Source organism: Pseudomonas sp. GW823-FHT03E05 (genome assembly GCF_058796855.1).
Map to the genome: position 1 here is coordinate 505682 of NZ_JBXAJB010000004.1, position 55344 is coordinate 561025.

Annotated in this window: 55 protein-coding genes and 1 pseudogene (2 of these 56 only partly in view); 27 read left to right on the forward strand and 29 right to left on the reverse strand. The window is 62.9% G+C overall.

The window, feature by feature from the left end; translation table 11 throughout:
- From ectB to AC1RCO_RS19225, 3 genes are all read right to left on the reverse strand, one after another.
- A protein-coding gene (gene ectB / locus AC1RCO_RS19215; RefSeq protein ID WP_011063238.1) for a diaminobutyrate--2-oxoglutarate transaminase crosses the window boundary here: on the reverse strand, window positions 1–1139 show its 5' portion. The gene continues 184 nt to the left of window position 1, outside the view; 1139 of the gene's 1323 nt are visible here — the first part of the coding sequence; its start codon is at window positions 1137–1139; its stop codon lies beyond the left edge, outside the window.
- A gap of 65 nt (window positions 1140–1204) precedes the next feature.
- Entirely contained in the window at window positions 1205–2548 is a 1344-nt protein-coding gene (locus tag AC1RCO_RS19220) for a SidA/IucD/PvdA family monooxygenase (RefSeq protein WP_019094258.1), read from the reverse strand.
- A 127-nt stretch (window positions 2549–2675) separates the two neighbouring features.
- Entirely contained in the window at window positions 2676–3299 is a 624-nt protein-coding gene (locus AC1RCO_RS19225) for a glutathione S-transferase family protein (RefSeq protein WP_011063240.1), read from the reverse strand.
- Window positions 3300–3383: 84 nt separating this feature from the next.
- Between AC1RCO_RS19225 and AC1RCO_RS19230 the strand changes: the two genes are divergently transcribed.
- Together AC1RCO_RS19230 and AC1RCO_RS19235 are read left to right on the forward strand one after the other, a co-directional pair.
- Window positions 3384–4229: a helix-turn-helix domain-containing protein gene (locus tag AC1RCO_RS19230; protein WP_011063241.1), complete on the forward strand. Its 846-nt coding sequence runs from the start codon at window positions 3384–3386 to the stop codon at window positions 4227–4229.
- Window positions 4230–4278: 49 nt separating this feature from the next.
- Window positions 4279–5016 (forward strand): hypothetical protein, encoded by a 738-nt coding sequence (locus AC1RCO_RS19235; protein ID WP_011063242.1) that lies wholly within the window; start codon window positions 4279–4281, stop codon window positions 5014–5016.
- Window positions 5017–5032: 16 nt separating this feature from the next.
- Here AC1RCO_RS19235 and AC1RCO_RS19240 read toward each other — a convergent pair whose 3' ends face one another.
- The 4 genes from AC1RCO_RS19240 to AC1RCO_RS19255 form a co-directional block, all read right to left on the reverse strand.
- Window positions 5033–6388 (reverse strand): OprD family outer membrane porin, encoded by a 1356-nt coding sequence (locus AC1RCO_RS19240; protein ID WP_311166130.1) that lies wholly within the window; start codon window positions 6386–6388, stop codon window positions 5033–5035.
- A gap of 59 nt (window positions 6389–6447) precedes the next feature.
- A complete protein-coding gene (locus AC1RCO_RS19245; protein WP_065365240.1) occupies window positions 6448–7161 on the reverse strand; it encodes an acid phosphatase in 714 nt (237 codons plus the stop codon).
- A gap of 455 nt (window positions 7162–7616) precedes the next feature.
- Entirely contained in the window at window positions 7617–8957 is a 1341-nt protein-coding gene (locus AC1RCO_RS19250; RefSeq protein ID WP_492617948.1) for an ATP-binding protein, read from the reverse strand.
- Entirely contained in the window at window positions 8954–9664 is a 711-nt protein-coding gene (locus AC1RCO_RS19255) for a response regulator (protein ID WP_183000050.1), read from the reverse strand. The genes AC1RCO_RS19250 and AC1RCO_RS19255 overlap by 4 nt, the downstream gene beginning before the upstream one ends.
- 224 nt (window positions 9665–9888) lie before the next feature.
- Between AC1RCO_RS19255 and AC1RCO_RS19260 the strand changes: the two genes are divergently transcribed.
- Window positions 9889–10161: a hypothetical protein gene (locus tag AC1RCO_RS19260; RefSeq protein WP_011063248.1), complete on the forward strand. Its 273-nt coding sequence runs from the start codon at window positions 9889–9891 to the stop codon at window positions 10159–10161.
- A gap of 98 nt (window positions 10162–10259) precedes the next feature.
- Here the strand turns inward: AC1RCO_RS19260 and AC1RCO_RS19265 are convergent, their stop codons facing one another.
- Window positions 10260–11420 (reverse strand): MFS transporter, encoded by a 1161-nt coding sequence (locus AC1RCO_RS19265; RefSeq protein ID WP_492617949.1) that lies wholly within the window; start codon window positions 11418–11420, stop codon window positions 10260–10262.
- 101 nt (window positions 11421–11521) lie between these two features.
- Here AC1RCO_RS19265 and gcvA point away from each other — a divergent pair, with 101 nt between their 5' ends.
- The 3 genes from gcvA to AC1RCO_RS19280 all read left to right on the forward strand — a co-directional run bounded on the left by gcvA (window position 11522) and on the right by AC1RCO_RS19280 (window position 14899).
- Window positions 11522–12457 carry a transcriptional regulator GcvA gene (gene gcvA, locus AC1RCO_RS19270; RefSeq protein ID WP_492617950.1) on the forward strand — a complete coding sequence of 312 codons (936 nt, stop codon included), beginning with the start codon at window positions 11522–11524 and terminating at the stop codon, window positions 12455–12457.
- Between the two features lie 107 nt (window positions 12458–12564).
- Entirely contained in the window at window positions 12565–14493 is a 1929-nt protein-coding gene (locus AC1RCO_RS19275; RefSeq protein ID WP_492617951.1) for an alkaline phosphatase D family protein, read from the forward strand.
- A 40-nt stretch (window positions 14494–14533) separates the two neighbouring features.
- On the forward strand, window positions 14534–14899 hold the full coding sequence (locus tag AC1RCO_RS19280) for a DUF7079 family protein (RefSeq protein WP_239690659.1): 366 nt from the start codon (window positions 14534–14536) through the stop codon (window positions 14897–14899).
- 9 nt (window positions 14900–14908) lie between these two features.
- Here the strand turns inward: AC1RCO_RS19280 and AC1RCO_RS19285 are convergent, their stop codons facing one another.
- From AC1RCO_RS19285 to AC1RCO_RS19295, 3 genes are all read right to left on the reverse strand, one after another.
- Complete coding sequence (locus AC1RCO_RS19285; RefSeq protein ID WP_125062151.1) at window positions 14909–15478, reverse strand: hypothetical protein; 570 nt, start codon at window positions 15476–15478, stop codon at window positions 14909–14911.
- A gap of 135 nt (window positions 15479–15613) precedes the next feature.
- On the reverse strand, window positions 15614–17662 hold the full coding sequence (locus tag AC1RCO_RS19290) for a c-type cytochrome (protein WP_492617952.1): 2049 nt from the start codon (window positions 17660–17662) through the stop codon (window positions 15614–15616).
- A 214-nt stretch (window positions 17663–17876) separates the two neighbouring features.
- Window positions 17877–18542, reverse strand: a complete 666-nt coding sequence (locus AC1RCO_RS19295; protein WP_015636898.1) for an ArsR/SmtB family transcription factor — start codon at window positions 18540–18542, stop codon at window positions 17877–17879.
- A gap of 106 nt (window positions 18543–18648) precedes the next feature.
- On the opposite strand from AC1RCO_RS19295, the gene AC1RCO_RS19300 reads away from it, so the two are divergent.
- The 3 genes from AC1RCO_RS19300 to AC1RCO_RS19310 all read left to right on the forward strand — a co-directional run bounded on the left by AC1RCO_RS19300 (window position 18649) and on the right by AC1RCO_RS19310 (window position 21284).
- The gene (locus AC1RCO_RS19300) at window positions 18649–19158 is read left to right on the forward strand and encodes a DUF2938 domain-containing protein (RefSeq protein ID WP_041119760.1); all 510 of its coding nucleotides are present in this window, start codon (window positions 18649–18651) and stop codon (window positions 19156–19158) included.
- Between the two features lie 176 nt (window positions 19159–19334).
- Window positions 19335–19916 carry a DedA family protein gene (locus AC1RCO_RS19305; protein ID WP_011063258.1) on the forward strand — a complete coding sequence of 194 codons (582 nt, stop codon included), beginning with the start codon at window positions 19335–19337 and terminating at the stop codon, window positions 19914–19916.
- A gap of 120 nt (window positions 19917–20036) precedes the next feature.
- Entirely contained in the window at window positions 20037–21284 is a 1248-nt protein-coding gene (locus AC1RCO_RS19310) for a 2-aminoadipate transaminase (RefSeq protein WP_492617953.1), read from the forward strand.
- Window positions 21285–21308: 24 nt separating this feature from the next.
- Here AC1RCO_RS19310 and AC1RCO_RS19315 read toward each other — a convergent pair whose 3' ends face one another.
- Window positions 21309–21893: a hypothetical protein gene (locus tag AC1RCO_RS19315; protein WP_015636901.1), complete on the reverse strand. Its 585-nt coding sequence runs from the start codon at window positions 21891–21893 to the stop codon at window positions 21309–21311.
- A 4-nt stretch (window positions 21894–21897) separates the two neighbouring features.
- Window positions 21898–22338, reverse strand: a complete 441-nt coding sequence (locus AC1RCO_RS19320; RefSeq protein ID WP_228102218.1) for a DUF3592 domain-containing protein — start codon at window positions 22336–22338, stop codon at window positions 21898–21900.
- Window positions 22339–22883: 545 nt separating this feature from the next.
- Here AC1RCO_RS19320 and AC1RCO_RS19325 point away from each other — a divergent pair.
- Complete coding sequence (locus AC1RCO_RS19325) at window positions 22884–23279, forward strand: GNAT family N-acetyltransferase (RefSeq protein WP_492617954.1); 396 nt, start codon at window positions 22884–22886, stop codon at window positions 23277–23279.
- A gap of 36 nt (window positions 23280–23315) precedes the next feature.
- Window positions 23316–23939, forward strand: a complete 624-nt coding sequence (locus tag AC1RCO_RS19330; protein WP_492617955.1) for an SMI1/KNR4 family protein — start codon at window positions 23316–23318, stop codon at window positions 23937–23939.
- 10 nt (window positions 23940–23949) lie between these two features.
- Here the strand turns inward: AC1RCO_RS19330 and AC1RCO_RS19335 are convergent, their stop codons facing one another.
- Window positions 23950–24552, reverse strand: coding sequence for a hypothetical protein (locus AC1RCO_RS19335; RefSeq protein ID WP_183000058.1), 603 nt, complete (start codon window positions 24550–24552; stop codon window positions 23950–23952).
- Window positions 24553–24894: 342 nt separating this feature from the next.
- On the opposite strand from AC1RCO_RS19335, the gene AC1RCO_RS19340 reads away from it, so the two are divergent.
- The gene (locus tag AC1RCO_RS19340) at window positions 24895–25758 is read left to right on the forward strand and encodes a DUF4087 domain-containing protein (protein WP_492617956.1); all 864 of its coding nucleotides are present in this window, start codon (window positions 24895–24897) and stop codon (window positions 25756–25758) included.
- On the opposite strand, the gene AC1RCO_RS19345 is transcribed toward AC1RCO_RS19340, so the two are convergent.
- From AC1RCO_RS19345 to AC1RCO_RS19360, 4 genes are all read right to left on the reverse strand, one after another.
- Window positions 25755–26558, reverse strand: a complete 804-nt coding sequence (locus tag AC1RCO_RS19345) for a GNAT family N-acetyltransferase (RefSeq protein ID WP_401024853.1) — start codon at window positions 26556–26558, stop codon at window positions 25755–25757. The two genes, AC1RCO_RS19340 and AC1RCO_RS19345, sit on opposite strands and share 4 nt — an antisense overlap.
- A 1-nt stretch (window position 26559) precedes the next feature.
- Entirely contained in the window at window positions 26560–27036 is a 477-nt protein-coding gene (locus tag AC1RCO_RS19350; RefSeq protein WP_011063267.1) for an HIT family protein, read from the reverse strand.
- 96 nt (window positions 27037–27132) lie between these two features.
- Entirely contained in the window at window positions 27133–28740 is a 1608-nt protein-coding gene (locus tag AC1RCO_RS19355) for a 5-guanidino-2-oxopentanoate decarboxylase (protein WP_123472937.1), read from the reverse strand.
- A 123-nt stretch (window positions 28741–28863) separates the two neighbouring features.
- Complete coding sequence (locus AC1RCO_RS19360) at window positions 28864–29784, reverse strand: LysR substrate-binding domain-containing protein (RefSeq protein WP_015636908.1); 921 nt, start codon at window positions 29782–29784, stop codon at window positions 28864–28866.
- 225 nt (window positions 29785–30009) lie between these two features.
- Between AC1RCO_RS19360 and AC1RCO_RS19365 the strand changes: the two genes are divergently transcribed.
- The 8 genes from AC1RCO_RS19365 (at window position 30010) to AC1RCO_RS19400 (ending at window position 37963) form a co-directional block, all read left to right on the forward strand.
- Window positions 30010–30804, forward strand: a complete 795-nt coding sequence (locus AC1RCO_RS19365) for an ABC transporter ATP-binding protein (protein ID WP_123472938.1) — start codon at window positions 30010–30012, stop codon at window positions 30802–30804.
- A gap of 49 nt (window positions 30805–30853) precedes the next feature.
- Entirely contained in the window at window positions 30854–31627 is a 774-nt protein-coding gene (locus AC1RCO_RS19370; RefSeq protein ID WP_011063271.1) for a transporter substrate-binding domain-containing protein, read from the forward strand.
- A gap of 51 nt (window positions 31628–31678) precedes the next feature.
- Window positions 31679–32392 carry an ABC transporter permease gene (locus AC1RCO_RS19375; RefSeq protein WP_015636909.1) on the forward strand — a complete coding sequence of 238 codons (714 nt, stop codon included), beginning with the start codon at window positions 31679–31681 and terminating at the stop codon, window positions 32390–32392.
- A 9-nt stretch (window positions 32393–32401) separates the two neighbouring features.
- Entirely contained in the window at window positions 32402–33091 is a 690-nt protein-coding gene (locus AC1RCO_RS19380; protein WP_011063273.1) for an ABC transporter permease, read from the forward strand.
- Window positions 33092–33134: 43 nt separating this feature from the next.
- A complete protein-coding gene (locus tag AC1RCO_RS19385) occupies window positions 33135–34316 on the forward strand; it encodes a pyridoxal phosphate-dependent aminotransferase (RefSeq protein WP_401402205.1) in 1182 nt (393 codons plus the stop codon).
- 108 nt (window positions 34317–34424) lie between these two features.
- On the forward strand, window positions 34425–36170 hold the full coding sequence (locus AC1RCO_RS19390) for an amidohydrolase (RefSeq protein WP_053159991.1): 1746 nt from the start codon (window positions 34425–34427) through the stop codon (window positions 36168–36170).
- Window positions 36170–37096 (forward strand): CobW family GTP-binding protein, encoded by a 927-nt coding sequence (locus AC1RCO_RS19395; RefSeq protein ID WP_123431387.1) that lies wholly within the window; start codon window positions 36170–36172, stop codon window positions 37094–37096. The genes AC1RCO_RS19390 and AC1RCO_RS19395 overlap by 1 nt, the downstream gene beginning before the upstream one ends.
- Before the next feature lie 165 nt (window positions 37097–37261).
- The gene (locus AC1RCO_RS19400; RefSeq protein ID WP_011063277.1) at window positions 37262–37963 is read left to right on the forward strand and encodes a hypothetical protein; all 702 of its coding nucleotides are present in this window, start codon (window positions 37262–37264) and stop codon (window positions 37961–37963) included.
- Window positions 37964–38063: 100 nt separating this feature from the next.
- Here the strand turns inward: AC1RCO_RS19400 and glyA are convergent, their stop codons facing one another.
- On the reverse strand, window positions 38064–39419 hold the full coding sequence (glyA, locus tag AC1RCO_RS19405) for a serine hydroxymethyltransferase (RefSeq protein ID WP_065365225.1): 1356 nt from the start codon (window positions 39417–39419) through the stop codon (window positions 38064–38066).
- 527 nt (window positions 39420–39946) lie between these two features.
- Between glyA and AC1RCO_RS19410 the strand changes: the two genes are divergently transcribed.
- Window positions 39947–40549: a helix-turn-helix transcriptional regulator gene (locus AC1RCO_RS19410; RefSeq protein ID WP_011063279.1), complete on the forward strand. Its 603-nt coding sequence runs from the start codon at window positions 39947–39949 to the stop codon at window positions 40547–40549.
- Window positions 40536–41417, forward strand: a complete 882-nt coding sequence (locus AC1RCO_RS19415; RefSeq protein WP_019094238.1) for a queuosine precursor transporter — start codon at window positions 40536–40538, stop codon at window positions 41415–41417. The genes AC1RCO_RS19410 and AC1RCO_RS19415 overlap by 14 nt, the downstream gene beginning before the upstream one ends.
- Window positions 41418–41511: 94 nt before the next feature.
- Here the strand turns inward: AC1RCO_RS19415 and queC are convergent, their stop codons facing one another.
- The 9 genes from queC to hmpA all read right to left on the reverse strand — a co-directional run bounded on the left by queC (window position 41512) and on the right by hmpA (window position 50719).
- Entirely contained in the window at window positions 41512–42210 is a 699-nt protein-coding gene (gene queC / locus AC1RCO_RS19420; RefSeq protein WP_011063281.1) for a 7-cyano-7-deazaguanine synthase QueC, read from the reverse strand.
- A gap of 120 nt (window positions 42211–42330) precedes the next feature.
- Window positions 42331–42885 carry a cytochrome b gene (locus AC1RCO_RS19425; protein WP_015636915.1) on the reverse strand — a complete coding sequence of 185 codons (555 nt, stop codon included), beginning with the start codon at window positions 42883–42885 and terminating at the stop codon, window positions 42331–42333.
- A gap of 158 nt (window positions 42886–43043) precedes the next feature.
- On the reverse strand, window positions 43044–43931 hold the full coding sequence (gene cyoE, locus AC1RCO_RS19430; RefSeq protein WP_011063283.1) for a heme o synthase: 888 nt from the start codon (window positions 43929–43931) through the stop codon (window positions 43044–43046).
- A gap of 10 nt (window positions 43932–43941) precedes the next feature.
- Window positions 43942–44271, reverse strand: coding sequence for a cytochrome o ubiquinol oxidase subunit IV (gene cyoD / locus AC1RCO_RS19435; RefSeq protein ID WP_011063284.1), 330 nt, complete (start codon window positions 44269–44271; stop codon window positions 43942–43944).
- A complete protein-coding gene (locus AC1RCO_RS19440) occupies window positions 44272–44898 on the reverse strand; it encodes a cytochrome o ubiquinol oxidase subunit III (protein WP_011063285.1) in 627 nt (208 codons plus the stop codon).
- A 3-nt stretch (window positions 44899–44901) separates the two neighbouring features.
- On the reverse strand, window positions 44902–46920 hold the full coding sequence (gene cyoB, locus AC1RCO_RS19445) for a cytochrome o ubiquinol oxidase subunit I (protein WP_011063286.1): 2019 nt from the start codon (window positions 46918–46920) through the stop codon (window positions 44902–44904).
- A 3-nt stretch (window positions 46921–46923) separates the two neighbouring features.
- Window positions 46924–47868: a ubiquinol oxidase subunit II gene (gene cyoA / locus AC1RCO_RS19450; protein WP_492617957.1), complete on the reverse strand. Its 945-nt coding sequence runs from the start codon at window positions 47866–47868 to the stop codon at window positions 46924–46926.
- Window positions 47869–48664: 796 nt separating this feature from the next.
- Window positions 48665–49174, reverse strand: a complete 510-nt coding sequence (locus tag AC1RCO_RS19455) for a disulfide bond formation protein B (RefSeq protein ID WP_011063288.1) — start codon at window positions 49172–49174, stop codon at window positions 48665–48667.
- Between the two features lie 363 nt (window positions 49175–49537).
- Window positions 49538–50719, reverse strand: a complete 1182-nt coding sequence (gene hmpA / locus AC1RCO_RS19460) for an NO-inducible flavohemoprotein (RefSeq protein WP_445494988.1) — start codon at window positions 50717–50719, stop codon at window positions 49538–49540.
- A 156-nt stretch (window positions 50720–50875) separates the two neighbouring features.
- On the opposite strand from hmpA, the gene norR reads away from it, so the two are divergent.
- The 5 genes from norR to AC1RCO_RS19485 all read left to right on the forward strand — a co-directional run bounded on the left by norR (window position 50876) and on the right by AC1RCO_RS19485 (window position 55260).
- A complete protein-coding gene (norR, locus tag AC1RCO_RS19465) occupies window positions 50876–52432 on the forward strand; it encodes a nitric oxide reductase transcriptional regulator NorR (RefSeq protein WP_401335316.1) in 1557 nt (518 codons plus the stop codon).
- A gap of 177 nt (window positions 52433–52609) precedes the next feature.
- Window positions 52610–53512: a chemotaxis protein gene (locus tag AC1RCO_RS19470; protein ID WP_011063291.1), complete on the forward strand. Its 903-nt coding sequence runs from the start codon at window positions 52610–52612 to the stop codon at window positions 53510–53512.
- 3 nt (window positions 53513–53515) lie between these two features.
- Window positions 53516–53995 (forward strand): GNAT family N-acetyltransferase, encoded by a 480-nt coding sequence (locus AC1RCO_RS19475; RefSeq protein WP_015636918.1) that lies wholly within the window; start codon window positions 53516–53518, stop codon window positions 53993–53995.
- Between the two features lie 97 nt (window positions 53996–54092).
- Window positions 54093–54419, forward strand: coding sequence for a hypothetical protein (locus AC1RCO_RS19480; RefSeq protein ID WP_015636919.1), 327 nt, complete (start codon window positions 54093–54095; stop codon window positions 54417–54419).
- Window positions 54420–54510: 91 nt separating this feature from the next.
- Entirely contained in the window at window positions 54511–55260 is a 750-nt protein-coding gene (locus AC1RCO_RS19485) for a YkgJ family cysteine cluster protein (RefSeq protein WP_492617958.1), read from the forward strand.
- A gap of 31 nt (window positions 55261–55291) precedes the next feature.
- On the opposite strand, the pseudogene AC1RCO_RS19490 reads toward AC1RCO_RS19485, so the two are convergent.
- Window positions 55292–55344 (reverse strand): annotated as a pseudogene (locus AC1RCO_RS19490) (methyl-accepting chemotaxis protein); its annotated part runs 937 nt beyond the window's last position; the annotation flags it as partial.

Sequence of the window (55344 nt, forward strand, 5' to 3'; positions counted from 1 at the left end):
CAGCGCTCGATGATCAGGCGGCGGGCGAAGCAGGCACGCATCACCGCGGCGGCCTGGGCCGGGTCGTGGAACTCGATGCCGTAGAACAGCCCGCGTCCGCGCACATCCTTGATATGCCCGGCGAAGCGTTCGGTCACCTCAGCCAGCCACTCCTTGAGCTGTGCTTCGTTGGCCTGGATGTGCTTGACCAGGCGGTCGTCGCTCCAGAACTCCTGCACGGTCTTGGTGGCGGCGACAAAGGCCAGGGTGTTGCCGCGGAAAGTGCCGTTGTCCTCGCCAGGGGACCATTGGTCCAGTTCCGGGCGATGCAGCAGCAGGGCGAACGGCAAGCCGTAGCCGCTGAGGGACTTGGACAGGCAGACCATGTCCGGGGTGATGCCCGAGGGCTCGAAGCTGAAGAAGGTCCCGGTGCGGCCGCAGCCGGCCTGGATGTCGTCGACGATCAGCAGGATGCCGTGCTCGGCGGTCAGCTGGCGCAGGCGCTGCAGGAACTCTGCTGAAGCCACGTTGATCCCGCCTTCGCCCTGGATGGTTTCCAGGATCACCGCTGCCGGCAGGTCCATGCCGGAACTGTTGTCCTTGACCAGGCGCTCGAAGTAGGCGATGGAATCCAGGCCTTCCAGGTAACCGTCGAACGGCATGCGGAACACATAGGGATCGACCCCTGGCTGGCGGTTGTCACGGTTGCCGGTCAGCCCCAGGGAGGTGTTGGACATGCCGTGGAAGCCGTTGGTGAAGGCCACGATGTGCCGGCGCCCGGTGACCTTGCGCGCCAGTTTGACCGCCGACTCCACCACACTGGTGCCGGTGGGCGAGGTGAATTGCATTTTGTAGGGCAGGGCCCGGGGCGCCAGGATGATCTTGCGGAAGTTGTAGATGAACTCCTGCTTGGCCCGGCTGTGCATGTCCAGGGCGGCCTGGATGCCGTCCCGTTGCAGGTAGTCGATCACCGCGGCCTTCACCGCCTTGGGGTTGTGGCCATAGTTCACGGACCCGGCGCAGCTCAGGAAGTCGATATAGGCCTGGCCTTTCAGGTCATACAGATGACTGCCCTGGGCCTGGTCGAAGACCACCGGAAAGCTGCGGCAGTAACTGCGCGCCGAAGACTCCACATCCGCAAATACGCCCAACTCATCCATTTCTGAAATATCCATTGCTGCCTGCTCACATAAAGGGGTCGAGGTTCAGGATTCGATGCAGCGGCTCAAGCGATCTTTTCTGCAGCCTGGGCCAGGCCCAGTTGCTGGTTCAGCGAGTTGAAAATGTCCCGCGAGCGCAGCGACAGCAGGCTGAAGGAGCCGGCATCGCCATAGCCGTGGGAGGATTCGCACAGACCATTGAGGTACAACGCGGGCAGATGGCTGCCCTTGGCTGCGGCCAGGCTGTAGTCGCGCCCGATGCGGATCACGCCCTGAGCGTCGCTCTCCAGGTGTTCGGCCAGGTCCTTGAGGATCGCCGGGTAGCGTTCTTCCTGGGGGCCGGTGCCGAGGTTGCGAAAACCCGTGGCCAGGACGATCGCGTCCAGCCCGCCCAGTTCCTCGGTGGCGTGGGTGCTGCTGTTGCGCAGCGACAGGCTGTAGCCCTCGCCGTCCGGCGTGCAGCCCTGGATCTCGCTGAGCCCCTTGATGATCACGCGCTCGCGGCCCTGCAGCTTGTCCTCATACATGCCCACGTAGAGTTCCTTGATTACGTCGGCATCGGCAGCGGAATAGTTGGTGTAGTGCAGGTGGCGGTTGATGTTCTTCTTCGCCTCGGCGGAGCTGTTGTAGTACTGGTCGACGAAGGACGGGAAGTACACGTGCTCGCTGAACTGGCTGGTGTCCTTGAGGCGGAAGCCGTAGCCGCGCTGCACGCTGACGATTTCCAGGTTCGGGTAGGTGTGGCGCAGGTGCAGGATGATTTCGATGGCGCTCTGGCTGCCGCCGACCACCGCCACGCGCTTGAGCTCACCCTTCTGCGCCAGGCTGGCCAGGCGCCCCAGGTACTGGGTCAGGTGGAACACCCGGTCCGCCGCGGCGTTGGCGAACACCTGCGGAATCACCGGGGTGCGGCCCGGGGCCAGGACCACGGAGCGCGCCTGATACTGCACGCCGGCCTGGGTGGTGATGGTGTAGAGGTTGCTGGCCGGGTCGACCTGGATCTGGCTCACGCTCTGGTTGTAGGCCACGTCCCGGGCGAAAAAGCCGGCAACCCAGCGTACGTACTCGGCGAACTCGCTGCGCAGGGGGAACTCCAGGCCCAGGTTCAGGTGTTCGAACAGGCGGTCGTTCTCGAACAGGAAGTTGGTGAAGGTGTAGCGGCTGCGCGGGTTGCGCGGCGTTACCAGGTCACGGCTCGGGTGGTTCTGGATATCGCTGCCGGAGAGCATCATCTCCGGCTGCCATTGAGTGCTCGCGTGACGCTCGAGAAACAGCCGGGTGCCGGCAAATTCCATCTCTTCCATGGCGATGGCCAGGGCGATGTTCGCCGGGCCAAAACCGATGCCGATCACGTCGTAAACTTGCCCTTCACGGCCAACATCCTTGGCAGTCACTTTATGAACACTCATAAATTCCCCTTCCTGCAACAAAAGTCAGACTCGAAAAAGCAGAAAAAACACCAGGGTCTTTTCTGCCTTCCGTCAAATAGCCATTAATTTTTAGTTAGCGTTATTCGTTATAACTAGTTCGGCTTTTTCAAACTTCTTCCGCAGCCAACTTCAGCCACTTTTGTACTGGCGGGTAGGCCAGAACTTGTTCGACATAAGCCTGAAGTTGTGCCGGCACCGCCACGCCATAACGACGGAAGCGGAACACCACCGGTACGAACATGGCATCGACGATGCCGAAGTCGCCGCACAGGAACTGCTTGGAGCCGCTGGCGTGGCGCAGGTTGGTCCAGATGTCGAAGATCCGCTGGATCTCTTCCTGGGTGTCGGCGGTCAGCGGCTCGGGGGTATCGCCGGTGTTCAGGCCGAAGGACATCTGGGTACGCAGGTTGACGAACCCGGAGTGCATTTCCGCCGCGGCAGCGCGGGCCTGGGCCTTGACCAGCGGGTCCTGGGGCCACAGGTTGGCCGCCGGATAGGCACCGGCAACGTACTCGCAGATGGCCAGGCTGTCGTTGATCACCACCTTGTCCAGCAGCAGTGCCGGCACCTTGCCCGAGGGCGAATAGCGCAGGATCTGCTGGCGGGTGTCATCCTGTTCCAGCTTGACCTGAAGGGTCTCGAAGGAGACGTCTGCCGTTACAAGAACCAGCCATGCACGAAATGACCATGAAGACTTTTTGTAATCCCCAATAACTAGTTTTGTAGGCATCACTTCCCCTAGCTCGCGTTGTGAAATGGGTGCTAAATTTAGCGGCCCTCTTTTCCAACGTATTGCACAAAACTGGACAAACTCATGGATGAGCACCAACCCGGCAAAGTCTTTAGGCCAGACAAGGATTTCGTGCAGTTTTGGCGAATACCAGAAGGCGACTGTGAGTTGTTATCGGCGCGTTATAGCACTCAGTCTTTTGGCAGGCATTCACATGATCGGTATGCAGTAGGCGTTATAAGCAGCGGGGTGGAAAAACTCTTCTATAGAGGCAGCTACTACCTGGGCAGCGCCGGCAGCGTGGTCACCATCACCCCGGGGGAAATTCATGACGGCCTCCCCGGGCATGACCAGGGCTGGATGTACCGCATGCTTTACCTCGACCCGGGCTGGGTCAACCGGGTGATTTTCCAGGGTCGCTTCGGCGCCGAGCACATCCATCTGTTCCAGAATGCCCTGAACCTGGACCCCAGCTTTGCCCTGACCTTCCTCCAGCAACACCAGATCATCGAAAATTCCCCACCCAGCCTGGAGCGCGAATCCATCCTCCTGGACCTGGTGACCCAACTCTTCGAACGCAGCGGCGCCCCCATTGCCGCCATCGCCAGCGCCGAGCGCAGCGCCGTCAAGTTCATCAAGAAGAAGCTCGAAGACGAATACGCCCGGCACATTCCCCTGGAAGAACTGGCGCAACTGGTGGACATGGACCCGCTTTACCTGATCCGCGTGTTCAAGAAGACCGTCGGCGTCTCGCCCCACAGCTACCAGATCCAGAAGCGCGTGGCCCAGGTGCAGAACCTGCTGCGCACCGGCGCCAGCCTGGCGGAAGCCTCGTTCAGCTGCGGCTTCTTCGATCAGAGCCACATGACCCGCGCCTTCAAGAAGGTGGTGGGCATTACCCCCGGCAGTTTCCGTAACAGCCGCGCCTGAGGCGCGGCCTTCTTTCCCTGTTGTCCCCGTTTGAGCAAGGACCCGCTGTATGCCCACGATCCAGACCCCGGAATGCACACAACTGCCGGCCGGCGCCGTCGCCTACCCCGATGCCCAGGAGGTGTTCGTCGCCGACCAGCAGGAACTGGCCGAGCACCTGCTGCCGCTGCTGTCCATCGACGCCAACCTGATCAACCCCGGCTGGTCCGGGCGCCTGCACCTGCTGAGCCCCATCGAACCCGATGAGGGGCTGGTAGGCGAATTGACGGCAGACTGCGGCTTTGGCAGCGAACTGCTGAAGACCAACTGGATCGGCTTCAAGATCGAGAACGGCCGCTACCGCCTGTGCGGCGACCCGCGCTACTTCTTCCTGCACCCGGGCAATGCCGATCTGCCCGAGCCCCGGCGCAACGTGCGGGCCAGCCTGCAACGCCATTACGCCCAAGAGCACGCCACCTACCAGGCTTCGCGCCAGCGCTACCAGGAACTCGGCCGCCTGACCTGGCCGGAGGACAGCGACTACCACATGACCTTCATCGACCAGATGGCCGGCATCGCCGAGGGCTATGGTAACTGGGTGGAAACCGTGGAATTTCCCATGGATATCGTCGAAGCCACGGATGACAGCGGCGACATCGACGTCTGGCCCTTGAGCCCCGCTGGCCGGCGCTTCGAGCACGCGCTCAGCGTACCGGCCAGCCACTACGGAATCAGCGGCGCCGACCTGATCGTGATGTTCTACGAACCGGTGGAAGGGCTGGTGCTGTTCTGCTTCGACTGGTCCTGAGTCCCACCCCGCCCCTTCAGAACAGCGCCAGCGGATACTGCACGCGAATCCGCAACTGGTCGATGGAACCATCGGCCTGGGCGCTGTTGCCTCGGTGCCAGATCTGCGTGGCCCGCAGGTGCAGGCCCTTCAGCGAACCGCTGCTGAAGGTGTAGCTCAGATCCAGGTCGGTTTCGTGATGACGGCCATCTTCGCCATACAGGCCACGGTAGATGCTGTTGGCCGGGGCATGACTGCCATCCACTCCCCAGCCCCGCTGATAACGCAGCCCCAAGTTCAGGTCCGGCAGCCCAAGCCAGGCCAGGCGCTGGTCGTAACGCAATTGCCAGGAGCGTTCCCGTGGCCCGTTGAAATCCGAGTAGGGCGCGGAGTTGGCCAGGACGATGGATTGCCCGGTCTGGCCGTCTCCGAAACCTATGTAGTCGAACGGGGTATCCGAAAACGAGCGCTGGTAGGCCAGGGTCAAGCGATGGGCATCGAAACGGTACGCCAGGGCGTGGGAGGCGATCAGGTTGTCGATGGGGCCAAACAACGAGGCGCCGCTATCCCGGGTGCGATACAGGTTGAAGGTGTTGCTCAGGCTGCGCTCGCCAGCCAGTTCCAGGGTGTGGCCCAGGTTGAGGTAATGCTGGGTCCAGACGTCCTCCAGTTGCCCCAGGTAATAAGCCCCGCGCCATTGCTCGCCCCTGTAGTTCAGCCCCAGGTACTGGGCGCTGTCGATATTGATCCGCGCCCCGGACAAACGTCCGTATACCGTGGAAATCCCGCCTCGGGCCTTGCTTTCGGTGGGGCCGGACAAGGCACTCAGCCGCGCCGCTTCCAGGCTCAGCCCGTCCCAGTCGCGCTGTAACTGCCAGCCGTAGGCCATCCCGGGAATGATCCGGCTGTTGTTGGCCGCCAGCACCGGCGCCTGGGTGGTGAAATTGCCATAACGCAGCTGTGCCTCGGCCACCTTGAGCTTGAGGGCACCGCCAACCTTGCCATGGCTGTCCCGCGGATGCCCCTTGCCGTCCAGCGCCAGGGTGCCGGTGCCGGTGCGCCCACCGCCACTGTCGAGCTTGAAGGCCTGCATGGCAAAGGCATCGAACCCCAGGCCCAGAAGCCCGGGGGTAAAACCGGAACGGTAATACAGCTGCACCGACTGGCCCCACTCCTGGCGATAACCATTGCGCTCACTACGCGGTTTGTAGCGGTTACGGCCACTGTTGTTGGGCCCGTTGCGGTAATCCCGGGCGAAGTACTGGTTATCGAAAAACATCCGGGCCTCGCCCTCGGTGAACAGCTCCTCCCAGGCCTCAACTCCCGCCTGGCTGATACCGCCCGGGCCCAGCCACAACCCCAGCAGCACAATGCTTGTGCGATACACGGACATGGCACTGTTCCTTGTCAGTGAAGGAGCGCCGCCCGTAGCCGGCGCTCAGGGATAGGAGGTCAATCCAGGGCCAGGGTGGCGCGCAGTTCGCGCCGGGCCCGGTTGAAGTCGTCAAGGGCCTCAGGGTTGTGCAGCAGCTCGACGGCCAGGGCCACCGCCGAGATCCGCCCCCCTTCAAGGTCCGTGGGGTAATGCACCCCGGCCACCACTCGGCTTTGCCCCGCGGCAGCGGCCCGTGCAAACAGCTCGTCACGCTTTTCCGGGACCATTCGCGCCAGGAGAATGGCGCTCAGGTAGGCATCCATGGTGTGCCCGCTGGGGTAGGACTCGCCCATCGGCGGCGCCAGCACCGGCTTTACCTCGGCGCTCAGCTCATAAGGCCGGGGGCGGGCGAAATGGGCCTTGGCAGGCATCAGGGTCTGCACCAGGTCCTTGAGGGTGCGGCGGAAGAACTGCGCAGTCAGCGGGTGCCGGTCGAGAGTGAACTGCGGCCCGAAAATCTCCCCGGCAAAGGGAAATACCGCGTCGCTCAGATGATCGTCGCGTTTGGCCTGCGCCACCTGCTGCGGCGTGCGTTGGCCCTGGACCAGCAGTACGGTCTCCAGGTCCTGGCGGTCCTCGGAGCTGCCGGCAAGTGGTGGTGGAGGCAGGAAGGCCGCCAGATCCAGCGCCTGAGGCGCCAGGTAGGGCTGCACCGGCGGCTGCGCCGCATGAGTGCCAAGACTGACGATCAGCAAAATAGCGCTCAGCATGGCTAAAGGTTTACCAGTCATGAAGCAGATCCTTTCTTTGGGACGAGCAATAGCGGCCCGCGACAGAGGCCACAGACAGAGAAGTGCGATTGCAGGAAGGACAAACTCAGGGCGGCGCTTGAGGCCGTGATGTCTGGCGCATGCCAGTGGACGAACAGCGGAAGACGTGATGTTCAGAACCTTGGCCCGGGGCCAGGTACTGCACAGGCGGATCGATCAATGTCCAGGCGGCAGGCGCGTTCCGGACGACCAGGGTTGCGTTCATAGTGCCCACCGTTCTTGTTGTTATCGGTTTCGGCGAGGGTGCGCCCAGGGGCGCGGTAATGCCTGATCGAGTATCCCGGCGCACCAGGGCAGAAACCATCCTGCAAATGCAGGATGGCGCAAGTCACGCTACGGGCAGCTTGAAAAAAAGCCTAGCGGGCCAGGGCCGGAGGCAATGGAGCTCTGACGCAAGCCCTCAACTGCGGCAGCGGCTACAGCGGCAACTCCACCCGCGCCTCCAGCCCACCGCCTTCACGATTGAACAGCCGCAACTCGCCGCCGTGTTCGCGGACAATGGCCCGTGCTGCCGACAGCCCCAGGCCCACGCCGCCGGTGCTCTTGTTGCGCGAGCTCTCCAGCCGGAAGAATGGTGCAAACACCTGTTCCAGAGCCTCGGGTGGAATCCCCGGGCCACGATCGAGCACGCGTACCCGCACCTGATCCGCTCCCTGTTCCAGCACGATGGCTGGCTGCGCACCGTACTTGAGCGCGTTGTCCAGCAGGTTGGTCATCACCCGCTTGAGCCCCAGGGGCCGGCCGCAATACACCAGACGCGGCGGCCCGGTGAAGAGGATTTCCATGGACTGGTCGCGGTAGTCGTCCACCAGGGTCTGCAACAGTTCGGCCAGGTCGAAATGGGTGGCCTGCTCCAGCCGCGCATCGTCGCGGAAGAACTCCAGGGCCGAATTGATCATCGCCTGCATCTCGTCCACATCGCGGAACAGGCGCTGCTGCTGGTCGGCATCCTCGATGAACTCACCGCGCAGGCGCATGCGGGTCAGCGGTGTGCGCAGGTCATGGGAGATGGCCGCGAGCATCTGGGTGCGGTCCTTGATGAAGTGCTGCAATTGCGCCTGCATGGCGTTGAAGGCAAGAATCGCCTGACGGATCTCGTGGGGCCCCACCGGATCGATGGGCGGCGCGCGAAAGTCCACGGCAAAGCGCCGGGCGCCCTGGGCGAACTGCTGCAGCGGCTTGGCCAGCCGGCGAGTGGCGATCAAGGCCACCAGGCCGGTGGAAATCAGCACCAGGGCAATTACGATCAGGTTGCGCGTGCCCTCCTCCAGCCCCCAACTGCGTGACGCCGAAGAAAACATCAGCCAGCTTTGGTCGCTCAACTGCACCAGCAGCGCGTAGCGACCTTGGTCGCTTCGCCAGTCGCTGGGCTGATAGGCCTCGATATGCCGCTGCGGTGGGCCGAGCAAGGCGCGAAACGCCTCGGAGCCGTCGCGGTATTCGGAGTCTTCCAGCAGCGGCAGATCCAGGCCCTGCCGTGTCGCCTGCCAGACAATGCTCAGCTGATCGGTGCTGACCGAAGCTGCCAATCGCGAGCGCTGGCCCGGCTCCGAGGCCTCGACCATGCGCACGATGGCCGCGGACTTCTCCAGCAACCCGGTTTCCGCCAGTGGCGGATAAGCCCAGACCCCGGCCAACTGCACGAACAGCGCATTGAACGCCAGGGCCGTGAGCATGGCCATGATGATGGTCAGGGCGATCCAGCGCGCCACGGTGTCGCGCAGGCGATAACGCCACAAGGGCTTGATCAGCTTCACTGGCGGGTCACGCTGGGGGTGAACAGATAGCCGCCGTTGCGTACCGTGCGAATCATCGCCGGGCGCTTGGTGTCGAACTCCAGCTTGCGCCGCAGGCGGCTGACCTGGACATCGATGCTGCGATCGAAGGCGTCATGGGCCTGGCCCCGGGCCAGGTCCAGCAGCTGCTCGCGGGTGAGGATGCGCTGCGGATGCTCGACAAACACCAGCAGCAGGTCGAACTCCCCCGCCGACAGCGGAATCATCACCTGGTCCGGCGAGCGCAGCTCACGGCGGGTCAGGTCCAGCTGCCAGTCGGCGAACTTGATCAGGGGCCGCGGCACGTCCGCGCTCATCGGCCGGTTCTCCCCGGCCCGGCGCAGCACCGCCCGCACACGGGCCAGCAGTTCGCGGGCATCGAAGGGCTTGCTCAGGTAATCGTCGGCGCCCATCTCCAGGCCCACCACCCGGTCGCTCAACTCGCCCATGGCGGTGAGCATGATCACCGGCGTGGCGTGCTGCTGGCGCAAGCGCTGGCACAGGGTCAGGCCGTTGTCGCCGGGGAGCATCAGGTCGAGGATGATCAGGTCCGGAACCTCCCGCTCCAGAGCCGCCCACAGCGACGCGCCATCGGTGGCCACCACCACCTGATAGCCCTGTTGGACAAAAAATTTCTTCAGCAGAGCGAGGACTTCAATGTCGTCGTCCACGATCAAAAGACGGCTCACCAGCAGGCATCACTCAAGGTCGGAAAGAGCCGTTATCTAAAACCATTCGGCGCGGCCCGTCATATATTTCAACGTGGTAACAAACCTTCAGCCACGCAATAAAGCAGACATCTTTGCGCAAGGTTCACCTGCCAGCATCGGCTTCCCCTTGCTGGAGAACCCTGACCATGCGCCTGCTCAAACCCGCCTCGGCCCCAGCCCCTCTTGCCGCAAAGGAGCTGCCCATGCCCACCTGCGAACAACACGCCCTGATGCTGCTGCAACGCGTGACCAAGCTCGACAACGCCAGCCTGCATTGCCGCGAAGTCAGCCTGCGCATGTCTGAAGACCAGAATCACCTGGTGCTGACCCGCTACAGCGAGCACTACAGCCCCGAGGGCATGGAGTGGGTGGAGCGCAAGCATCGGGTGTCGGTGACCGACCTGCTGCGCTGGGTGATCGAGCAGGGCCAGCCGCAGAGCATTGAACGCGGAGAAGAACACAAGGCCTCGGCCTGAGGCCTGTAGGGGCGAGCTTGCTCGTGACGATCGCGCGCAAGCTCGCTCCTACAGAACTCCGCTAACTGATCTGACTGGCCGTGGTCACAGAGGCGCCCCTAAGCCTCTTCGGCAGACGCCTGGCTGCCCTCCTCCCCACGGACACCAACCTCTCGACACGCCAACGCACTCACCGCCAGACACCCCGCCGCCAGCGAATACACCCACACCGTGGACGCCACCGGCAGCAGCAAGCCGGCGATCAAGGGCCCGACCCCGGCGCCGATATCCCGCCACACCGCATTGGCCGCCAGGGCCCGCACCCTGCCCATCCCCGGATGCCGCTGTGCAACCACCGTGACCACCAGCGGCAATTGCAGGGCCCGCAACACCAGCACCAGGGCGCCGCCGACAATCAGCCAATGGCAACCAAAGCCCACCAGGGCCACAGAGGTCAGCAGGGAGAAGACGATCAACATCCGCGTCGCGCCCCAGCGTTGTGCAGCGAGGCCGCCCAGGGGGCTCAGGAGCATTTCCGAAACGTAGCGCAGGGCCAGAAGCCCGCCCGCCACCAGCACCGCATTGCCCGCCATCAGTTGCTCGGCCTGCAGCGACAGGCCAATGATGAACAGACCATCCAGCACCAGCCCTTCAATAAAGGACCACAGCGCCACGCTGTCGGGGCGCTGAAAACGGCGGCTGGAACTGGCCAGTGGATGGGGTTTGCTCGGCAGGCCGAAGGCCAGGAGCAGGGCGACCAGCGACGTCAGGGCCATAAGAAGGAAGATCACTCGCGGGCCATATTCGACGCTGACCAGCGCGCCCAGGGGCAAGGCCAGCATCGGCCCGGTGGCGATCAGCGCCCGGGAGCGGCCGGTGCGGCGGGCGGCGCCCGTGGGCTCGGCGGTGGCCATCACCTGGGTTGAAAGGTTGAGGGCCGCGTAGGTCAGGCCCCAGCCCAGGCGCAACAGCAGCAGCCACCAAAAGCCGGACAAGGTGGCGTAGCCCAGGGCACAGAGGGCGGCGGTGGCGGCGGCCAATACGCAAACCGGGCGATCACCGCGCCGGGCGTAGAAGCGCATCACATGGCTGTAGCCGAAGATCCGCACCAGGCGGTTGGCTGCCAGCAGCAGGCCGGCTTCGGCCAGGGTCACGCCGAAGGCCTCGTGCTGCATGGGCAGCAGCAGGTAGAGCAAGGTGTCGCCGGGCAGGCACAGGCCGAGGATCGAGGCGGCGCGGGCGGAAGCCTTATCGGTGGTGCGGGCGTGGGTATCGGGCATGGCAGGCAAACCGGCAGGTCATGAACGGCGTTCAGCGTGACCTTCTGTTGCGGCACTGACAAACGCTTTAATTGCGCCATACATGTGACTAAATTAGACACATGATCACTGACCTGCCGCCCCTGAACGCCGTCCGCGCCTTTGCCGCCGCTGCTCGCCACTTGAGTTTCAGCCGCGCCGCCGAAGAACTGCATGTGAGCCACAGCGCGGTGAGCCGCCATATCAAGTTGCTGGAAGAGCACCTGGGGGTGCTGCTGTTCGAGCGGCGCATCCGCCAGTCGGTGCTCACCCCTGCCGGGCAAGCCTTCCATGAGCAGGTCAGCGTGGCCCTGGCCCAGATCGCCAATGCCGCCGCCTCCCTGCGCCGCGGCGCGGCCCTGCGCAAGGTCACCATCAATGTGCGACCGTCCTTCGCGGTGCGCTGGCTGATTCCCCGCTTGCCGCAGTTCATGGCGCTGTACCCGCAGATCCAGCCGGAGGTGGTGACCAGCACCCAGCTCCCCGACCCCGCCAAGGAAACCTTCGACCTGGTGATTCGCCGTGGCCGCTCCGGCTGGGCAACCACGCTGCAACCCCAACGCCTTCTGGAAGACGAAATCCTGGTGGTGGCAGCGCCGTCGCTGTTGCACAGCACAGCACTGAACAGCCCCGATGATCTGCCGCGACATACCTTGCTGGTCAGCCGCACCCGCGCCAGCGACTGGCAGAAGTGGCTGGAGCACTGCGGCCTGAAACCGCTGCGTACCTCGCCAACCTTGCATTTCGACCATATGCACTTCGTGCTCCAGGCCTGCGTCGACGGGCTGGGCCTGGCGCTGTGCCCGGCCTCGTTGCTGGCCAAGGACCTGGCCAGCGGCCGCCTGATCTGCCCCTTGCCGGAACTGCGTCAGCCCCTGACCCGCTATTACTACGCGCTGGCCAGCGATGCGGCCCCCGAAGCCCAGGTGTTTATCGACTGGATGCTGGCGCAGATTCGCCAGGACGCCATGGATCATCAGGTACAACAGCTTGCGGGCAATGCGGGCCAACGCCCATAAATAATCGGATACAAAAGCCTTGCTCCAGCCCGCGCAACCGACGTTTCTTCGACATCGGCTGCGCTACCATTTCGCCCCCTTTGCAACCGCCAGAGATCCCGCAGCAGATGCTCCCGACCACGCCCCCCACTGCCCTGCCTCCTGTTCTCGCCGGCCCGTTGCTGCGCCGCCTGGAGCCGACGCGGCTGGTGCTGTGGCTGGTGGGCTCCAGGGCATTGGCGCTGACCCTGCGCCTGCAGCCCGCTGGCAGCGCGACCCTGGATCTGGCCCTCGACCCGCAGCAATGCCAGGTCATTCCCGTCGGTCGCCATGCCTTCATCCATCTGATCGATGTGGCACTGGACGACGCCCTGCCCCTGGACCTGACGATCGCCTATGACCTGCTGATCAACGATGCCGAGGACAGCGCCCGGGCCATTGCCGATTGGGCGCCGCACCTGCTGTATGGCGATGCCAGGACCCCTGAGTTCGTGCTCCACAGCCGCATCGACAACTTGCTCCACGGCTCCTGCCGCAAGCCCCATCACCCGTCCGCTGACGGCTTGCTCTGCGTCGACCGCCTGCTGGCGCAACAGCCCGAGCCTGCACAACGCCCGGCCTTGTTGATGATGAGCGGCGACCAGGTGTACGCCGACGATGTGGCCGGGCCCATGCTGCGGGCCGTCCACGCACTGATCGAGCGCCTCGGGCTTTTCGATGAAGAGTTGGACGGTGCCGTAGTGGCCGACAGTCAGGCGTTGTACCGCCATGGCGCCAGCTACTACCAGCGGGCCGAATTGCTCCCGGCGCTGAAGAGCAATGAAACCCTGCGCGAGCGGTTTTTCGGCGGAGTGAAAAAGCCGATCTTCACCAGCAGCAACGCTGACAACCACCTGGTGACGTTCGCCGAGGTGCTGGCCATGTACCTGCTGGTCTGGTCGCCGCTGCCCTGGACCCTGATCACGCCGCAGCCGCCACGACTGACGCCGGAACAACAGACGCGCTACACCCGGGAACAGCAGCGCATCGACGATTTTGTCCAGGGCCTGAAGGGTGCCGCGCGGGTCTTTGCCCACCTGTCGTGCCTGATGATCTTCGACGACCACGACATCACCGACGACTGGAACCTCAGCGCCCAATGGGAAGAAACCGCCTACGGCCATCCCTTCTCCAAGCGCATCATCGGCAACGCGCTGCTGGCTTACATGCTGTGCCAGGGCTGGGGCAACAACCCGGATGCCTTCGCCCAACTGCTGGAACACACCCGGGCCTTGAGCGCCACGGCACAAACTCCGGAACGCATGCTGGAATGCCAGGCCCAAAACGACCTGATCGACCAGTTGCTGGGTTTCCAGCAGTGGCAATACGTATTGCCCAGCACCCCGGCCCTGGTGGTGCTGGACACCCGCACCCGGCGCTGGCGCAGCGAGTCCAACCTGGGCCAGCCTTCCGGCCTGCTGGACTGGGAAGCCCTGAGCGAACTGCAACATGAACTGCTGGATCACCCCTCGGCGATCATCGTTTCACCGGCGCCGATCTTCGGCGTCAAGCTGATCGAAACGGTGCAGAAGGTCTTCAGTTGGTGCGGCTACCCGCTGCTGGTGGACGCGGAGAACTGGATGGCCCATCGCGGTTCCGCCCAGGTGATCCTGAACATCTTCCGCCACTCGCGAACCCCGGGCAGCTACGTGATTCTCTCGGGGGATGTGCATTACTCCTTCGTCTACGAAGTGCTGATCCGCCACCGCCAGGGCGGCCCGCGGATCTGGCAGATCACCAGCAGCGGCATCAAGAACGAATTCCCCGCCGCCCTGCTGGAATGGTTCGACCGCCTCAACCGCTGGCTCTACTCGCCGCGCTCGCCGTTGAACTGGTTCACCAAGCGCCGGCGGATGAAGGTGATGCCCCATGTGCCCGAGCATGCCGAGGCCGGGGAGCGGCTGTGGAACTCGTCGGGGATCGGCCAGGTGTTTTTCAATGAGCAGGGGCAGCCCGTGGCGATCTATCAACACAATGCCAATGGCACGGCGCCGACACGGATGATTGCGCCGAGATAGAATCCGCTGTCGCCGGCCACCAGGAAGGACCCGCCCCAACATGCCTTCAAGCCCGATCACCCCGGTACAGCGAGACACCATCCGCTACCTGCTCTCGGACGCCTTTGTCGACAACGAGGTGGACTACGCCTACATCGCACGGGAAACCCAGGCCTACGACCGGGCCGAGGTGGAGCGCATTCTCTACGAAGAGGTGGCGCCGGTGTGCTACATCAACCTGATGTCGGTGATCCCGGAGATCTGGATCGGCTTCGAGCGGGAGTCCTTGCTGGAGGAAATCGAGGATAGCCTGGCACTGCGGCGCAGCAGCCGCTGGCAGGCCTTTCGCGACCGCTTGTTCATCCGCTGGATCCGCTTTCGCGGCGCCTATATCTGGGAGGAAATCTGCAAGCACTATGGCCCGTAGGTTCTTGCCCTAGCGCGCATCGGCGCTGCAGTAATCGGTAGGCCGCAGCGCCACCCGCTCCGGCAGCATCTCGCCCTTGTCGTCGATCTTGCGCAGCATGGCGGTGCACATCTGATCCTGGAGAAACACCATCTGATAGGTGGCGCCGGCCTCGGGCACGAAGGTCACGCTTTGCTCACAAACGGCGCGGTAGTCCTTATCCATCCCCGGTTCAGTGTTGTAGAACATGAAGGCGAACGGGCGATTGGCCGGGATCTTCAGTTCGTTGGCGCCAAAGCCCTCCTGGCGGCGCATGCGGTCGGTAGCGGCCGTCATGGGAATGCCCAGGTTGCGGAAATTGGGATTGGCAATGCCGCGATGGGGGCGAACCATCAGCCCGGAGCTCGGTTTGCGCCAGTCGATGCAATCGCTGTAGGGCACGCCACGCACCAGCCCCTGGGCAACGATGCGGATCAGCGCGGTTTCACCGGCATCGGCCGGCACCCGGTAGCTGACGGTGGTCGCTTTGAGCGCGGAAACAAAGGCACAACCGCTGAGCCCAAGGGACAGGCTCAGCAACAGGATCGAGCGAAACCGCATGATTCATCCTTGAAGGACCGACAGCGAAGGCTGACGCAAAGGATGGCAATCTTACCTCGGCGCCAGGGCGCGTCGGCAGATTTTTCTGCGGGGCCTGTAGCCGCGGCCAAAGGCGGCGACTACAGGGTCAAGCCCTCAGTAACGGGCGTCCGCCGGGCGGCCACCGTTGGGCCAGTCCTTGACCTTGTCCGGGAAGTCCGGGCGCGGCTGGTGGGAGAAGTATTCGGCCACGTCCAGGGCTTCCTGGTCCGAGAGGCCGCCCTGGCCCAGGGGGAACTTCTCGTGGAAACCGATCGGCATGTTGCGTTTGACGAAGGCCGCCGCAGTGTAGGTCCGGGCCATGCCGGCACCGATGTTGAAGGATTGATCGCCCCACAGCGGCGGAAAGATCAGGCTGCCGTCGGCGCGTTTCAGGCCTTCGCCATCGGCTCCGTGGCACACCTCGCATTGCTTGGCGTACACCTGCTTGCCATTGTCGGCATTGGGCTTGAGGGCCGGATCGATCTTGCCCACACCGCGGCCGGCCACCTTGTCTTCTGGGCGGGTGTTCATTTTCATCCACTCGAAGTAAGCCACCATGGCTTGCATGTCGGCGCCGTTCACCGGCAGCGGCTTGCCGTGCATGGAGCGGCGGAAGCAGCCGTTGATGCGCTCTTCCAGGGTGATGGTCTTGCCCGCTCGCGGCGCGTAGCCGGGGAAGAACGCCGAGACGCCGACAAAGGGTGAACCGTCGGCCACGGTGCCGGCGTTGAGGTGGCAACTGGTGCAGTTCAGCGAGTTGCCGACGTTGTCCGGCAGCAGGGCCTTGGTTTCCAGGTGCAGGCGCATGCCACGCACCACTTGCTCGGCATTCGGCGCCGCCAGCAGGTTGGCCAGGCGCGGGGTTTCGAACAGGGTGCTTTCCACTTGCGGGCTCAGTTGCGCCCGCATCTTCTTCACTTGCTCGGCGCTGATGGCGGAGCCGTTGTTGCCCCAGCTGCTGCGGACAAAACTGAGGATCTCGGCGATCTCGCCATCGGCCAGCTGGGCAAAGCCGGGCATGGTGTAGACCCGTGGATGGGCCGCGGTCTGGGCGGTCTTCCAGCCGGTCAGGGTGATGTGCAGCAAGGAAGTCGGGTTGGCCGAGGCGACGCTGGGGTTGCCGGCCAGGGACGGGAACATCTGCGGCACGCCGGCGCCATCCTGGCGGTGGCAGTCGGAACAGAATTGCGCGTAGCCCAGGCCGCCACGGGAGGTGAACAGGTTGTTCGGCGGGGCCGCCGGGGTCAGGGCCACCGATGGCATGGGCAAGTCGTCCTTGCCGGCCGGCAGGGACTTGAGGTACGCGGCGATGGCCGTCAGGTCGGCGTCGGTGAAGTGCTGGGTGCTGTGGTGGATCACGTCGGCCATGTTGCCGGATACCGTGGCAAAGCGGTTCTGCCCGGTCTTGAGCAACTGCACCGTGTCCTCCACGGTCCACAGGTTGCGCAGGCTCAGGGCCCGCCACTCCTCCACCGTCTCGCCGGCCAGGTAGTGCTGGCCGCCGGATTCGCTGTCGCTCATGGCCTTCTCCTGGAAGGCGATGCCCCGCGGGGTATGGCAGGAACCGCAGTGGCCCAGGCCCTGGACCAGGTAGGCGCCGCGATTGAGCTGTTCGTCCTTGGCCGGGTCAGGCTTGAAGGGCTGCTTGTCGACGAACACCAGGTTCCAGAACCACAGGCCCCAGCGCTGGTTGAAGGGGAACCCCATGTCGGCTTCCAGGTTGCCCTGGGCTACGGGTTCCACCCCGTGCATCAGGTAGGCGTAGAGGGCGCGCATGTCCTCTTCGGTCATCTTGGCGTAGGACGGATAGGGCATGGCCGGGTACAAATGACTGCCGTCAGGGGTTACGCCTTCGCGCATGGCGCGGTCGAATGCTTCGAAGCTGTAGCTGCCGATACCGGTGTCTTTATCCGGGGTGATGTTGCTGGAGTAGATGGTGCCCATGGGCGTCTTCAGCTCCAGGCCTCCGGCCATGGTGGCCCCGCCCTTGGCGGTGTGGCAGGCAATGCAGTCGCCGAGCTGGGCCACGTACTGGCCACGCTGGATCAACTCGGAATCTGGGGAGGAAGCGGCGGCTGCCGGGGTCGGCTCGCTGCCTTGAACGGAGTGTACGCAGAGCAACGCAGCGCCCAGAAGGCACAGGCGTGACAGAGAAAAAGCCATCAGGTTATTCCTTTAAAATCCGCCTGGGGTGGTCCCCTCGGCCGATATCCACAAAGGTTTTTATTGGTTATCCCGGCCTTCACGGTACAGGCCCGGGGCTCGATACCTTGTGGGTCCGAGCCTGATGCCCTTGTAGCGGATTTTTCTGAAAACCCTGTTGATATGGATCATGGCCCTATAGGCAATGTCCTGTATGGCCGACTCTGCGACACTTTTACCGGGTGGTTTCCACCCCTAGGCCGGCGGCCTGCCAATCGACAAAACCGTCGTCCAGGCGCCGCACCCTGAAACCCTTGGCGCGAAGCAAGGCCGCGGCATTGTGTGACAGCACGCAGTAGGGCCCGCGGCAGTAAGCCACCAACTCCTGGCCCGCGGGCAACTCGGCCAGACGCTGCTCCAACTCTTCCACCGGGATATTGATTGCCCCCGGCAAATGCCCAAGGGCGAACTCCTGCGGCGAGCGCACGTCCAGCAGGGTCATGCCGCCCTCCTGCAGGCGTTGGCGCAGCTCTTCCCGGGAGATGCCTTCCAGGCGCCCCGGCTGCTGCTCGCTGTCGGCCAGCAGCTCACGGATCTGCCCGTGGTTGTAATCGACGTATTGGCGCAAGCCCCCCAGAAGTGCGGCCAACGGCCCCTGGCTGAGGCTGTAGAGCACTCGCTTGCCGTCGCGCCGGGTCTGCACGAAACCGCCCCGGCGCAGCTGTTGCAAATGTTGCGAGGTGTTGGCCACCGAGAGTCCGGAGGCTTCCACCAGGCGCTCCACCGGCTGCTCGCCACGAGCAATGTGCTCCAGCAGGATCAGGCGGTGGTGATGGCCGAGAATACGTGCCAGCTCGGCCATGTCCGCCAGAGGCTGTTGAGGGGAAATCGAATCGGTCATTGACAGCTCCTGCTGCTTTATTGATCATTCAATCACTTAATTGAATGAAACATTATCACACCCATAGCCGAGGCTGAAGTGCAGCCATCCATACCCAGGAGTCTTTATGCATGAGTTCATGGCGTTGATTTTACCGGCACTGCTGATCGGTGTCGGCGCTACCTTGGTCCTTGATTTGTGGACGCTGTTTCTGGCGCGAGTGTTGAACATTCCTGGCCCCAACTGGGCCATGGTCGGACGCTGGATCGGGCATTTTCCTCGGGGCCAGTTCCTGCACCAGAGCATTGCCCAAGCCGGCACGGTTCCGGGGGAACGGGCCCTGGGCTGGCTGGCCCACTACCTGATCGGCGTCCTGTTTGCCGCCCTGTTGCTGCTGGCCTGCGGCCTGCAATGGGCACAACAGCCAACCCTGGCACCGGCCTTGCTCATTGGCGTGCTGACGGTGGCTGCACCGTTCTTGCTGATGCAACCGGGCATGGGCGCGGGAGTGGCGGCGAGCAAGATGCCCAAACCGAATGTGGCCCGGCTGCGCAGCCTGATCGCGCATTCGGTGTTCGGGCTGGGGTTGTATGGCGCGGGGATGTTCTGGGCGTGGGTGTTGGGGCAGACTGCGTGATCGGCGCCTCAAGCAGTGCCCACTAGACCCGATTCTCGACTCGCAAGCCGGGAACCCGTTCAAACTCCCGCAGATGCGCAGCCTGGACGTTACACCGCAGCGCAAGAAAAAAGGCACTCAAAGCCAGGATGACGACTCGAAGTCAGGGCGGACTTCAAATACGGAACTGGATAACCATGCTCGAACACCTCGACCTTAACGCGCTGATCGCCGCCTACGGCTATTGGGTGATCTTCATCGGCTGCCTGCTGGAAGGCGAAACCGTGTTGATTCTCGGCGGCATGGCGGCGCATCAGGGTAGCCTGCAATGGCCGCAAGTGATTGGCTGGGCCACCCTGGGGGGCATCCTCGGCGATCAGTTGCTGTTCTGGACCGGGCGATATGGCGGGGCGCGCCTGCTGCCCAAGCTCAAGCGCCATCAGGCGGCCATCGAACGGGTCCAGGGCCTGATCCAGCGTTACCCCTCGACTTCGGTGTTCGCCGTGCGTTTTCTCTACGGCATGCGCCTGGTGGGCCCGATGGTGATCGGCGCCAGTGGCCTGGCACCCTGGCGTTTCGCCCTGCTCAATGTGCTGGGCGCGGCGGTCTGGGCCATCTTGTTCGTCAGCGCCGGTTACTGGGCCGGCGAAGCCTTGCAGCATTTTCTTGGCGACCTGAAACCCTATCGCCTGCCGATCTTCCTCGGGGTGATAGCGCTGGTGGTCCTTGCGGCACTGGTGCGGCATTTGCGTAATAGGCACAAGGCCCAGCAGCACTGAGACAAGGGCTTTGGCACATCGGGAATTTTCATACTGACCCGGCGACTTTATTTCGTTTGTCCAGGGCCCCCGGCCCCGGCTTAGATAACGGCTTGTTTCCGGCACCCAGAGCCCGCATCCATGAGCCACGAGAACATCAGCCGTTCGATCTCCACCGTCCACCCGATCCGCCTCAGCCACGGACGCAACGCCGAGGTCTGGGACATCGATGGCAAGCGCTACATCGACTTTGTCGGCGGTATCGGCGTGCTCAACCTCGGGCACTGCCACCCACGCATAGTCTCAGCCATCCAGCAGCAGGCCACCCGGCTCACCCACTACGCCTTCAATGCCGCGCCTCACGGGCCCTACATCGAGTTCATGCAGCGCCTGGCAAACTTCATCCCGGTGAGTTACCCGGTCAGCGGCATGCTCACCAACAGCGGCGCCGAGGCCGCGGAAAACGCCCTGAAGATCGTGCGAGGAGCTACCGGGCGCAGCGCGGTGATCGCCTTTGACGGAGGCTTCCATGGGCGCACCCTGGCCACCCTCAACCTCAACGGCAAGGTGGCGCCCTACAAGCAGAAGGTCGGTGTACTACCCGGGCCTGTGTACCACCTGCCCTACCCCAGCGCCGACAACGACGTCAGTTGCGAAGAAGCGCTGAAAGCATTGCGTCGGCTGTTCAGCGTGGAGATCGATGTACAGGAAGTGGCCTGCTTCATCCTTGAGCCGGTGCAGGGCGAAGGCGGCTTCCTGGCCCTGGACGCCCCGTTCGCGCGGGCCTTGCGCAGCTTCTGCGATGAACATGGCATTTTGCTGATCGCCGACGAGATCCAGTCCGGCTTCGGCCGCACCGGGCAGCGTTTTGCCTTCTCCCGCCTGGGCATCGAGCCGGACCTGATCCTGCTGGGCAAGAGCATTGGCGGCGGGGTTCCACTGGGCGCCGTGGTGGGTCGCAAAGCATTGCTGGACGTGCTGCCCAAGGGCGGCCTGGGGGGCACCTACTCGGGCAACCCGATTGCCTGCGCGGCGGCGCTCACGACCCTGGATGAAATGACCGACGAGCACCTGCAAGCCTGGGGCGAGCGCCAGGAGCGGGCGATCGTGCAACGCTATGAGCATTGGAAAAGCAGTGGGCTCTGCCCCTTCCTGGGCCGTCTGACGGGGGTGGGAGCCATGCGCGGCATCGAGTTGGTCAATGCCCGGGGCGAACCGGCGCCAGAGCAACTGAGCACGCTGCTAGGCAGCGCCCGGGATGCGGGCCTGCTGCTGATGCCCAGCGGCAAGTCGCGGCACATCATTCGCCTGCTGGCGCCCTTGACCACCGAGCCTGAAATCTTCGAGGAGGGCCTGGATATTCTCCAGGAATGCCTGGCGCGCCTGTGATTCCCGGCGCGCCTCAGGGCGAGGCTAGAACAGGTAGCCCATGTAGGTGGCAATGCCGCCACCGGCCTGTGGTCCGACGTTCATGCCAGCCATGACCACTGCGCCCTTGGCCGAACGCAGCAACTGCTCGTTGACCTTGATCGAAGCCATCATGGTCGCCGGGTTGCTTCCTAAAACGACGGCCAGGGCCAGTAGCTTGGGGTCCAGGCCGAACAGCAGGGCCGTGGCCGAACCGCCCACCACCAGTCCGCCACCGACCTCGGTATAGAAGCAAGGCCCGGTGATGTCGTCCTCGGTCAGGTCCCGGCTGCGAAGGGCATCGCTGACAAAGACCTTGCCGGTGCTGGGAAAAGCCTCCGCCGCACCGGCACCACTGACGCTCTTGCCCTTGACCTGGATATTGACCTTGCCGAAACGCGGCAGGCGCCCACCAAAGCCGGCGCCCACCCCCAGGCCGCCGTAGCGATAGCTGACGTCCTTGCCCTGAGGCGAACGCAGGGTGATCGAACCACCACCGCCGGCCACGAGGGCTACGGTCAGGCCGCCGCCGCTGGCGGTCTGGTACAGCCATTTACTTTCGTTGACCGGAATCGGAATGCTGAGGTTCATGGGGTCAAAGTCCTTTTGCTCGTTGTGTGGCTCGTCCGCGCTGGCTGATGACACCCACCAGGCCGGCCAGGGTAAATACCAGACCGATCAGGCCGAGCACACCCGGGGTGGCCCAGAGTGCTGCCGGGTCGTCGATGATTGCGCTGTTGGCCGGCCGCTCGGGCTGGTAATACACCCGCACCGGCTGGTCCTTCTGGTAACCGAAGATAAAGCCACCCTGGGGGTAGGAAATCTTCTCACCAGTACTGCTGGTGAAGGCGATCTCGGGGTGCGAACCCCCGGCATTCAAATCGCTGACGATACCGTCGGCGGTCTGGGCGCTGGCGAGGAACTCGCGGCGATCAAGGGTGAGATTGACGGCGATGACCAACAGGCCGATGCCGATCAGGGCGAACAGCAGACCCTGGAGGATCTTGCCAAAGCGTGACGGGGTGGAGTTAGCCATGGGCTGTCTCGATATTCGTCCGTGAAAGAGGGAGGCCACGATAACAAGAAACCTGCCTCCAGAAAAACCACTGCCGCGGCGCAAGCGCATTCCGGCAACGGCGTTCAGGCGCCCTGGAAAGCGGCCTGAGCGCCTGTCGCCAGCGCTTGCAAACCGAATTTCCGACGGGCATTGCCCTGGAGGAATTTGTCCGCAAATACCGGCGGAAGTTCCAGGCCCCGGACCTGCTCCCGGCGTTTTTTTTTCAACACACCAGGAGGAATTGGCCGGCGAGCAGCACGTTGCCCTGGCCACAAATCCGTGGCCAATGCCTGAACGCCGCGAACAGCCGTACGAGTTTCGAAGAGCTCCCTTGGCCGGTTGCGTTCAGGCACCGAGGGCTGCCGGTTTCCGAGGCAGGCTTGTATCCTCCAGGTCGCCCACGGTCGAGCCGGCACGCCGCTGCGACAACGATGCCCACTGGGCCGAAGCATTCAACTACATGGGTCGGCCCCGAGCACAGTCGGCGCGCGATCTGCCCGTACTTGCCCATTGGAGAGTTCACCATGCTGATCCGCGACGCACACGCCGCTGAAAGCGAAGCACTGCGGCAGTTTCTCGGCGATAACGGCTGGGGCCATCGGGTGGGCAGCAGCGAATACTTCGCCCAGTTGCTGGCAAACTCCCAGCGCACGGCGGTCGCCCTTCTGCAGGGGCAGATCGTCGGCTTCGCCCGAGGCATCAGCGACGGTCTGTCCAACGGTTACCTGTCCATGGTGGTCGTTGCCGAGCAGCACCAGCGGCGCGGTATCGGCCGCGCCCTGGTGCATTGGGTGATGGGCGACAACCCCGGGATCACCTGGGTCCTGCGGGCCGGGCGCCCCGGGGCAGCGGAATTTTTCAGCTCGCTGGGCTTCGAACCCTCGATCATCACTCTGGAACGCACGCGCCATCGCGCATAATCACTCCCCCGCCTCCAGCGTATCCAAGGAAGCCCCATGTCCGAACAGCACGACTCCAACGCCGACTGGCCCCCCGCCGGCTGCCCGCCCCTGGCCTGGCCGGACCTGCCTGACCAGGCTGCACGGCTGAACTGGTACCTGGCCGCGATTGGCGCCTACGGCGCGCTATGGGAAGGGCACGTCAACGAACCGGAATTGACGCCTGTCAGCGAGGACGCCCTGCAGGCGCTGGAGCAACGCCTGGGCTGCCCGTTGCCTCGATCGCTGCGCGACTACCATCGGCAATTGGGGGTGCTGTCCCTGGCGGAGGTCCTGTGCAGCGTCGGGCCCGGGCACACGCCGATCCAGCCATTGCTGGAGGCTTATCCCGGTATCGTCGAGATCGGCGATGTCGATCTGGCGCTGGCAGGCAAGCTGGTGGCCTTCGGCGACTACCTGGGCAATGGCAACCTGTTCTGCTTTCACCGCGAATCCGGCGCGGTCTACTACTTCGATCACGACACAGGTGCGGCGCTGACACGTTTTTTCGACTCCCCCGAGGAGTACCTGGATACGCTGATGCTGCTCTGCCTGGCGGAGGTGCATGACGACGATGATGCTGCCGAAGCATTGATCAGCCAGCGCTACGGCGAGGACCTGGTACGCAAGTGGCGCTATTGAGCCCTGCACCTCATTTGCCGGCACCTGCGCGCTGCCGGGCGCAGTAGCCGTCACCATCGGGTTGGGACTGCAAGTCGGTGCAACCGCCCCCCATGAACGCGGCCAGCGCGGCAAAGGGCAGCAGAACAATCACCTGCGCAATGCCTCGGGCCTGGGCATGCGGGTCCTCGACCTTGCGCAGAAAGCCCTGATCGTGGGCCGCTGTCTCGGTTTGCAGCGTGGCCCAGAGGGTATAGCGAAAAGCGTCAGCTCCAGGCCCCTGGCCGCCGACACGCTGACAGGCGTCCAGCGCCTGGACGGCGTAGACATCCCCCACCTGACGTGGCACTCCCGTCGGGCGGGCCTGACGGGCATTGAAGTCATCGATCAGGGTGGTGAGTTGCAACTGGTCCGCCTGCTGGGCCACCAGGCAATCGCTCTCGGCAGGAAACTCTCGACTGGTGCGGGCCAGGGTATTCAGCCAGTTCCGGTAGTTGGTGTAGAAACCGAACTGGCTGCCGTCCGGCAGTTCCTGTCGATACAGCTTGAGGGCCCCGACAAAGTGCTTGCCGGTGTCGGTCAGCCGCTGCACCTGCTCGCGGCTCAGTGGCTGATTGAGGGTGTAGCCATACACCTGCGGCCCCTCGATCGCCGGCCTGACCGGGGCCGTAGTACAAGCTCCCAGCGATGACAGGATGATCGTCAGGCTTAAAACACTGCATAGCATCCGATGCATGACATGCCCCAGCGCGAGTGGACGGCTCGATGGCCAGACGCGAGATTACGCCATTTCCCAGCCGCTGTTTCGGCCAGGCCTGCCAAACCCTTAACCCTGCCCAGCCATGGGCCTACTGCCGCGATGCTGATGACAGCCTGGTGCAGATGCGCCGCTATCGCGACGCCCCCCATGCCCGGCTTGACGTGCCCGAAGCAGCGCTCCATTGTCCCCGGCCCGCCTCTCGAACAAGGATGCTCCATGCTTCAGCGCGTCATGCTCTGCACCCTACTGACAGTATTCGCCCTCCCCGCGTTCGCCGCACCCGCCAAGGTCGAACGCCGTTGCGGCTGGTTCGAGAATCCGACGCCAGCCAACGCCACCCTGACCGACCGCGATGGCGTCTGGGAGATCGCCAGCCAGGGCGGCTATCAGGCCGAGGGCGAGTGGCCCACTTTCAACGACCAGCAATGGGTGCGCACCAACAATCACTACGGCTACGGCTGCGCTTGTGTCAGCGCCAGTGCGGATCCCCGGACTCATCGCCTCGACCAATTGCACAAAGCCAAGGCCCGCCCGCTGTCTGCCTGTCGCAACGATCCCAGCCTGTACGAACCCTTGCGCGAGGAAGCCGGAGTTCCGGTATTGCCCATGGATTCACCACGCTTCAAGGGTCAGGGCTTCAGCCTGCAATACCCCAAAGGTTGGAAGCTTGGCCAGGCGCAGAACTGCCTCACCCTGGACCACCCGAAAAAACGCCCCCAGGAGGAGTACACCCTGCACCTGTGCCTGCAGCAGGGCAGCCTGGAACAGGCCGCCGAAGGTTTGTTTTTCTATCAGGAAAGCGGCGTGTGGATGCGCAGCGCCGGAAGGGATGAACCCAGCCCGGTGCAAGAGATTTCAGGCCCCGGCTGGAAAGGCCTGCTGGCCTATCAGACCTGCGGCATCAGCGATGGGGACACCGGCTTTCACGCCTATGGCGGCACCTGCCTGATGGCGCTGATCGACAGCGGCCAGCGTCAGGTGGTGGCTGACAGCGTCGGGTTCTTTCAGGACTTCGCCACCCTGAGGGCGATTCTGTACTCGATCCGCTTCGACCCGGCGCCGACAACGCCACCCCACTAGCCCTGTGACTCGGCCCGATACAGGGTTTGCAGGTGAGACAGGCGCAAGCCGCAGTGCTCCAGGTTGCGCCGGCTTTGCGAGTTCACCAGGGCGGTGGCTGCCACGCTCCGGGCCCCCAAAGCAGCAGCCTGCTGCAAGCGATGGGCGATCAGGGCCCGGTGATAACCCAGGCCCCGCGCGGCCCGGGTGGTAAAGGCGGTGCCCAGGTATGCCACGCCGTTGTCGGCGATGAACAGCGCCGCGCCGGCCACCGCAACGCCCTGCTCCCGCAACAGGTACAAATGCCCGCGCCCATCGTTGAGCAAGCCACCAAAGGCCGCCTGGGTGGCCGGCCGAGCGGCCGCAGGGGTATTGAAGCCTTCGCGGTGCAGCGTGCAGAACACTTCCAGCGTCGAGGCGGTCACCGGCTCGATATCCAGCACTGAAGGCGGCGCCACAATCTCGCCCACAGGAGCGAACAGCTGCCCATGAGTCCAGCCCTTCAGGCGCTGCAACGGCAGCCCTTGCAGCTCCAGGGTGGGCACAACCTTGGCTGACTCGGCGATCAAGGCGATCGCCGGGGCGTAAGCCACGCAGCTCTGCAGCAGATCGACCAGGCGCCGGGCATCCTGTGCCCTGTCGCCATGTACCCGGTTCATCATCGGGCTGGGGTTGCCGCCGACGACGAAGGCACCACAACCCGGCTCACCAAACAGGCAGGCCCGATAAGGGTTGCCCGGCAGGCTCGCCAGACCCTGGACCCGGGCCCGCAGGTATTGGGTTTCGGCATATTCAAGCGCCAGCGCGCGGCTCAGGTGCATATCAGCGGTTACCCACCGGGGTTTCACTGACCCAGGGCACCCGCACCTGCTCGGCGATGCTCGTGGCCTGCTGCTGCAACACCTCCAGTTGGGTCCGACGGCCGAACAAGCCAGTGAAATGCAGCAGCAAGCGCCCGGCAAACCCCAGGCCATCGCCGCGTTTGCGCGGGATCAAGTGCAGGTGCGCATGGGGAATGTGCTGGTTGGTGGCGCGGCCGTCATTGACCAGCAGGTGGGTGCCTTCGACGCCGTAGCCGGCACGCCGTTGCGCCGCCAGCAGGCCATCGAAGACCTGATACAGGTGCTGGCGGATGAAACCGGGCAATTGCTCGAGCTTCTCTACGTGCTGCTGGGGGATCAGCAGCAGGTGCCCTTCACCCAGCGGATGCACGTCCATGAAGGCCATGCAGTGCTCATCGCGGTACACCAGTGCGGCGGGCAAGGTGCCGGCGGCAATCTGGCAGAAAATGCAATTCATCCCTGAATCCTCAAGTGGCAAGGCGCGCCCGGGCGGGCGCCGCCAATGTAACCCACCTGCATCCTGTAAAGCGCGTTCCTTGTGCCCGGCTTGGGTTCAGCCCAGCGCCAGGTAGGCGCCGGCATCGACCTCGATCATCACCGGCTGCCGGGTGTCCTTGAGGGTGTGCAACAGGTCTTGCAGCTGCGCGGGGGAGTCGGCGCGGTGGTGCGCCACATGGAAGCTTCGGGCCATGGCCTGGAAGTCCGGGGTGAGGATGTCCACCCCCAGCGGCACGATATCCCGCGCCTGCATGTAGTCGCGGATCTCGCCGTAGCACTGGTTGTTCCACACCAGCAGGATCACGCCGATCTGTGCTTCCTTGGCCGCGATCAGCTCGCCGCTGGCGAACTGCAGGCCACCGTCCCCCACCAGCGCCACCACTGGCCGCTCGGGGCGCGCCAGCTTGGCGCCCATGGCCGCCGGCAAGCCGTAGCCCAGGGTGCCGTAACCACTGCCGGCGTTGAACCAGCTGGCCGGAGCCGGGGCCTGGTAGCCACAGGCGCCCTGGTACACCGGCTGGGTCGAGTCGCCCACCAGGATCGGTGCATCCAGATTGTCCCGCAGCAGGTCCAGCAGGCCCTGCAAGCCTTGCTGCTTGGGCGTCCAGCCGGCGCGCTCGGCCTGGTTCACCCGTTGCACGCTGTCCAGTGCCCAGCGCCCGCGGGAATTGGCAGGCGCCACCTTGCCCAGCAGTGCCTGCAAACCTTCCAGGGCATCCCCCACCAGGCCGACATGGGCCCGCTGCACGCCCATGACCTGCATCGGGTCGATGTCCAGGCGAATCAGCGAACCCTTGAAGCGCAGCGGCCCGAGGCCAAAGAAGTCGTAGTCGGTTTCCCCAAGCTCGGTGCCCACGGCGAGCACCACATCCGCTTCGTCGATCAGCGCCCGGCCATGGGCCGAGGACTGCACGCCATCGAGCAACAGCGGGTGGCCGCAAGGCAGCAGGCCGCGGGCGTTGGTGGTCAGGGCCACCGGCGCCTGCAGGCGCTCGGCCAATTGCCGCAGGACCTCGGCGCAACCCCGGGCACCACCACCGGCCAGGATCAACGGGCGGTGGGCACTGTTGAGCAAGGCCAGCGCCGCCTCGATCGAAGCCCCGGCCGGCGCCGGCGCGCCAGGCAGGCTGCGGGGCATCAGGTTGAGGTTATCGGCGGGCATCTCCAGCACGTCCAGGGGAATCTCGATGTGCACCGGCCGTGGCCGTGCGCACTTGAATACGGCAAAGGCCCGCGCCAGCAGTTCCGGCAACTCCGAAGGCGCTTGCAGGGTGTGGCTGAAGGCGCAGACCCCGGCCACCATTGCTCGCTGGTCCGGCAGTTCGTGCAGGTGGCCGTGGCCCAGGCGCAGGTGCTCGCGACGGTTGACGGTAGAGATCACCAGCATCGGCACCGAATCGGCATAGGCCTGGCCCATGGCCGTGAGGATATTGGTCATGCCAGGGCCAGTGATGATGAAGCACACCCCAGGCTTGCCGCTGGCCCGGGCGTAGCCGTCGGCCATGAACCCGGCCCCCTGTTCATGCCGTGGGCTGACGTGGCGCAAGCGGCTGCCGTGCAGGCCGCGATAGAGCTCGACGGTGTGCACGCCGGGAATCCCGAATACCGTGTCCACGCCATAACCTTCCAGCAAACGAACCAGGGACTGCGCACAGGTGGTCATCGACTACTTCCTCTTGTTCTTATGTGCGGGCGACACCCTGCGCCCGGCTGATGTCGAGGGACATTAGTCGCTGCACCCAAGGGGCAACAATCGAAAAAAATCGCGGCGATTGCTCAATAAAATTCACGCTTTGCCGTTGCGACGGGGTTCCGGGTGCAAGCGGGTGATGCCCTGCAGCTGGGACTTGACCCACTCGCTGAACGCCAGCACCACCGGCCGCTCGGACTTGAGCAGGTCGGCCACCAGGTAGTAGCCGCGATTGGACTCGATCTCGGTGCCGAAGGGCTGCACCAGTTGGCCCCGGGCCAGGGCTTCGCCGCTGATCAGGTTGTCGCCCATGGCAATGCCCTGGCCGGCGATGCAGGCCGACTGTACGAAGTGCGCGTCGGCAAACACGATGCCCCGGCGCACGTCGACATTCGGCGCCCCGGCGGCCGCCAGCCAGACCCGCCAGTCGGAGTAGTCGATCATGTGCAGGAGCAAGGCGTGATCCAGGCCATCAAGGGTTTTCAGGCCACCCATGGCATTCACCAGGCTCGGGCTGCACACCGGGAAATAGCGCAGGGAGACGATCTTCTGCACGTGCTGGTTGGGCCAGTCGCCCATGCCATAGGCCACGAACAGATCGACGCTGCTGTCGCTGGTGTCCCCCGGCGTGCGGGGCGACACCAACTGCAGTTCAACCTGGGGATACAGCGCCTGGAATTCGGCGATATGGGTGCACAGCCAATAGGTGGCGAACCCCGGCGGGCTGCTGATGCACAGCCGGCCGCTGACCTGCTGGCCATCGGAGCGCTGGCCGGCCTCGAGGATATTGGCCAGCAGCAGGTGGATGTCCCGGGCATAGCGCTCCCCCTGGTAGGTGATGCGAATGCTGCGGCCCTGGCGCTCGGTCAGGGCAAACCCCAGGGTCTGCTCCAGGCTCTTGATCTGGTGGCTGATGGCGCTGGGCGTCAGGTTCAGCTCATTGGCGGCCTCGGCGACACTGCCCAGGCGGGCCACCGCGTCCAGAGCGCGCAACGCGGTCATGGAGGGATAACGCATACCGATCATGCCTCGACTACAAAAAAACGAGTGGCAGCACCATAGCTGCAATCGGCGTCCGGCAATAGCCTTGCTCGTCGCCGAAAAAAAAGCCAATTACTGAAAAAAATTACCGTGTCCCACTAAAAATGCTCGATTGACCCGCCGCCGTCGATGGCTAATTCTCAAGCCCTACCCTGTGCCGGGTACTGCCCGGCCATCGCACAATAACAAGAGGGTCGACCCTTGCAATCGCAGCCCAACTCCGTCAATCCCGTGGTGGCGATCGATGATCTGCACAAGAGCTACGCCGATCACCACGTGCTCAAGGGCATCGCCCTGCGCGCCAATGAAGGCGAAGTGGTGTCGTTGATCGGCTCCAGCGGCTCGGGCAAAAGCACCCTGCTGCGCTGCATCAACCTGCTGGAGATTCCCTGCAGCGGCAGCCTGCGCATCAATGGCGAAGAAGTGCGCATCAGGACCGACCGTGCCGGCAACCCGCAGGTCGCCGACCCGGCCCAGGTGGCGCGCCTGCGCACCCAGTTGAGCATGGTGTTCCAGAGCTTCAACCTGTGGCCCCACCGCACCGTCCTGGAAAACGTCATCGAAGCGCCGGTGTATGTCCTCGGTGAAGACCGCAAGGACGCCATCGCCCATGCCGAGCACCTGCTGGAAAAGGTCGGCCTGGCCAACAAGCGCGACACTTTCCCTTCCTTTCTCTCCGGCGGCCAGCAGCAGCGGGTGGCCATCGCCCGGGCCCTGGCCATGCGCCCCCAGGTGCTGTTGATGGACGAACCGACCTCGGCCCTGGACCCGGAACTGGTGGGCGAGGTGCTCAAGGTCATCCAGGGCATCGCCGAGGAAGGCCGTACCATGATCCTGGTGACCCACGAAATGGCCTTTGCCCGGGACGTGTCGAGCAAGGTGATGTTCCTTCACCAGGGGCTGGTGGAAGAAGAAGGGCCACCCCAGCAAGTGTTCCTCAACCCGGTCAGCGAGCGCTGCCGGCAATTCGTCATGGCTCAGGAAAACCGCGTCTGACGTTTCGCTTCAATCCTTGAAAACAACAACTTCGATAAAGGGTAAAGCCATGAAAAACCTGCTCAAGGTGCTCGCCACCGGTTGCCTGTTCAGTGCACTGGCCAGCCACGCCGTGGCCGCCGACAAGATCGTCTTCGGCATCGCCCTGGAACCCTACCCGCCGTTCTCGATGAAAAGCGGCAACGGCGACTGGAGCGGCTTCGAACCGGAGCTGATCAAGGCTCTGTGCGACCGCATGCAGGCCCAGTGCCCACTCAAGGAAGTGGCCTGGGACGGCCTGATCCCGGCCCTGCAATCGAGCCAGATCGACGCCATCCTCAACTCCCTGAGCATCACCGACGAACGTGAAAAGGTCATCGATTTCTCTGCGCCCTACTACCAGACCCCGGCCATGTGGGTCGCCGACCAGAGCCTGGAGCTGGTCACCACCCCCGAAGGCCTCAAGGGCAAGCTGATCGGCGTACAGGGTTCGACCTCCAACGCGACCTTCGCCAAGACCTACTACGGCAAGACCTCGACCCTGCGCTACTACACCACTCAGGACGACATGATCGCCGACCTGCAGAGCGGGCGGATCGACGTGATGCTGGCCGACGCCCTGACCATCGAGCCGATCCTCAAGACCGCGGCCGGTGCCGGCCTGGCGGACAAGGGCCTGGCGCCCAAGGACCCGCTGTTCGGTTCCGGCATCGGGGTCGGCCTGCGCAAGGGTGACAGCGCCCTGCAGCAGCGGATCAACACCGCCCTGGCCTCGCTCAAGGCCGATGGCACCTACGACAAGATCCGCAGCCGCTACTTCAGCGTCGACATTTCTGCCAACTAAGCCGTCCGGCCGGCCCGTTTGCGCGGGCCGCCGGCGTTGACTGGATACGTCATGATTTCTCTGTCCGACCTTTCCCAACTGTTCGTCGCCGACGGCTGGCTCGGCGCCCTGGCCCAGGGCGCGCTGGTGTCCCTGCAGATTTCCGCCGGGGCCTTTGTGCTCGGCCTGGGCATCGGCCTGCTGGTGGCGATGATCAAGCTCAAGGGCCCGCGCTGGCTGGTGAAGCTGGCCAACGCCTACACCACCCTGTACCGGGCCATGCCCGAGCTGCTGCTGATTCTGCTGCTCTACTACGCCGGCACCGACCTGCTGAACATGGCCATGGCCGCCATGGACCGGCCGAGCGTCACGGTCAACGGTTTCATCGCCGCGGTGCTGGTGCTGGGCATCGTCCAGGGCGCCTATTCGGCGGAGATCATCCGGGGCGCGATCCAGGCCATTCCCTACGGTCAGATCGAAGCGGCCCGGGCCTACGGCATCGAACGCTGGCTGCTGGTGCGGCGCATCCTGTTGCCGAGCATGCTGCCCTATGCCATGGCCGGGCTATCGAACCTGTGGCTGGTACTGGTCAAGGACAGCGCGCTGATCAGCATCGTCGGCTACAGCGAACTGCTCTCGGTGGGCAAGCAGGCAGCCGGTTCCACCAAGCACTACCTGGTGTTCTACCTGGCGGTCGCAGCCTTCTACTTCGTCATCACCCTGGTTTCCGGCAGCGTGTTCCGCGTGCTCGAACGACGCACCAACCGCTGGCTGCCCCAGCACTAGGAGACTCGGATGGACTTTTCCTGGATCAACGGTTTTTCCAGCGAGCTGCTGCGCGGCCTGGGCATCACCCTCAAGCTCCTGCTGCTGAGCGGAATCTGCGGCTTTGCCCTGGCAGTAGTGGTGGGCCTGGGCCGGGTGTCGCGCAACCCTCTGATTCGTGCGCCGATGCAGTTCTACATCAGTGTGTTTCGCGGCACCCCGCTGCTGGTGCAGATCTACATCCTCTATTACGGGGTCGGCAGCCTGTTCGCCGCCTACCCGCCGATTCGCGGCAGCTTTCTCTGGCCCTACCTGCGCGAAGGTTTCTGGTATGTGGCCTTGGCCCTGACCCTGAGTGTCGGCGCCTACGTCGGCGAAGTGCTGCGTGGCGGCCTGCGGGCCGTGCCCCGAGGCGAGCTGGAAGCCGCTCGCGCCTATGGCATGGGCCACTGGCTGACCCTGCGCCGGGTGTGGCTGCCCCGGGCCCTGGAACTGGTGCGCCCGACCCTGGTGGGGGAATGCGTGCTGCTGCTCAAGGCCACTGCACTGGCGTCCACCGTGGCGGTCACCGACCTGCTGGGCGCGGCCAACCTGGTACGGGCCCAGACCCTGAAAGTCTACGAGCCGCTGCTGGCCGTGGCACTGATCTACATCGTCCTGGCCTTTGTCATCGAACATCTGTGCGCACGCCTGGGCAAGGTCCCCCAGCGTCAGGCCTGAACCCATTCATTGCGCGGGCAGCGAGGCCCGTGAGGAGAACAACATGCGTTACTCACCTTTCGTACAGCGCATCAGCGGCGAATCCGTCAGCGCCTGGGACATCCACTACGCGGCCATCGAGGCCCGTGGGCGCGGAGAAGACGTGATCGTGCTCAGCGTCGGTGACCCGGACTTCGCCACCGACGAGCGCATCAGCGCTGCCGCCAGTGCCGCCCTGGAGCAAGGCGACACCCACTACACCCACGTCCTCGGCCGCCCTGCCCTGCGTGAGGCCATCGCCGCCAAGCAGCGCCGCCTGCTGGGCATCGAGGTCAGCGCCGACAACGTGGCGCTGGTGGCGGGTGCGCAGAACGGCTTGTTCGCCACATCGCTGTGCCTGTTCAGCAGCGGCGACGAAGTGCTGGTGCCAGAACCCATGTACCTGACCTACGAGGCCTGCATCCACGCCTCGGGGGCGCAGATCGCCTGCGTCCAGCAGCCGGCGGCCAATGGCTTTCGCCTGACCGCCGCGGCCCTGGAAGCGGCGCTCACCGACAAGACTCGCGGCATTGCCCTGGCCACCCCGTGCAACCCCACCGGCAACGTCTACAGCCGTGAGGAGCTGGAAGCCGTGGCCGAGGTGGCGCGCAAGCATGACCTGTGGGTGATCTCCGACGAGGTCTACGGGCAACTGACCTACGACCGCGAACACCTGAGCATCGCTTCGCTGCCGGGCATGGCCGAGCGCACGGTAATCCTCAACAGCCTGTCGAAAACCCATGCCATGACCGGTTGGCGCGTGGGCTGGGTGATCGCCCCGCCGGCCCTGGTCGGGCATCTGGACAACCTCTTGCTGTGCATGCTCTACGGCCTGCCGGGGTTTATCCAGGAAGCCGCGCTCAAGGCCCTGGAGCTCGATGAAGAAGTGATCGGCAGCGCCCGCGAGGTCTATCGCCGGCGCCGCGACCTGGTGGTGGAGGGCCTCAAGCAGGTGCAACTGCTGGACTGCCGCGAGCCGGAAGCCGGGATGTTCATGCTGGTGGACGTGCGCCGCACCGGCCTGTCGAGCATGGATTTCGCCTGGCAGCTGTTCCGCGCCACCGGGGTCTCGGTGCTCGACGCCCAGGCTTTCGGCGCCAGTGCCGAGGGCTTCGTGCGGATCTCCTTCACCGTCGCCGACGAGGTGCTCAAGGACGCCTGCCAGCGCATTGCCGGCTTTGTCGAAACCCTGGGCGCACAACGCTGAATGCATGACCCGGGCCGCCCAGCGGCCCTGGTACCTCTGACAAGAACACTGCTGCGCCATACTTTTTTGCCCACCTTTGAAGGGCCCCCTGCTTGAGAGGTTGACCCCGTGACCGCTTCCGACCAATTCAACTCCACCCATAGCGCCGTCGATCAATACGCTGAACTGGTGCTGCACAACGGCCGGATGTACACCCTCGATCCGGCCCAGCCCTGGGCCGACGCCGTGGCCATCCGCCAGGGCAAGCTGATCGCGGTGGGCAGCCTCGCTTCCCTGGCCTCGCTGATCGGGCCCAATACCCGCCAGCACGATCTGGACGGGGCCTTCTGCATGCCCGGCCTGCATGACATGCACACCCACCCGGACCTGGCCCTGGCCCCGCGCTACGCCGACGACCTGGACGTGGGCATCGAAGACCCGACCCCGGAGCAACTGGCAGCAGCGATCCACGCCTATGCCGACAGCCATCCCGGCGACGGCTGGATCTACGGCCAGTACTGGGTGCGCTACACCTTCCGCGAGGCCGGGCTGACCCCGGGCCGCGAATGGCTCGACAGCGTCATGCCGGACCGCCCGGTGGCCCTGCTGGACCGCATGTGGGGGACCATGATGGTCAACTCCAAGGCCCTGGAACTGGCCGGCATCGACCGCCACACCAGCGACCCGCGCAACGGCTACCTGGAGCGCGACGAGCTGACCGGCGAACCCAACGGCTTGTTGATCGACGGTGCCTACGCCCTGATCCATGCCGCCATGCCGCCGACTCCGGTGTCGGTGCTGCGCCGTGCCTATCGCGATGGCGTGCACTTCCAGACCTCTCGCGGGGTCACCGCCACCAAGTACGTGCACGTCTGCGAAAACCGCCTGCAGGCCCTCAAGGAACTGGACGATGCCGGCGAGCTGACCCTGCGGGTGGAAGCCGCCATCAGCTGGCAGGACGACATCTTCCCGGTGCGCCGGCGCTGGGAACTGCTCAGTGGCGAGCGGCATTTCTATCGCAGCGCGCGCCTGAGTGCCAACGCGGTGAAGTTCCACTTCGATGGCACCGTGGAGCCCAAGTCTTCCTACCTGCTGACCCCCTGGCCGGAAGAGTCGAGCTGGCGCGGCAAGCTCAACCTGACCCCGGAACACATCACCGACATGGTGGTGGACATGGACAAGCGCGGCCTGCGGGTGATCGCCCACTGCACCGGCGACGGCGCCTCCGACGTGTTCCTCGATGCCGTGGCCGAGGCCCGGCGGCGCAACGGCAACAGCGGCATCCGTCACCAATGCGCCCACAGCACCCTGCTGCACCCGGGCAACCTCAAGCGTTTCCAGGCCCTGGACGTGATCGCCGAGTTCTCTCCGGCAGCCTGGTACCCGACGCCGTTCGCCAGCGGCGCACGCTCCGGCTACGGCCAGGAACGCCTCAAGCGCATCTATGACTTCAAGGGCGTGTTGGCAGCCGGTGGCATCGCGGTGTTCGGCACCGACTGGCCGGTGGCGTCCATCGATCCATGGCTGGCCCTGGAAACCATGGTCACCCGGCAGAACCCGTGGAACCAGGAACCCGACACCTTCGGTGACCCCATCAGCCTGGAACAGGCGCTGCAAGTGGCGACCCTCAACGGCGCCCATGCCATGGGCCTGGAACACCTGACCGGCAGCCTGGAGGCCGGCAAGTCGGCGGACCTGATCGTCCTCGACCGCGACCTGTTCGCCCAGGGCGCACGCAACTACATCCACCACACCCAGGTGCAACTGACCTTCGTCGAGGGGCAACTGGTCTACGACCGCCAGGGCACCTTCAGCGACACCCCTCTGCAAGCGGTGTGGGAAGGCCTGCCACCGGTGATCGAGGGCAAGGAATAATGAACAGCACCCCGAGCATCCCGGTAACCGTGGTTGCAGGCTTTCTCGGCGCCGGCAAGACCACCCTGCTCAACCGCATGGTGCAACGCGCCGACAGCGGCCGGCTGGCGGTGATCGTCAACGATTTCGGCGAGCTGAACATCGATGCGGCGATCATCGCCGAGGTCACCGACGCGGTGTACAGCCTGCAGAACGGCTGCATCTGCTGCACCGTGCAGGAGGACCTGCTGGCGCAACTGGTGAGCCTGTCCAAGCTGCGCCCGGCCCTGGAGCGAATTGTCATCGAGTGCAGCGGCGTCTCCGACCCGCAGCGCATCGTGCAGACCATCGGCTACCCGCAACTGCGCAACCGCCTGCACCTGGACGCGGTGATCACCCTGGTGGATGCCAGCGGCTACCAGGACCTGGAAGGGGAAATGGCCCGCCTGTCCCGAGCCCAGGTGGCCTGCGCCGACTGGGTGCTGCTGAACAAGGCCGATCTGGTGAGCGCCGAGCAATTGCAGAACATCCGCGCCAGCCTCGGCAATCGTGCCCCGGTGTTCGACACGGTGCAGGCCGAGCTGCCCCCCGAGCTGCTGCTGGCGCCGCCGGTGCGCTCCACCGAAGTGCTGTTCAAGGCCCTGCCCCAGGCCCACGACCAGTTGTTCGAAAGCTGGGTGTGGAAAAGCTCGCGACCGCTGCAGCCCAAGGCTTTGCGGGACTGGCTGGCGCGCCTGCCCGCCGACCTGCTGCGCCTCAAGGGCCTGGTGCGCCTTGAAGGCAATGAACAACCTTATTGGTTGCAGCATGTGGGCAACCGCAGCCAGTTCACCCTGGCCGCCGATCAGCCCACCGAGCATGCCGCGCAATTGGTATTCATCGCCCGCCGGGGCAGCGATCTGCGCCAGGAACTGGAGGCTGGGGTCAGCGATACACAAGTGCTTTGAACGACAGGGAATCTGTGGCGCGAAGGCCGGTCTGAAAGAGGCGCGGCTGCCGGGCCGTCGCTTGGTCCGTGACAATAGGGCCCGGGTCCAATAGATTAGGCGCCCCCGAAAATCCCCCTGGGCCTTTCGCGCCTCAAACCTGTTAAACCAAGTAGTGGATGTTCAATGCCTGATTCCAACACCGAAGAATCCGTAGTCGCCCTGTCCAACAAGGCCGAATACGAAAACGCCATTCATCTTTCACAACACGTGTCCCAGGCCAAGACCATCAGCGAGATGGTGCTCGACGCCTTCCACACCTCGAAAGAAAGTGACCAGATTCGCGAACTGCGCGCAGCGATTCGCCAGGCCCACGACCGCTTTGACGACGACACCGCCTATGAACTCATGGGCCAGCTCAAGCAGCTCAAAGACGCCGAGGCCGCCGACCTCGCCGCCTTGGAAGACCTGAGCAAGAAATTCCCCATCAGCCGGATTCTCTCCAGCTACAAGGACGATCCGGACTTCCAGGAGCTGGTCTACGGCCTGGCCCTGAAGGTGCTGAACCAGACCCACCAGGCCATCAGCAACCCCAGCGGCGGCAAGAGCAAGGCGCGTCCGAAGAAGGAAATGGAAGTGTTCGCCATCAGCAAGGACGGCGTCAGCGTCACCCTGCCGATGCGCCCGCGCTCCAAGGCCAACGTCGACCGTGAAGCCTTCGAATTCCTCGGCTTCAGCTTTGTCGGCGAAGGCGACGAGGCGGAACTGGAAAGCGAGATGTTCCTCGACAAGGATGGCAACGAACAGCAGGCCACCCGCAAGAACATCGTTACCGCGATCCAGCAGCAGACCGCGTTCGAAGGCTACAGCGCGCAACAACAGCTGTAACCCGCCGCTGCAGGGGCGAGCTTGCTCGCCAAGCGCCAGCACAGCCTTCTGCAGACCTGAAAAGCCCCGTATTCCAGCGTGAAGACGGGGCTTTTTTTCTTCAGCGATCCCCGTACTCAAGGATGGGGTACATCGCACACAACGCCTCGGTCTCCAGCCGGAAGCGCTCCTGCTGCGCGGGCTCCAGAACGTATGGCTGCTCGCCCTGTGGCTGCAGCTGATCCAGTATCCGGCACACCAGGTCGACGATCTGCCGGCAGCCCTGGGGGTCCACATAGCGCTGTGCGATGGAGCCCGTGCCGATACACAAGCCATTGGCGGCAAATGACGATCGAGTCTCCCCCGGTGCGCGTTTTTTGCTGACGATGATTCCGCACTTTTCCAATGCCGATTCGGCGAGGGAGCCGCTGATGCCCTTAGGCAAGCGCAACAGGATCGTGTGGTTTTCCGTCCCGCCGCCCATTACCTCGTAGTCCCGCGCCATGAACGCGCAGGCCATTTCATCCGCCGTGGCGCGAATCCGCCCCATGTAGGCATCGAACTGTGCAGACATGGCATAGCCCAGCGCGGCCGCCTTGGCGGCGATCATGTTGACTGCAGGCGCCCCCTGCATCCCGGGGAAAACTGCCTGGTCGAGCACCCGACGAAAGCTCGACCTCAGGCCGGGCACCTTGGTGTCCGCGTCCCGCCCGGAAAGAATCAGGCCGCCGCGTGGCCCGGCGAGCTGTTTGTGGGTGCAAGTGGTGGTGACGTGCGCCACATCGATCGGGCTCGGGTGACGCCCCGTGGCAACCAGGCCGGCGATATGGGAGATGTCGGCAAGGACGATGGCCCCGGCTTCATCGGCAATGTCGCGAAAACGCTGGAAGTCCACGACCCGCGAATAAGCCGTTGCCCCACAGATGATGATGCGCGGGCGGTGGGCCATCGCCAGCTGACGTACCTCCTGGTAGTCGATGGTGCCCTGGGCCGTGGTGCCGTAGCGGATCGCCTTGTAGTGGGCACCGGTAAAAGCGAGGGAGCTGCCGTGGGTCAGGTCGCCGCCATGATCCAGGGCCATCCCGAGCAGGGTGTCCCCCGGCTCAAGCAGCGCGGACAACACCTGGTAGTTGGCGTTCGAGGCCGAGTGCGATTGCACCGCGGCGTACTGCGCGGCAAACAGCTCCCGGGCCCTGCGGATCGCCAGGGATTCCACCAGATCGACGTTTTCGCACCCGGCGTGATGGCGTTTGCCCGCAACCCCCTGCGCCGTCACGTTGACCAGCGCCGAGGCCGAGGCGGCAAGGCTTCTGGGGGTGGCTGCACAGGAGGATGAAACCAGGGAAAGCGTGCGTTGTTGCCGGCTTACTTCAGCGTCCAGGATCCTGGCCAGCTCGGCGTCTTCTGTTCGCAGGTCCGCCAAGCCACATCGCAGCAAGTCGGCCTGGTTCCTCAGTGGTTCGGTATCGGCTGCCATAAATCTGTGCCCCTTCCTTGAGTACTGCGCGCCACGAACGAGGGCGTGCTTCCTGGGTTTTACGTTCGTTGGTGTGAATCGGGCTGATCCGGGCCCTGGGTCAAGACTGTATAAGGCGTAACAGAATTAATCAAAAAATTAAACATCCTCAAAGTTAAATGCTTCTTTTTTGAAGTGGAAGGACATCGGCGCAGCCTTGCCGGTGCAAGCCGCAGGGCGAGAGTGATAATGCCCAACCCCTGGGGCTTTATTGTCATGGCTGACGCATGCAACACTTGTCCGTTGCGGCCCTGTGCAAACCGGCCCCTCTCAGCGACTTGATCGCCCACAGTCCCCGTAGCGAAGTATCCCAGGACGGATACAGGCTGGCTAAAGGAGCACTAGCGAATTACCAGACAACACAAAAGCAACTGACAGGCTTCTGCCACAGTGATCCCGCTATTGGCAGCAGGCAATCGATGCCATGCGCGATGTGAACGCTAAAAAATTCGATGCATTACGACTATAAGGAAATGGTGAGGCATTTGATGCACAGAAGAGAAAGAACAGAGTATTTAAAAAGCAATATCAAATACCTGATTAAAAGTCGCGGAGAGACACAACTGTCTTTATGCAACGCCAGTGGCCTGACCAGAACAACCATATACAACATCCTGGAAGGCAAGGTCAGCAACGTCCAGCAGTCCACCATTCGAAAAATCTCCGACTTCTTCGGCATTTCCTATGAGGAAATAGAAACCGTCGACTTTGAAGAGAAGGAGATCATCGAAAGCAGCATTTCCCCGCAAGGGAACATGAACCCGGCTGCTGTTCCGATCCTCAAGGAAAGCCAGTTGATGGCCAACATGGATAAACGTATTGGCGAACTCGCCACTTGTTTCCCATTGACCTACTACTTCGGTACATCCTGCAACTTGATAGCCGTGCGCCTGGAAAACGATATCAAGGGCATGTATGAGGTCGGCGGCCTGCTGATCGTGCAAAAGGGGACGATCACCGATGAAAAGGAAAAACTGGCTTACGACAAACAGACCAGGAAACTGCTGATCATGAACGAGGTCGTCTTCGACCCGGATCGTATATCCGTTGTCGGCGATATCATTGAGGAACGCTTCAATGACTGCCTATGAAGGTGATATCGAGAACAGCAAGTACAAGCTTCTGGGGTTTGAGAACAATAAAAACCTGGCCGTGATCATGATCATCGACACCGGCAAGGTCATAAAAATAAAGCTGAGCGAAGTAGTGAACAGCGAAATAATGGATAACTTGAACAAAATGGAAGTTAAAAATCTGTATAAAAAGTTCTACTCCCAAGGAGGAACACTTACTGCATACGACTTGAACGATCGCAATGAAAACTCATGGATGATCTACATCATCCTCAACCTGCTGCTCTTTACCTTTTATATTTTCACCAGCATCGCTGCAACAAAGCCGATCTACCTTGAATCCCTCGACATCATTATTACCCCCGGCACCTTTCTGTACCCTCTGACATTCCTGATCGTTGACCTGCTGAACGAGAACTTCGGACTCAGGCTCGCCAGAAGAGCCATTCTGTTTGCATTTGCAAGCAACGCCATGATCATCATCCTGCTCTACGCGTCCACTTTTCTCCCCGGACTGCCAGGCTGGAAACTCGATACACCTTATAACGACGTTATTATCCAGGTGTCGTCTGTACTGGTAGCGTCTTCCGTTTCCTTCCTTGTTTCTGAAAACATAAACTCATATTTGCTGTGCAAGATAAAGGAACTCACAAACTCCAGATTCCTATTTCTGCGGATATTCCTCAGCACCTTGTTTGCGGTCATCATCGACAGCTTCGTGTTTTGCTACATCGCATTCTATGGAGCCATGCAAAACAACGACATCCTGAACATGATTTATGTTCAGATCGCAATCAAGGTCTGTTTTGCATTCTTCAATATATTGCCCGCCTATGGCGCACGATCACTGTTCAAGAGATACATAACGGATAGCCAGGCAAAATGATCGATCGCTGTTTGTAGAGCGACGCCGGAGCTCAACACCTATCTGCCAGGCAGGTTCAGTGTTGGGCTCCAAGGGCAGCAAGCTGCTCAAATCCTCACTTCAGACCCATCTTGCTCTTCAGGCTATCCATGACTTGCGTCTTGTTCTCCAGATAAGCGTTCAAGCCTTTTGCCCGTAGATTGCAGGCGTCGCAGTTGGCGCAGCCACTGCCCATGATGCCGTTGTAGCAAGTCAGGGTTTGCTCGCGAACCAGCTCCAGTTGATTGTGGTAGTCCGCCAGGGCCCAGGTTTCTGCCTTGTTCAGCCACATCAGTGGAGTCTCGAGGCGCAACTTGTACTCCATGCCCAGTTCGAGGGCCTTGTTCAATGCCTTTACAAATTCATCGCGGCAATCGGGGTAACCCGAGAAATCGGTCTCGCACACTCCGGTAATCACGGTCTCGGCTTTTACCTGATAGGCGTAGATAGAGGCCAGGGTAAGGAACAGGATATTTCTTCCGGGTACAAAGGTACTGGGCAAGCTTTCGCCTGAACTGTTCACCGTGGGCACCGGAATGTTGTCCCGAGTGAGGCTGCTGATCGCCAGTTCGTTGAGTAACGAAGCGTCCAGCACTTTGTGCACGGTCGCCCCCAACTGCTTGGATAGCCGCTGCGCGGTCTCGATTTCCGCGTGGTGCCGCTGGCCATAGTCGAACGTAATGCAGTGCACTTCGTCATAGAGCGGCAAGGCGTGGATCAGACAGGTTGTCGAGTCCTGTCCGCCGCTGAACACGATAACCGCTGTTTTCTTCATCATTCTGCTTCCTGCATGAGTTGGGTCATTTGAATAGTTGGGCAGCCCACGCAAGGGCTCTCAATAAAATACCCCGCGCGTCTGTCGAAGGCGGGGCTTTTCCGTGTTCGGGTGCGCGGCTCACGCCGAGCGTGCACTGCCGGCCATGCGCCGCAGAATATGCCCCTGGCCCTTGATGCAGTGCAGGATCAGCGCCGCCACATGGCCGACGATCAGCACCAGCAGGGTCCAGCCCAGGAGGCTGTGGAAATTGTTGCCCAGTTCGGTCATCCACTGGATCTTCGGCCCGTCGAAGCCGTTCATTACCGGCAGACCGAAGGCGGAAAAGGCGCGACCCGAGCCGTACTGACGCAACAGGCCGAGAAACGGAATGGCAAACATCCCGGCATACAGCAGCCCATGCCCCAGGGTTGCTGCAAGGTTGAGGCTCGGCGGCCGGCGGTGACGGTTCAACAGGCTCCAGACCACACGCACCAGCAGCAGGGCCATCAACAGCAGGCCGACTTGCTTGTGGGTCGGCCAGAGGAACTTGTCCAGGGCCGAATCGGCCATCAGGTAATGCGCACTGGTGGTGCTGTAGATCCAGGCAAAGGCCAGGGCCATGGCCCAGTGCAGTCCGCGACTGATGACGCCATAGCGCACCTTCGAGTCGTACAGTTCAATACGGTTTTCCATTGCATCCACTCAGGTTCTATCCACGAACGGCGCATTTTACCCGGCCAGGCCAGGCCTTCGGGCCGAAAAACTTTAAATGATGTGACCATCAACCCAGCGCAATGAAAAAAGCCCCGCGCTTCTTGCGAAGGCGGGGCTTTTCCTGTGGCCTGGACAGCTTAGTGTGCGTAGGTCAGCAGGAGCTCGGTCGGGGCCTTGAAATCCACCGACATCATCACGCTCAGCGCGGTGATGGTGAAGATCGAGAACACGAAGAGCTTGCGCGCCCACACGGTGTCATCCACTGCCTTGTAGCCGGTCCAGGCCATGTACAACCAGTACATGCCCATGGCCGCCGCTACCGCCAGGTAGCTCATGCCGGCGTAACCGCTGAAGGTCAGCATCAGGGTCGCCACCAGGAATGCCAGGATGTAGAGCAGGATGTGCTTCTTGGCCACGCGGATGCCACGCTTCACTGGCAGCACCGGAATCGATGCGGCCAGGTAATCGTTGAAGCGGAAGATCGCGATGGCGTAGGAATGCGGCATCTGCCACAGGCTGAACATCACCAGCAGGGTCAGCGCAGCCATGTCGAAGCTGTTGCTGACCGCGACATAGCCGATCACTGGCGGCATGGCTCCGGACAGACTGCCCACCAGCGTGCCGTGAACCGACTTGCGCTTGAGGTACAGGCTGTAGAAGCCGACGTAGATGACAAAGCCGATTACCGCGAACAACGCGGCCAACGGGTTGGCCACGTAGTACAGCAGGGCGACGCCGGCGACACCGAGGATTGAGGCGTAGACCAGTGCCACTTCCAGGGAAATCAGGCCCTGGACCAGCACGCGGTTCTTGGTGCGCTCCATCTTCAGGTCGATGTCACGGTCGATGCAGTTGTTGAACACGCAACCGGACGCTACCACCAGCGAGGTGCCGATCATGGCGGCCAGGAAAATGGCCAGATCGACATGCCCTTTCGAGGCCAGGAAGAACCCGCCTGCCACAGAAAGCACGTTACCGAAAATGATCCCCGGTTTGGTGATTTGGATAAAGTGCTTGAGCGACATCGGGTTTACCTCACTTCGCCATCATGACGGTGTGGATGCTGAACATGATCCACAACGACAGACCAACCAGCAGAACAATGACCAACGCGGCGAAGATGAACGCCACCACGTTGTTGCGCTGTGCTTCGGAACGGTCCAGGTGCAGGAAGTACACCAGGTGCACCAGCACCTGGATGACTGCGAACGCCAGGACGATCCACAGGGTCACGTCTTTGGGCAGCGATGGGTACATCACCAGGCCGAACGGGATCAGTGTCAGGATGACCGACAGGATGAAGCCGATGGCGTAGGACTTGACGCTGCCGTGACCGGCTTCGTCGTGGGAGTGTGTGTTGGCCATTTACATAGTCCCCATCAGGTAAACAACGGTGAATACGCAGATCCACACCACGTCCAGGAAGTGCCAGAACAGGCTCAGGCAGCTCAGACGGGTCTTGTTGGTCGCCGTCAGGCCGTTTTTCTGCACCTGGTACATCATGATCGCCATCCAGATCAGACCGCTGGTCACGTGCAGACCGTGGGTACCGACCAGGGTGAAGAACCCGGACAGGAAGCCGGAACGGCTAGGGCCATAGCCTTCGGAGATCAGCAGGTGGAACTCGTTGATCTCCATGCCGATGAAGCCCAGGCCGAACAGGAAGGTCATGGCCAGCCAGCCCAGTACCTGCTTCTTGTTGCCCCGGAAGAACGCCAGCATGGCGAAGCCGTAGGTGATCGAACTGAACAGCAGCAGGGCGGTTTCACCCAGTACGTATGGCAGTTCGAAGATGTCGTGGCCCGACGGGCCACCCGCTACGTTGTTAACCAGTACCGCGTATACCGCGAAGATCGACGCAAACAGAATGCAGTCGGTCATCAGGTAGAGCCAGAAACCGAATACGGTCATCTCGCCCGAGTCGTGGTGATGGTCATCGTGCCCATGGTCATCGACATGGGCGTGTCCAGCATTGGTCACTAAGTTCGACATGGATTAAGCCTGTTCCAACGAGGTTTCAACACGGGTAGCCGGGATCTTGTTCTCCGATACCAGACGCTTGTGCTGTTCGGCTTCGATGCGCTCGATCGTTTCGACCGGCACCATGTAGCCTTGATCATCACGGGCAGCGTGGATCGCGAAATAGATCACGGTGCCGGCCAGGCTTGCGATGGCCAGCCACCAGATGTGCCAGATCATGGCGAAACCGAACACGGTCAGCAGAGCACCCATGACCAGACCGGTAGCGGTGTTGTTGGGCATGTGGATCGGCTGGTAGCGGCCAGGCTGCGCGTAGGCAGTGCCGTTTTCCTTGGCTTCGGTGAACGGATCGATGCCTTCGGCTTTCGGCAGTACCGCGAAGTTGTAGAACGGAGGTGGCGACGAGGTCGACCATTCCAGGGTGTGGGCGTTCCAAGGGTCGCCGGATACACACATGTTCTGCTTGCGGTCACGCACGCTGACGTACAGCTGGATCAGCTGGCAGGCGATACCCACGGCGATCATCACCGCACCTACCATGGCAACGTACAGGTACGGCACCCACTCAGGGTTGGTGGTGGCGTTCAGACGACGGGTCATGCCCATGAAGCCCAGTGCATAGAGCGGCATGAACGCGACGAAGAAGCCGGAGATCCAGAACCAGAACGCAGCCTTGCCCCAACCTTCATGCAGCTTGAAGCCGAAGGCTTTCGGGAAGTAGAAGCTGAAGCCGGCGATGTAGCCGAATACCGCGCCGCCGATGATCACGTTGTGGAAGTGAGCGATCACGAACAGGCTGTTGTGCAGAACGAAGTCGGCACCCGGAATGGCCAGCAGTACGCCAGTCATGCCGCCGATGGCGAAGGTCACCATGAAGCCCAGGGTCCACAGAACCTGGCTGGTGATGCGCAGACGGCCGTGGTAGATGGTGAACAGCCAGTTGAACAGCTTCACCCCCGTCGGAATCGAGATCAGCATCGTCGCCAGGCCGAAGAAGGCGTTGACGCTGGCCCCCGAACCCATGGTGAAGAAGTGGTGCAGCCAGACCATGAAGCCCAGTACCGAGATCGCGCCGGAAGCGTAGATCATCGAATGGTGGCCGAACAGGCGCTTGCCGGAGAAGGTCGAGATCACTTCGGAGAAGATACCGAACGCCGGCAGGATCAGGATGTACACCTCGGGGTGACCCCAGGCCCAGAACAGGTTCACGTACATCATTGGATTGCCACCAAGTTCATTGGTGAAAATGTGGAAATCCATGTAACGGTCAAGCGTCAGCAGTGCCAGGGTAGCGGTGAGGATCGGGAACGAAGCCACGATCAGCACGTTGGCCCAGGTGCAGGTCCAGGTGAAGATCGGCATGTCCATCATCTTCATGCCCGGGGTACGCATTTTCAGCACGGTGGCCAGGAAGTTGACCCCCGTCAGCGTTGTCCCCAGCCCTGATAGCTGTAGCGCCCAGATGTAGTAGTCCACACCCACGCCCGGACTGTATTGCAGGCCCGACAGCGGCGGATAGGCAACCCAGCCGGTCTTGGCGAATTCGCCAACGCCCAGGGACAGGTTGATCAGCACCACGCCCGATACCAGCAGCCAGAAGCTCAGGGAGTTGAGGAACGGATAGGCCACGTCACGCGCGCCGATCTGCAGCGGCACGACAAGGTTCATCAGGCCGGTGAAGAATGGCATCGCCATGAAGATGATCATGATCACACCGTGAGCGGTGAAGATCTGGTCATAGTGTTCAGGTGGCAGGTAGCCAGGCGAACCCTCGGTGGCCATGGCCAGCTGGGTACGCATCATGATGGCGTCGGCAAAACCACGCAGCAGCATGACCATGGCGACGATGATGTACATCACACCGATTTTCTTGTGGTCGACGGACGTCAGCCACTCGGTCCACAGATAGGTCCACTTCTTGAAGTAGGTGATTGCCGCGAACAGCGCCACGCCACCGAGCAGAATCATGGCAACGGTGACCATGACAATCGGCTCGTGGAACGGAATCGCTTCCAGACTTAATTTACCAAACATCGTTTACTCCTCTGCCCCGGCAGCTGAATGCGAACTCACGTCCATCCCTTCCGTTGCGGCCACTTCCTTTTCTTTCTTCTCGTGCTTGAGCGGCTTGCCCGGTTTCATGCCTTCATACTTGTCGATGACGGTCTGGAACAGGTTTGGCGCGTAGGCGGAGTAGAGCTCTACAGGATTGTTCTGGCTTGGCTTGGAAAGGGCTTCGTATTCAGCGGTGTCCAGCTGTTTAGGTGCCTTCTTGACTTCGTTTACCCAGGCGTCGAAATCTTCCTGACTGGTAGCGATCGCTTTGAACTTCATGCCGGTGAAACCCGCGCCACTGTAGTTGGCGGAGATACCTTCAAGTTCGCTGTTCTGGTTGGCAATCAGGTGCAGCTTGGTGGTCATGCCCGCCATCGCGTAGATCTGGCCGCCCAGGCCCGGGATGAAGAACGAGTTCATCACGGTGTCGGAGGTCACGCGGAAGTTCACCGGGGTATGGGCCGGGAAAACGATCTTGTTGACGGTGGCGATCCCTTGGTCGGGATAGATGAACAGCCACTTCCAGTCCATGGCGACCACTTCGATGGTCACTGGCTTGACGTCGGAATCCAGCGGACGGTACGGGTCCAGGGCGTGGGTCGACTTGTAGGTGACATAACCCAGGGCAATGATGATGAGCACCGGAACCAGCCACACCGCGATCTCGATCTTGGTGGAGTGGGACCACTTCGGCGCGTAGGTCGCGTCCTTGTTGGAGGCGCGGTATTTCCAGGCGAAGGCGAAGGTCATGATGATGACCGGCACAACCACCAGCAGCATCAGGATGGTTGCCGTGATGATCAGGTTTCGTTCATCCAGACCGACCTGACCCTTGGGATCGAGCAAGGTCCACTTGCAGCCTCCCAGCATTAACATGCCGAGCAGCGGCAATAAGCCTAGTAATCTGGGGTACCTGTTTTTACTCATCTCACGACCTCTAAAGCAGCTTGCGCAATGCAGTTGGGTTTTGATCGCCAACACTTCACCCTGCCAAGGGTTGGCATTTTTCTTCAATTGAATAAGGGCCTGCCCGTTGCGTTAAGCGCTCAACGACACATCCCGGGCTAGCAGTGGTTCTTATTCGATCTCGTGGTCAAAGGCCTTGTTACAGACCAATTCCATTTGGTGCGGAAGTTTGGAAGGCGCCGACACCCGCAGTCGCATGGAGCGCTCTATCCGCCCCTCGACCGTCCTCGTGTGCTCAGGGTTGAGCAGCGTCGGAAATTCAGTGCGGGCGATTGTAGATATGTCGCGTTTTATAAACCATGTCTTATCCCGAAATAATTTTTATCCCATGGCGCAACAATCCCTCATGATTGTTGCGAAGGATCGCAATCATAGCGATTTTCATTTGCAACAAAAAGCCCCAAAAAGGACCTGAAACACCCCCCTTCCAGGACTCTCGATCCCCCCTGAGGGCCGCCTTCCATCAGGCTTCACCCCTTGTAAAACGGGCGCTGTGAAGATTTGTATCGATAGCAGGCTATGGTTCTCGGCCGACAGGCTCGCGTACACAAACTGACAGGCTCTCATTGAACCAGCGCGCCAGAATGCAGTCTGTTGCAGCGACTCAACCGCCCCTCAGCGACCGCGGCACTGTGACAACATGTCGCACTTTTGCCGCACCTGCGCTTGCCGCAAATCACGGACTTTTCAGGTGCCGAATGAACGGCACAAAAAAGCCCCGGCCCTCCCATGGGGAGCCGGGGCTTTTACGGGCGAATCAGTAGGTTTTCTTGCGATTGCGCACCACACCCAGAGGCACCAGGATCACCGTCAGCACGAACGCCACCAGCGCCCACTGGGCCAGGGACAGACCGAGGATCGGCGGGTACGGCGTGGAGCAGAAACCGTCGACCTGAAAGCCCAGGGGGAAGATCTTGGCCAATGGCAGGCTGTCGACAATCGGCTGCAGTACATCGATGCCACAGCTCACCGAGGGGTAGAACTGGGTGTACACATGGTGCCCCGCCACGCCCGCGCCGGCGAGGGCGCAGATGACCACCAGGGTTTCCATGACCGTGACCCCACGTCGCGAACTCATGGCCGCACCGATGAAGGCAAACAGTGCAATCAGCAGCAAGGCATAACGCTGCAGGATGCACAGCGGGCACGGCGCCTCGCCCAGCACCACCTGCATGTACAGGGCTCCGCCGATCAGTGCCAGGCAGATAATCCCCAGCAGCACCAGGAAACGCCGCTCGCGCCCCAAACCCAGTCTGTCGTCACTCATCCCTATTCCTTTTTCTGTTGTGTTCAGCCTGCCCCCGAGACCCGAGGCGGCAGACCGAGATTGTCTTCGATGAACCCGTCGATAGCGTGCAGGCCAATGCTCGCAGAGGCACACCCGGCTGCCGGGAAGTCTACACGTTGAACATGACCTTTGAATGCAGGGACGTACAGCGCCACTGCAACGCGGCTTCGGGCGCTTTGCCAGTTGCGGACAATAGCGACAAGCAGGTTAAGAGTGGATTAACCGCCATACCAAATACGCCGAGAATAAAGGCGGTTTCGGGAAAATCAGCGAATGCCGGAGCGACATGAAACGAAGGGGAGAGAGAAAAGGCCGGCGCCCGAGGGGAGCCGGCCGGGGTGGTTATTCTAGGGCCGCTGCCGGACCGAAGAACTCATAGCGGCTCTGCTGCTCGGGAATGCCCAGGGCCTGAAGGTGGCGCTTGATCGCGGCCATGAAACCCTTGGGCCCGAGGAAGTAGGCGTCCAGGTCGCGTTGCTCCGGCAGCCACTCGGCCAGTTGCTCGCGGGTCAGCATGCCCAGCTTGTCCGCCGCCGGGCTGACACCGTCATCCTCGGCGTAGCAATAGAAGCGCTTGAGCTGTGGATACCGCTGGGCCAGTTCATCGACCCAGCTGCGAAAGGCATGCACCTGGCCGTTGCGGGCGCAGTGGATGAAATGCACCGGACGCTCGGTGGCCAGCGCCGCCTCCAGCATCGGCAGGGTTGGAGTGATGCCCACCCCGCCGCTGATCAGCACCAGCGGTTTGTCGCTGGCCGCCAGGGTGAACTCCCCCGCAGGAGGGAACAGCATGACGCTGGTGCCCACCGGGCACTGGTCATGCAGGTAGTTGGAGGCCACGCCGCCGGTTTCACGCTTGACGCTGATGCGGTACTGGCCCTGGTTGGAAAGTGCCGAGAGGGAGTAGTTACGACGGATTTCCTCGCCCCCTATAAAGAGCTGCAAACCGATGTACTGCCCCGGTTCAGCGGCGAGGATCGGCCCCTGGTCCAGCGGTTCGAAATAAAAGGAGGTGATTTCCGCGCTTTCTTCCACCTTCTGCACCAGCCGGAACTCACGGGCACCGCGCCAGCCGCCGGGCGCCTGGGCTTTCTCGTCGTAGATCGCCGCCTCGGCGCCGATCAGGATATCCGCCAGCTGATTATAGGCGGCGGCCCAGGCATCGATCACTTCCTGGGTGGCGATCTCGCTGCCCAGCACTTCGGAAATGGCCCGCAGCAGGCAACTGCCGACGATGGGGTAGTGTTCCGGAAGGATCTGCAAGGCGACGTGCTTGTTGATGATCTTGGCCACCAGATCCCCCAACTGGTCCAGTTGGTCGATGTGCCGGGCATACATCAGAACACCATTGGCCAAGGCCCGGGGCTGATCGCCGCTGGCCTGATGCGCCTGGTTGAACAGTGGCCGCACTTGCGGGTACTCGGAGAGCATCATCCGGTAGAAGTGGGTAATCAGGGCTTCGCCGCCGCTTTCGAGCAGGGGCACAGTGGCTTTGATAATGGCACGATCTTGAACGCTTAGCATAAGGACAACTCCTGGACTTTATGACTGCTTGCAGGTTTCCTATGCCTAATCAGTTTTCGTGCCAAAAATAAATCCGTTAAATATCAACAAGTTAAAATAAATATAGTCATAAAGACACTCTGTCTTTTATAGTCATTAAGACACCACGGAGTCATTATGACTGCAAAATCCCTGCTCACCGCCCTGCTTCCCCTGGTCACCGACCTGTCCCGCGAGCTGCCCGAAGGCGAGCGCTATCGCCGCCTGCTGGAAGCTCTGCGCGCCCTGCTGCCCTGCGATGCCACCGCACTGCTGCGTCTGGATGGCGAGTGGCTGGTGCCCCTGGCGGTCAACGGCTTGAGCACCGACACCCTGGGCCGCCGTTTCAAGGTCAGCGAGCATCCGCGCTTCGCCGCCCTGCTCGGCAGCCCGGGCCCGACCCGCTTTGCCAGCGACAGCGACTTGCCCGACCCCTACGACGGGCTGGTGGAAGGGCTCGATGATCACCTGGAAGTGCATGACTGCATGGGCTGCCCGCTGTTCGTCGACGAGCGCCCCTGGGGCCTGCTGACCCTCGATGCCCTGGACCCGCAGCGCTTCGAACCCATCGAGCTGGATGCCCTGCAAGCCTTCGCCAGCCTCGCCGCCGCAACGGTCAGCGCAGCCCAGCGCATCGAACGCCTGGCCCAGCGCGCCGAAAACGAGCACCAGCGGGCCGAGGTCTATCGCCAGGCCAGTGGGCAGAACCGCGAGATGATCGGCCAGAGCAAGGCCCACAAACGCTTGCTGGAGGAAATCAAGCTGGTGGGCGGCAGCGACCTGACGGTGCTGATCACCGGAGAAACCGGCGTCGGCAAGGAACTGGTCGCCCAGGCTATCCACGCGGCTTCGCCCCGGGCCGAGCAGCCGATCATCAGCCTCAACTGCGCGGCCCTGCCCGACACCCTGGTGGAGAGCGAGCTGTTCGGCCACGTGCGCGGCGCCTTCACCGGGGCCACCCAGGATCGCCGGGGAAAATTCGAACTGGCCAATGGCGGCACGCTGTTTCTCGATGAAGTGGGCGAGTTGTCGCTGACAGTACAGGCCAAACTGCTGCGGGTGCTGCAAAGCGGCCAACTGCAACGCCTGGGGTCGGACCAGGAGCATCGGGTCGACGTGCGCCTGATTGCCGCCACCAACCGCGATCTGGCGGAAGAAGTGCGCAACGGCCGCTATCGTGCCGACTTCTACCACCGTCTCAGCGTCTACCCCCTACGGGTGCCGGCACTGCGCGAGCGCGGCCGCGATGTGCTGCTGCTCAGTGGCTACTTCCTGGAACAGAACCGCTCGCGCATGGGCCTGGGCAGCCTGCGCCTGAGCGCTGAGGCGCAACAGGCGCTGCTGGCCTACCACTGGCCGGGCAACGTTCGCGAGCTGGAGCACTTGATCGGGCGCAGCGCTCTGAAAGCGCTGGGCAACCACCCCGAGCGACCGAAGATCCTCAGCCTGGATGCCGGCGATCTGGACCTGCCCCGGGCCAGCGAAAGAACCAGCGCCCCCGTCGACCCTGCTGTTGCAACCCAGGCCATGCCTGCCGTAGCCGGCGACCTGCGCCAGGCCACCGACCACTACCAGCGCCAACTGATCAGCAGTTGCCTGGAGCGGCACCAGCACAACTGGGCCAGCGCCGCCCGTGAGCTAGGCTTGGACAGGGCCAACCTGAGCCGCCTGGCCAAGCGCCTGGGCCTGCGGTAAACGCCAGCGCCGACAAAGCGCCCCGCCCCTCTGCAGGAGCCGGCTTGCCGGCCAGGGTCGCGCCGCCGACGGAAAGCGGGAACACCGCTAAAGCCAGCCCTGAACACGTCGATAACCCGTTATCAATGGTTGTCCGTGGCCCGTGCCACGAGCCAATTTTCTCCAGAGAAGGTTTTTATGTCCTCCAACAAAGCCCGCGCAGATTCGCTATCGCTTCTGCTGTTTACCTTGCGCAGCGGCAAGCTGATGGCAATCAACCTGCTTAAAGTCAGTGAGATCATTCCCTGCCCGCCGCTGACCAAGCTGCCCGAATCCCACCCCCACGTGAAAGGCATCGCCACCCTGCGGGGCAACTCGCTGTCGGTGATCGATCTCAGCCGGGCCATCGGCGAGCGGCCCCTGGCCGACCCCGACAGCGGCTGCCTGATCGTCACTGACGTCAGCCGCTCCAAACAGGGCCTGCACGTGCAGGCCGTGAGCAAGATCGTGCATTGCCTGACCACCGATATCCGTCCACCGCCCTTCGGTTCCGGCGGCTTGCGGTCCTACATCACCGGGGTGACCCAAGTGGACGGCACCCTGGTGCAGGTACTGGATATCGAGAAAGTGATCCATGGCATCGCCCCGGCCCAGATCGAGATGGCGCCCACCGAGCTGAGCATGGAAGACGCCGAAGCCCTGGGCAACGCGCGGATCTTGGTGGTGGACGACAGCCAGGTGGCACTGCAGCAATCGGTACACACCTTGCGCAACCTCGGCCTGCAATGCCACACCGCCCGCAGCGCCAAGGAAGCCATCGACTGCCTGCTGGAACTGCAAGGCACGGCCAACGAGATCAACCTGATTGTCTCGGACATCGAGATGTCGGAGATGGACGGCTACGCCCTGACCCGCACCCTGCGGGAAACCCCGGACTTCGCTCACCTCTACGTGCTGCTGCACACCTCCCTGGACAGCGCCATGAACAGCGAGAAAGCCCGTGTGGCCGGTGCCAACGCCGTGCTCACCAAGTTTTCCTCGCCAGAACTGACCCGCTGCCTGATCGACGCAGCCAAGACCATTGCCACCCAGGGCGCCTGAGGCATGAGCCAGATCCACTGTTTGTTGATGCGCCGCGATCTCACTGCCCCTTTGGCAGCGCCGCAGTGGCCTGCCGGCATCACTGTGCACAACTACAGCCCCGAGCATGCGCAGGCTGTGCATCAGTTGATGCATCTGGGCTACCAGGACGGTGGCGGCGACGTCCCGGTGCTGGACAGCTGGCGCCAGGCCTTCGAGAGCGATGCCGAATACGACCCCGAACTGTGCCTGGTGGCCCGGGATGCCGAAGGTGTGATCGGCGTCGCCCAGTGCTGGACCAGCGCCTACATCAAGGACCTGGTGGTACACCCCCGCGCGCGCGGCCAGGGCCTGGGGCGCGCCTTGCTGCAGCAAGCCTTCATCCTGTTCGCCGAACGCCGGGAAGGCTGCGTCGATCTGCGGGTACTGGAAGGCAACCTGGGGGCCCGGCGCCTCTACGAAAGCGTCGGCATGTACATCGTGCGTCACGAAACCCTCGACTGATCCGCCGGTCACTATCCTGTAGCTGCCGCCGAAGGCTGCGAACGGCCGGATCAGCCCCGGCGATCCCAAAGCCCCTGCGCCCCAAGGAGCCGCCCCCATGAACGCCAAGACTCTGTGCCTGCTCTGCCTGGCCACCCTCACCGGCCAGGCCAGCGCCTCCAGCGACGATGCCTGGGCCGCCCTGGAGCAGGCCATCCGAATCAGCTGTACCCAGGCCAGCGGCCTGCAAAACCCCAAACCCGTGGGAACCATCGCGCAATTTCCCGACCAGGTCGGCGTCAGCGCCCTGTTGCTGCAAGGCCGCTACCCGCAGAAACACATGCGCGGCCAATCGGGCATCGAACTGTGCCTGTACAACAGGCAGACCGGCCAGGCTGCGGTCAGCGAGTGGGACTCGATCCGGCCGGCCCTCAAGGCCCGGTGAATGGCGCATAACTTGCTTCGGCATGGACCCGGGTAGCGTCCATGACGGTTTTCCCACCTGACTCCTGCTGATCCACAAGGCGCTTCGTGCAATGAACACTCAGTTTTCCTGCGTCGGCTGCGGCAAATGCTGCAACGATCACCACGTGCCCCTGACCCTGCTGGAAGCCCGCGACTGGGCGGCCGACGGCGGCCAGGTGATCATTCTGGTGGAAGCCTTCCTCGGCAATGGCCTGGGGCTGCCGATGCAGCAGCGCGAGCACGCCGAACGCCGTTCCTGCCGGGTCCGCAGTGGCGCCACCGAAGCCTATGTGGCGATCACCTTCGCCGCCTACAACGTCGGCCCCTGCCGGAATCTTGACGAAGACCAGCTGTGCCGCATCTACCAGCGCCGGCCACTGGTGTGCCGCATCTACCCCATGGAAATCAATCCGCACATTCCCCTCAACCCGCAGGCCAAGGAATGCCCGCCGGAATCCTGGGAACAGGGCCCGCAACTGATTCTGGGGAATGAACTGGTGGATCAGGAGCTGGCCGAGCTGATCCGCCGCTCGCGCCAGGCCGACCGTGACGACATCCACACCAAGGAAGCCATTTGCGCCTTGCTGGGCATTCGCACCACAGCGCTCAAGGGCGACGGGCTCACCGCTTACCTGCCGGACATGGGCGCCCTGGCTAACGCCATCGACCAGGTCCAGGCTGCACCACTCGGAGCACCGGGCCAGCCCTGGCGCTTTCACCTGTCCGGAGACGATATCGCCGGTCAGGTCCAGGCCGCCGGTGCCCAGGTGGTCAGTGAAACGCCTCTGGACTACGCCTTCATTTCCCTGCGCGCCGCCTGAGCCGCGGACAATGGCGGGTCGGCGAACAGCCCTAGCCGCGCTTGTGCCAGAACTCCAGGGCCAGTTGCCGCAAGTCCCCCGCCA

Excerpts from the sequence above, each read along its gene's own strand:
- AC1RCO_RS19440 (WP_011063285.1), bottom strand. The coding sequence starts at position 44,898 with ATGTCGAACTTAGTGACCAATGCTGGACACGCCCATGTCGATGACCAT.
- AC1RCO_RS19280 (WP_239690659.1), top strand. The coding sequence starts at position 14,534 with ATGCCTTCAAGCCCGATCACCCCGGTACAGCGAGACACCATCCGCTAC.
- AC1RCO_RS19305 (WP_011063258.1), top strand. The coding sequence starts at position 19,335 with ATGCTCGAACACCTCGACCTTAACGCGCTGATCGCCGCCTACGGCTAT.
- AC1RCO_RS19370 (WP_011063271.1), top strand. The coding sequence starts at position 30,854 with ATGAAAAACCTGCTCAAGGTGCTCGCCACCGGTTGCCTGTTCAGTGCA.
- AC1RCO_RS19410 (WP_011063279.1), top strand. The coding sequence starts at position 39,947 with ATGCACAGAAGAGAAAGAACAGAGTATTTAAAAAGCAATATCAAATAC.
- AC1RCO_RS19400 (WP_011063277.1), top strand. The coding sequence starts at position 37,262 with ATGCCTGATTCCAACACCGAAGAATCCGTAGTCGCCCTGTCCAACAAG.
- AC1RCO_RS19340 (WP_492617956.1), top strand. The coding sequence starts at position 24,895 with ATGCTTCAGCGCGTCATGCTCTGCACCCTACTGACAGTATTCGCCCTC.
- cyoB (WP_011063286.1), bottom strand. The coding sequence starts at position 46,920 with ATGTTTGGTAAATTAAGTCTGGAAGCGATTCCGTTCCACGAGCCGATT.
- AC1RCO_RS19360 (WP_015636908.1), bottom strand. The coding sequence starts at position 29,784 with ATGCGTTATCCCTCCATGACCGCGTTGCGCGCTCTGGACGCGGTGGCC.
- AC1RCO_RS19330 (WP_492617955.1), top strand. The coding sequence starts at position 23,316 with ATGTCCGAACAGCACGACTCCAACGCCGACTGGCCCCCCGCCGGCTGC.
- AC1RCO_RS19220 (WP_019094258.1), bottom strand. The coding sequence starts at position 2,548 with ATGAGTGTTCATAAAGTGACTGCCAAGGATGTTGGCCGTGAAGGGCAA.
- cyoD (WP_011063284.1), bottom strand. The coding sequence starts at position 44,271 with ATGGCCAACACACACTCCCACGACGAAGCCGGTCACGGCAGCGTCAAG.
- AC1RCO_RS19315 (WP_015636901.1), bottom strand. The coding sequence starts at position 21,893 with ATGAACCTCAGCATTCCGATTCCGGTCAACGAAAGTAAATGGCTGTAC.
- AC1RCO_RS19345 (WP_401024853.1), bottom strand. The coding sequence starts at position 26,558 with ATGCACCTGAGCCGCGCGCTGGCGCTTGAATATGCCGAAACCCAATAC.
- AC1RCO_RS19380 (WP_011063273.1), top strand. The coding sequence starts at position 32,402 with ATGGACTTTTCCTGGATCAACGGTTTTTCCAGCGAGCTGCTGCGCGGC.
- AC1RCO_RS19310 (WP_492617953.1), top strand. The coding sequence starts at position 20,037 with ATGAGCCACGAGAACATCAGCCGTTCGATCTCCACCGTCCACCCGATC.
- AC1RCO_RS19395 (WP_123431387.1), top strand. The coding sequence starts at position 36,170 with ATGAACAGCACCCCGAGCATCCCGGTAACCGTGGTTGCAGGCTTTCTC.
- AC1RCO_RS19240 (WP_311166130.1), bottom strand. The coding sequence starts at position 6,388 with ATGTCCGTGTATCGCACAAGCATTGTGCTGCTGGGGTTGTGGCTGGGC.
- AC1RCO_RS19265 (WP_492617949.1), bottom strand. The coding sequence starts at position 11,420 with ATGCCCGATACCCACGCCCGCACCACCGATAAGGCTTCCGCCCGCGCC.
- AC1RCO_RS19475 (WP_015636918.1), top strand. The coding sequence starts at position 53,516 with ATGAGCCAGATCCACTGTTTGTTGATGCGCCGCGATCTCACTGCCCCT.
- AC1RCO_RS19480 (WP_015636919.1), top strand. The coding sequence starts at position 54,093 with ATGAACGCCAAGACTCTGTGCCTGCTCTGCCTGGCCACCCTCACCGGC.
- cyoE (WP_011063283.1), bottom strand. The coding sequence starts at position 43,931 with ATGTCGCTCAAGCACTTTATCCAAATCACCAAACCGGGGATCATTTTC.
- AC1RCO_RS19325 (WP_492617954.1), top strand. The coding sequence starts at position 22,884 with ATGCTGATCCGCGACGCACACGCCGCTGAAAGCGAAGCACTGCGGCAG.
- gcvA (WP_492617950.1), top strand. The coding sequence starts at position 11,522 with ATGATCACTGACCTGCCGCCCCTGAACGCCGTCCGCGCCTTTGCCGCC.
- AC1RCO_RS19355 (WP_123472937.1), bottom strand. The coding sequence starts at position 28,740 with ATGACCACCTGTGCGCAGTCCCTGGTTCGTTTGCTGGAAGGTTATGGC.
- AC1RCO_RS19225 (WP_011063240.1), bottom strand. The coding sequence starts at position 3,299 with ATGCCTACAAAACTAGTTATTGGGGATTACAAAAAGTCTTCATGGTCA.
- AC1RCO_RS19455 (WP_011063288.1), bottom strand. The coding sequence starts at position 49,174 with ATGAGTGACGACAGACTGGGTTTGGGGCGCGAGCGGCGTTTCCTGGTG.
- AC1RCO_RS19375 (WP_015636909.1), top strand. The coding sequence starts at position 31,679 with ATGATTTCTCTGTCCGACCTTTCCCAACTGTTCGTCGCCGACGGCTGG.
- cyoA (WP_492617957.1), bottom strand. The coding sequence starts at position 47,868 with ATGAGTAAAAACAGGTACCCCAGATTACTAGGCTTATTGCCGCTGCTC.
- glyA (WP_065365225.1), bottom strand. The coding sequence starts at position 39,419 with ATGGCAGCCGATACCGAACCACTGAGGAACCAGGCCGACTTGCTGCGA.
- AC1RCO_RS19320 (WP_228102218.1), bottom strand. The coding sequence starts at position 22,338 with ATGGCTAACTCCACCCCGTCACGCTTTGGCAAGATCCTCCAGGGTCTG.
- AC1RCO_RS19350 (WP_011063267.1), bottom strand. The coding sequence starts at position 27,036 with ATGAATTGCATTTTCTGCCAGATTGCCGCCGGCACCTTGCCCGCCGCA.
- AC1RCO_RS19230 (WP_011063241.1), top strand. The coding sequence starts at position 3,384 with ATGGATGAGCACCAACCCGGCAAAGTCTTTAGGCCAGACAAGGATTTC.
- AC1RCO_RS19285 (WP_125062151.1), bottom strand. The coding sequence starts at position 15,478 with ATGCGGTTTCGCTCGATCCTGTTGCTGAGCCTGTCCCTTGGGCTCAGC.
- AC1RCO_RS19290 (WP_492617952.1), bottom strand. The coding sequence starts at position 17,662 with ATGGCTTTTTCTCTGTCACGCCTGTGCCTTCTGGGCGCTGCGTTGCTC.
- AC1RCO_RS19245 (WP_065365240.1), bottom strand. The coding sequence starts at position 7,161 with ATGACTGGTAAACCTTTAGCCATGCTGAGCGCTATTTTGCTGATCGTC.
- hmpA (WP_445494988.1), bottom strand. The coding sequence starts at position 50,719 with ATGCTAAGCGTTCAAGATCGTGCCATTATCAAAGCCACTGTGCCCCTG.
- AC1RCO_RS19260 (WP_011063248.1), top strand. The coding sequence starts at position 9,889 with ATGCCCACCTGCGAACAACACGCCCTGATGCTGCTGCAACGCGTGACC.
- AC1RCO_RS19385 (WP_401402205.1), top strand. The coding sequence starts at position 33,135 with ATGCGTTACTCACCTTTCGTACAGCGCATCAGCGGCGAATCCGTCAGC.
- AC1RCO_RS19415 (WP_019094238.1), top strand. The coding sequence starts at position 40,536 with ATGACTGCCTATGAAGGTGATATCGAGAACAGCAAGTACAAGCTTCTG.
- AC1RCO_RS19275 (WP_492617951.1), top strand. The coding sequence starts at position 12,565 with ATGCTCCCGACCACGCCCCCCACTGCCCTGCCTCCTGTTCTCGCCGGC.
- norR (WP_401335316.1), top strand. The coding sequence starts at position 50,876 with ATGACTGCAAAATCCCTGCTCACCGCCCTGCTTCCCCTGGTCACCGAC.
- AC1RCO_RS19235 (WP_011063242.1), top strand. The coding sequence starts at position 4,279 with ATGCCCACGATCCAGACCCCGGAATGCACACAACTGCCGGCCGGCGCC.
- AC1RCO_RS19470 (WP_011063291.1), top strand. The coding sequence starts at position 52,610 with ATGTCCTCCAACAAAGCCCGCGCAGATTCGCTATCGCTTCTGCTGTTT.
- queC (WP_011063281.1), bottom strand. The coding sequence starts at position 42,210 with ATGAAGAAAACAGCGGTTATCGTGTTCAGCGGCGGACAGGACTCGACA.
- AC1RCO_RS19295 (WP_015636898.1), bottom strand. The coding sequence starts at position 18,542 with ATGACCGATTCGATTTCCCCTCAACAGCCTCTGGCGGACATGGCCGAG.
- AC1RCO_RS19300 (WP_041119760.1), top strand. The coding sequence starts at position 18,649 with ATGCATGAGTTCATGGCGTTGATTTTACCGGCACTGCTGATCGGTGTC.
- AC1RCO_RS19485 (WP_492617958.1), top strand. The coding sequence starts at position 54,511 with ATGAACACTCAGTTTTCCTGCGTCGGCTGCGGCAAATGCTGCAACGAT.
- AC1RCO_RS19425 (WP_015636915.1), bottom strand. The coding sequence starts at position 42,885 with ATGGAAAACCGTATTGAACTGTACGACTCGAAGGTGCGCTATGGCGTC.